At 64.7% G+C, this 57225-nt stretch carries 49 protein-coding genes (2 of these 49 only partly in view); 22 read left to right on the top strand and 27 right to left on the bottom strand.

The genetic code is table 11. From position 1 onward, the window contains the following. The 4 genes in view from BB934_RS05030 to BB934_RS05015 are tightly spaced (at most 20 nt apart) and all read right to left on the bottom strand, a layout consistent with a single transcriptional unit that may run on beyond the window. Window positions 1-482 carry the 5' portion of a glycosyltransferase gene (locus tag BB934_RS05030; protein ID WP_099508649.1) on the bottom strand. Its footprint begins 1459 nt before the window's first position, so the window shows 482 of its 1941 coding nt (coding positions 1-482); it begins with the start codon at window positions 480-482; its stop codon lies beyond the left edge, outside the window. Next, window positions 479-1609 carry a glycosyltransferase family 4 protein gene (locus BB934_RS05025; protein ID WP_237050190.1) on the bottom strand — a complete coding sequence of 377 codons (1131 nt, stop codon included), beginning with the start codon at window positions 1607-1609 and terminating at the stop codon, window positions 479-481. The genes BB934_RS05030 and BB934_RS05025 overlap by 4 nt, the downstream gene beginning before the upstream one ends. Further along, window positions 1606-2865 (bottom strand): glycosyltransferase family 4 protein, encoded by a 1260-nt coding sequence (locus BB934_RS05020; RefSeq protein WP_099508648.1) that lies wholly within the window; start codon window positions 2863-2865, stop codon window positions 1606-1608. Before BB934_RS05020 ends, BB934_RS05025 begins: the two co-directional genes overlap by 4 nt. Before the next feature lie 20 nt (window positions 2866-2885). After that, complete coding sequence (locus tag BB934_RS05015) at window positions 2886-4163, bottom strand: glycosyltransferase family protein (protein ID WP_099508647.1); 1278 nt, start codon at window positions 4161-4163, stop codon at window positions 2886-2888. A 239-nt stretch (window positions 4164-4402) separates the two neighbouring features. On the opposite strand from BB934_RS05015, the gene BB934_RS05010 reads away from it, so the two are divergent. The 3 genes from BB934_RS05010 (at window position 4403) to BB934_RS05000 (ending at window position 8740) form a co-directional block, all read left to right on the top strand. Next, window positions 4403-7039: an ABC transporter transmembrane domain-containing protein gene (locus BB934_RS05010; RefSeq protein WP_237050189.1), complete on the top strand. Its 2637-nt coding sequence runs from the start codon at window positions 4403-4405 to the stop codon at window positions 7037-7039. Further along, a complete protein-coding gene (locus BB934_RS05005) occupies window positions 7036-7482 on the top strand; it encodes a Crp/Fnr family transcriptional regulator (RefSeq protein WP_099508645.1) in 447 nt (148 codons plus the stop codon). The genes BB934_RS05010 and BB934_RS05005 overlap by 4 nt, the downstream gene beginning before the upstream one ends. Window positions 7483-7654: 172 nt before the next feature. Next, the gene (locus tag BB934_RS05000; RefSeq protein WP_162299141.1) at window positions 7655-8740 is read left to right on the top strand and encodes a transglycosylase SLT domain-containing protein; all 1086 of its coding nucleotides are present in this window, start codon (window positions 7655-7657) and stop codon (window positions 8738-8740) included. Between the two features lie 10 nt (window positions 8741-8750). On the opposite strand, the gene BB934_RS04995 is transcribed toward BB934_RS05000, so the two are convergent. The 3 genes from BB934_RS04995 to BB934_RS04985 all read right to left on the bottom strand — a co-directional run bounded on the left by BB934_RS04995 (window position 8751) and on the right by BB934_RS04985 (window position 11159). Further along, complete coding sequence (locus tag BB934_RS04995; RefSeq protein ID WP_099508643.1) at window positions 8751-9416, bottom strand: DUF924 family protein; 666 nt, start codon at window positions 9414-9416, stop codon at window positions 8751-8753. Window positions 9417-9517: 101 nt separating this feature from the next. Continuing rightward, complete coding sequence (locus BB934_RS04990) at window positions 9518-9754, bottom strand: Lrp/AsnC ligand binding domain-containing protein (RefSeq protein WP_009494007.1); 237 nt, start codon at window positions 9752-9754, stop codon at window positions 9518-9520. A 100-nt stretch (window positions 9755-9854) separates the two neighbouring features. After that, complete coding sequence (locus tag BB934_RS04985; protein ID WP_099508642.1) at window positions 9855-11159, bottom strand: UDP-glucose dehydrogenase family protein; 1305 nt, start codon at window positions 11157-11159, stop codon at window positions 9855-9857. Between the two features lie 169 nt (window positions 11160-11328). Between BB934_RS04985 and BB934_RS04980 the strand changes: the two genes are divergently transcribed. After that, window positions 11329-12342: an asparaginase gene (locus tag BB934_RS04980; RefSeq protein ID WP_099508641.1), complete on the top strand. Its 1014-nt coding sequence runs from the start codon at window positions 11329-11331 to the stop codon at window positions 12340-12342. 12 nt (window positions 12343-12354) lie between these two features. Here BB934_RS04980 and BB934_RS04975 read toward each other — a convergent pair whose 3' ends face one another. Together BB934_RS04975 and meaB are read right to left on the bottom strand one after the other, a co-directional pair. Further along, window positions 12355-13236 (bottom strand): AraC family transcriptional regulator, encoded by an 882-nt coding sequence (locus BB934_RS04975; protein ID WP_162299140.1) that lies wholly within the window; start codon window positions 13234-13236, stop codon window positions 12355-12357. Window positions 13237-13314: 78 nt separating this feature from the next. Continuing rightward, window positions 13315-14301, bottom strand: a complete 987-nt coding sequence (gene meaB / locus BB934_RS04970; protein ID WP_099508639.1) for a methylmalonyl Co-A mutase-associated GTPase MeaB — start codon at window positions 14299-14301, stop codon at window positions 13315-13317. 190 nt (window positions 14302-14491) lie between these two features. On the opposite strand from meaB, the gene BB934_RS04965 reads away from it, so the two are divergent. Both BB934_RS04965 and BB934_RS46890 read left to right on the top strand, forming a co-directional pair. Continuing rightward, window positions 14492-15088 (top strand): hypothetical protein, encoded by a 597-nt coding sequence (locus tag BB934_RS04965; protein ID WP_099508638.1) that lies wholly within the window; start codon window positions 14492-14494, stop codon window positions 15086-15088. A 376-nt stretch (window positions 15089-15464) separates the two neighbouring features. Beyond that, a complete protein-coding gene (locus BB934_RS46890; protein ID WP_157934039.1) occupies window positions 15465-15641 on the top strand; it encodes a hypothetical protein in 177 nt (58 codons plus the stop codon). 74 nt (window positions 15642-15715) lie between these two features. On the opposite strand, the gene BB934_RS04955 is transcribed toward BB934_RS46890, so the two are convergent. Then, on the bottom strand, window positions 15716-16474 hold the full coding sequence (locus BB934_RS04955) for a DUF3750 domain-containing protein (RefSeq protein ID WP_099508636.1): 759 nt from the start codon (window positions 16472-16474) through the stop codon (window positions 15716-15718). 181 nt (window positions 16475-16655) lie between these two features. On the opposite strand from BB934_RS04955, the gene BB934_RS04950 reads away from it, so the two are divergent. After that, window positions 16656-17624, top strand: a complete 969-nt coding sequence (locus BB934_RS04950; RefSeq protein WP_099512633.1) for an alpha/beta hydrolase — start codon at window positions 16656-16658, stop codon at window positions 17622-17624. A 176-nt stretch (window positions 17625-17800) separates the two neighbouring features. On the opposite strand, the gene scpA is transcribed toward BB934_RS04950, so the two are convergent. From scpA to BB934_RS04930, 4 genes are all read right to left on the bottom strand, one after another. Beyond that, window positions 17801-19966, bottom strand: coding sequence for a methylmalonyl-CoA mutase (scpA, locus tag BB934_RS04945; protein WP_099508635.1), 2166 nt, complete (start codon window positions 19964-19966; stop codon window positions 17801-17803). 156 nt (window positions 19967-20122) lie between these two features. Then, entirely contained in the window at window positions 20123-20545 is a 423-nt protein-coding gene (locus tag BB934_RS04940; RefSeq protein ID WP_099508634.1) for a hypothetical protein, read from the bottom strand. A 141-nt stretch (window positions 20546-20686) separates the two neighbouring features. After that, window positions 20687-22633 carry a methylmalonyl-CoA mutase family protein gene (locus BB934_RS04935; protein ID WP_099508633.1) on the bottom strand — a complete coding sequence of 649 codons (1947 nt, stop codon included), beginning with the start codon at window positions 22631-22633 and terminating at the stop codon, window positions 20687-20689. A gap of 207 nt (window positions 22634-22840) precedes the next feature. Next, on the bottom strand, window positions 22841-23224 hold the full coding sequence (locus tag BB934_RS04930) for a DUF2267 domain-containing protein (RefSeq protein WP_099508632.1): 384 nt from the start codon (window positions 23222-23224) through the stop codon (window positions 22841-22843). Between the two features lie 121 nt (window positions 23225-23345). Between BB934_RS04930 and BB934_RS04925 the strand changes: the two genes are divergently transcribed. The 4 genes from BB934_RS04925 (at window position 23346) to BB934_RS04910 (ending at window position 27212) form a co-directional block, all read left to right on the top strand. Then, window positions 23346-24884: a helicase HerA-like domain-containing protein gene (locus BB934_RS04925; RefSeq protein WP_099508631.1), complete on the top strand. Its 1539-nt coding sequence runs from the start codon at window positions 23346-23348 to the stop codon at window positions 24882-24884. A gap of 26 nt (window positions 24885-24910) precedes the next feature. Beyond that, complete coding sequence (locus BB934_RS04920; RefSeq protein WP_173909425.1) at window positions 24911-25366, top strand: GNAT family N-acetyltransferase; 456 nt, start codon at window positions 24911-24913, stop codon at window positions 25364-25366. Between the two features lie 86 nt (window positions 25367-25452). After that, window positions 25453-26835: a M20/M25/M40 family metallo-hydrolase gene (locus tag BB934_RS04915; RefSeq protein WP_099508630.1), complete on the top strand. Its 1383-nt coding sequence runs from the start codon at window positions 25453-25455 to the stop codon at window positions 26833-26835. A 23-nt stretch (window positions 26836-26858) separates the two neighbouring features. After that, entirely contained in the window at window positions 26859-27212 is a 354-nt protein-coding gene (locus BB934_RS04910) for an endonuclease domain-containing protein (RefSeq protein ID WP_099508629.1), read from the top strand. Window positions 27213-27370: 158 nt separating this feature from the next. Here the strand turns inward: BB934_RS04910 and BB934_RS04905 are convergent, their stop codons facing one another. Continuing rightward, window positions 27371-28051, bottom strand: a complete 681-nt coding sequence (locus BB934_RS04905) for a haloacid dehalogenase type II (RefSeq protein WP_099512631.1) — start codon at window positions 28049-28051, stop codon at window positions 27371-27373. A 305-nt stretch (window positions 28052-28356) separates the two neighbouring features. Between BB934_RS04905 and BB934_RS04900 the strand changes: the two genes are divergently transcribed. From BB934_RS04900 to aqpZ, 3 genes are all read left to right on the top strand, one after another. Beyond that, on the top strand, window positions 28357-30786 hold the full coding sequence (locus BB934_RS04900; protein ID WP_099508628.1) for a PAS domain-containing sensor histidine kinase: 2430 nt from the start codon (window positions 28357-28359) through the stop codon (window positions 30784-30786). Window positions 30787-30860: 74 nt separating this feature from the next. Then, the gene (locus BB934_RS04895) at window positions 30861-31493 is read left to right on the top strand and encodes a response regulator (RefSeq protein ID WP_099511827.1); all 633 of its coding nucleotides are present in this window, start codon (window positions 30861-30863) and stop codon (window positions 31491-31493) included. A 187-nt stretch (window positions 31494-31680) separates the two neighbouring features. Continuing rightward, window positions 31681-32415: an aquaporin Z gene (gene aqpZ / locus BB934_RS04890; protein ID WP_099508627.1), complete on the top strand. Its 735-nt coding sequence runs from the start codon at window positions 31681-31683 to the stop codon at window positions 32413-32415. 5 nt (window positions 32416-32420) lie between these two features. On the opposite strand, the gene BB934_RS04885 is transcribed toward aqpZ, so the two are convergent. Next, window positions 32421-33674, bottom strand: coding sequence for an alpha/beta hydrolase (locus BB934_RS04885; protein ID WP_173909424.1), 1254 nt, complete (start codon window positions 33672-33674; stop codon window positions 32421-32423). Window positions 33675-34206: 532 nt separating this feature from the next. Between BB934_RS04885 and BB934_RS04880 the strand changes: the two genes are divergently transcribed. Beyond that, complete coding sequence (locus BB934_RS04880) at window positions 34207-37125, top strand: autotransporter family protein (RefSeq protein ID WP_099508625.1); 2919 nt, start codon at window positions 34207-34209, stop codon at window positions 37123-37125. Between the two features lie 102 nt (window positions 37126-37227). On the opposite strand, the gene BB934_RS04875 is transcribed toward BB934_RS04880, so the two are convergent. Beyond that, the gene (locus BB934_RS04875; protein ID WP_099508624.1) at window positions 37228-39078 is read right to left on the bottom strand and encodes a mechanosensitive ion channel family protein; all 1851 of its coding nucleotides are present in this window, start codon (window positions 39076-39078) and stop codon (window positions 37228-37230) included. 694 nt (window positions 39079-39772) lie between these two features. On the opposite strand from BB934_RS04875, the gene BB934_RS04870 reads away from it, so the two are divergent. From BB934_RS04870 to BB934_RS04855, 4 genes are all read left to right on the top strand, one after another. Further along, window positions 39773-40696 carry a GGDEF domain-containing protein gene (locus tag BB934_RS04870; RefSeq protein ID WP_099508623.1) on the top strand — a complete coding sequence of 308 codons (924 nt, stop codon included), beginning with the start codon at window positions 39773-39775 and terminating at the stop codon, window positions 40694-40696. 141 nt (window positions 40697-40837) lie between these two features. Then, complete coding sequence (locus BB934_RS04865; RefSeq protein WP_099508622.1) at window positions 40838-41713, top strand: branched-chain amino acid aminotransferase; 876 nt, start codon at window positions 40838-40840, stop codon at window positions 41711-41713. A gap of 99 nt (window positions 41714-41812) precedes the next feature. Next, complete coding sequence (locus BB934_RS04860) at window positions 41813-42532, top strand: DUF1194 domain-containing protein (RefSeq protein ID WP_099508621.1); 720 nt, start codon at window positions 41813-41815, stop codon at window positions 42530-42532. A gap of 110 nt (window positions 42533-42642) precedes the next feature. After that, window positions 42643-43821 (top strand): adenylate/guanylate cyclase domain-containing protein, encoded by a 1179-nt coding sequence (locus tag BB934_RS04855; protein WP_099508620.1) that lies wholly within the window; start codon window positions 42643-42645, stop codon window positions 43819-43821. On the opposite strand, the gene BB934_RS04850 is transcribed toward BB934_RS04855, so the two are convergent. The 5 genes from BB934_RS04850 to BB934_RS04830 form a co-directional block, all read right to left on the bottom strand. Next, on the bottom strand, window positions 43822-44523 hold the full coding sequence (locus BB934_RS04850) for an RNA polymerase sigma factor (RefSeq protein ID WP_099508619.1): 702 nt from the start codon (window positions 44521-44523) through the stop codon (window positions 43822-43824). Window positions 44524-44592: 69 nt separating this feature from the next. Beyond that, entirely contained in the window at window positions 44593-45108 is a 516-nt protein-coding gene (locus BB934_RS04845; protein ID WP_237050187.1) for a plastocyanin/azurin family copper-binding protein, read from the bottom strand. Then, a complete protein-coding gene (locus tag BB934_RS04840; protein WP_173909423.1) occupies window positions 45105-45527 on the bottom strand; it encodes a DUF5602 domain-containing protein in 423 nt (140 codons plus the stop codon). The genes BB934_RS04845 and BB934_RS04840 overlap by 4 nt, the downstream gene beginning before the upstream one ends. A gap of 96 nt (window positions 45528-45623) precedes the next feature. Continuing rightward, entirely contained in the window at window positions 45624-47150 is a 1527-nt protein-coding gene (gene murJ, locus BB934_RS04835) for a murein biosynthesis integral membrane protein MurJ (RefSeq protein ID WP_099508617.1), read from the bottom strand. A gap of 3 nt (window positions 47151-47153) precedes the next feature. Next, complete coding sequence (locus BB934_RS04830; protein ID WP_099508616.1) at window positions 47154-48140, bottom strand: glycosyltransferase family 2 protein; 987 nt, start codon at window positions 48138-48140, stop codon at window positions 47154-47156. 96 nt (window positions 48141-48236) lie between these two features. On the opposite strand from BB934_RS04830, the gene BB934_RS04825 reads away from it, so the two are divergent. Then, the gene (locus tag BB934_RS04825) at window positions 48237-49082 is read left to right on the top strand and encodes a ChbG/HpnK family deacetylase (RefSeq protein WP_099508615.1); all 846 of its coding nucleotides are present in this window, start codon (window positions 48237-48239) and stop codon (window positions 49080-49082) included. 149 nt (window positions 49083-49231) lie between these two features. Further along, window positions 49232-50497, top strand: a complete 1266-nt coding sequence (locus BB934_RS04820; RefSeq protein ID WP_099508614.1) for an adenylate/guanylate cyclase domain-containing protein — start codon at window positions 49232-49234, stop codon at window positions 50495-50497. A 95-nt stretch (window positions 50498-50592) separates the two neighbouring features. Here BB934_RS04820 and BB934_RS04815 read toward each other — a convergent pair whose 3' ends face one another. Continuing rightward, the gene (locus BB934_RS04815; RefSeq protein WP_099508613.1) at window positions 50593-51072 is read right to left on the bottom strand and encodes a DUF2938 domain-containing protein; all 480 of its coding nucleotides are present in this window, start codon (window positions 51070-51072) and stop codon (window positions 50593-50595) included. A 72-nt stretch (window positions 51073-51144) separates the two neighbouring features. Further along, window positions 51145-51744 carry a superoxide dismutase gene (locus BB934_RS04810; RefSeq protein ID WP_099508612.1) on the bottom strand — a complete coding sequence of 200 codons (600 nt, stop codon included), beginning with the start codon at window positions 51742-51744 and terminating at the stop codon, window positions 51145-51147. Window positions 51745-52017: 273 nt separating this feature from the next. Here BB934_RS04810 and BB934_RS04805 point away from each other — a divergent pair, with 273 nt between their 5' ends. Next, window positions 52018-52968 (top strand): hypothetical protein, encoded by a 951-nt coding sequence (locus BB934_RS04805; RefSeq protein ID WP_099508611.1) that lies wholly within the window; start codon window positions 52018-52020, stop codon window positions 52966-52968. Here the strand turns inward: BB934_RS04805 and BB934_RS04800 are convergent. The 3 genes from BB934_RS04800 to BB934_RS04790 all read right to left on the bottom strand — a co-directional run. Beyond that, on the bottom strand, window positions 52961-53515 hold the full coding sequence (locus BB934_RS04800; protein WP_099508610.1) for an isochorismatase family protein: 555 nt from the start codon (window positions 53513-53515) through the stop codon (window positions 52961-52963). The two genes, BB934_RS04805 and BB934_RS04800, sit on opposite strands and share 8 nt — an antisense overlap. 8 nt (window positions 53516-53523) lie before the next feature. After that, window positions 53524-55929 carry a PAS domain-containing protein gene (locus BB934_RS04795; protein ID WP_157934038.1) on the bottom strand — a complete coding sequence of 802 codons (2406 nt, stop codon included), beginning with the start codon at window positions 55927-55929 and terminating at the stop codon, window positions 53524-53526. A gap of 71 nt (window positions 55930-56000) precedes the next feature. Next, window positions 56001-57225, bottom strand: partial view of a S9 family peptidase gene (locus BB934_RS04790; RefSeq protein WP_099508608.1) — the 3' portion only. The gene runs 887 nt beyond the window's last position; the window shows 1225 of its 2112 coding nt (coding positions 888-2112); its start codon lies off the right edge, out of view; it ends in the stop codon at window positions 56001-56003.

Here is a 57225-nt window from a genome sequence, read left to right as displayed (position 1 = left end):
TGGCCGAGCACGCGCTCATGCGCCTCCGCGATCCGCTCGGGCTTCGAGGAGGCGACGAGGATGTCGCGGATCGAGCACAGAACGCGCGGGCGCGGATTCATGGCGCGCGCCGCATCGAGCAGTGCCATGAACTCCCTCGCCAGGACCCGGCGGCCGAAAGGAAAAAGCTCGGTGACCAGGATGTCGGGCCGAACCGTCTTCAGCGTATCGAGCAGGAGGGTTCGACGCCGGTCGAGATAGGCATCGTCGATCGGCTTCAATGCGTCGTCGAGCAATGTCCGGAAATCCGTACCGACGGTTTGCACGGGCGGGAGCTGGACGAAGGTGACGTTACCGAGATCGGCCAGGCGGGCGGGGCTCCCGCCCGAGACGAGCACCGTCTCATGGCCCTGCCGCGCGAAGGCACGCGCCAGGGCCGCGGCCCGGGTGAGGTGGCCGGCCCCTAGAAGATGCGTGACGGCGATCAGGACGCGCAAGCTCATGCTCCCGGTCTAGCCGTGAGCGGTTCGAGCGCATTGCGCAAGCGCAAAGCGGCGCGATCGAGATCGCGTTCCTGCGTTATGAAGCGAAAAGCGTTCTCGCCCATGTCGCGAAGCCGCTTCCGGTCCTGCAGGAGGCTGCCGACGGCTTCGGCGAACGCGGCGATGTCGCCCGCTTTCGTCAGCACTCCGGTCTCACCGTGTTGCACCACGCTGGCAACGCCGCCATAGGCGCCGGCAACGACCGGGCAGCCGAGCGCCTGAGCCTCCAGCAGCACCATGCCGTAAGCTTCGTTGAAAGCGGGCCAGACGAAGAGATCGGCCGCCTCGTACAACGCCCTCAGATCGGACTTACTGTCGATGGCGCCGTGAAACCGAACCCGTTGCGCCAGGGCGCCGAACAGTCGGACGATCTCCTCCCGTGCTTCGCCATCACCCACCACATCCAGTCGCCACGGCAGGTGCTGAAGCCTTTCGAGGGCAGCGGCAAGAATGCGATAGGAGGCGAGCTTGTCGCCCTCCCGCATCATCGCCACCGTGAGAAGGCGCGGTTCGGTGTTGATCGGTGACCGGTCGCCTGTTGCTGGCCATTCCTGCAGGTCGATAAAGGGCGGCAGGTCGATCAAGCTTTGACGCTGCGGTCTCACGGTCTCCAGAGCCTGCCTGTCATGTGCCGTCATTACGAGGATCGCATCGGCATGGTCGAGGGCAGCCTCGGCGCCCTCGTGGCCGAGAGCCCAGGATCCGTTCGCGCGCTTCGAGGCCCGGGAGCCTTCTGCAATGACATAGGGGATGTCGAGGGCGTCGGCGACGCGAGGACCGATCCAATCCGGCGCCTTGTAATAGACGTGATAGGTGAACCAGAGGCAGGGACGTTGCTCTTCCGGAAGGGCTTGATAATGCGCGATCAGGCGCGAGGCCTCTGCAAGCGATTGCTGCCGGATATACTTCTGACGCTGCCGATCGCCGGCTTTGTCGAGCGTTCGCATCTCACTGGCAAGTTGCGGCGCATAGCCCGCCCGGTCGAGAGCCTTCATCAGAAGACGCGCCATGGTGCGGTCGCCCGAGGGGAAGGGATGGTTCGGGCTCTTCAACGGGGCATAGAAGGCAACGGGCCTCGCGATGGTCACACCCTCTCCGGTTCTCGCTTTGGGGCATCCGTCAGGGACCGGAAGCGCGCTTCGAGCCCGTCGATGCCGCCCTCCATGGAAAATTCCTGCCTCAGGCGCGCATAGGCGGCAGCGCCGAGAGCCTCTCGGCGGTCCGGGTCGCGGGCGAGAAGATTGAGAGCGTTCGACAGAGCCGCCCAATCGCCCGGCGGCACGAGTTCGCCCTCGACGCCGCTGCGGATGAATTCCGGAATGCCCGCGAAGTCCGTCGCCACGATGGCGAGCCCCTGGCTTGCCGCTTCCATGATCACGTTCGGCAGGCCGTCCCGATCGCCCGATTTCGCTTCCTTCGACGGCAGGACGAAGAGGTCCGCCTCCCGCAGGAGCGCGACGATCTCCGGCTGCGGCTTGGAGCCGAGGAAGATGACCCTGTTGGCCATGCCCGCGTCCTGTGCCTGCTTCTTGAGGCTGTTGAGCAACTCGCCGCCGCCCACATGGACGAAGCGCCAGTGCAGGTCCTGAGGCAGGGAGGCGAGAGCCTGGATCAGGTCGCCAAAACCCTTCTTCGCCACGGCGCGGCCGATGGAGACGATGCGCAAGGGATCGAGCGGGTCGGAGCCGTCCCTCGCCGGGCGGCTTTCGGGCGGCGTGGGAAACCGGGACAGATCGAGCCCGTGATAGACGAGCGACACATGCTCGGGCCAGGAAAGCGATCGGAGATGTTCTGCGCCCTGCGCTGTGCAGGTGACGCCCCAGAGCGCTTCCGCCATCTTCTCGCGCTTTTCCCAATCCGGCGTCGTCCAGATATCCTTCGCGTGGGCCGAGAAGGTCCAGGTGCGGCCTGTGAGCAGGGCGGCATAGCGCACGACGGAGGCGGGCGTGTGCAGATAATGCACGTGCAGATGCTGCACCTCCGCCGGCAACTCGCGTGCCATGGCGAAGGCCTGACCGAGTCGGCGCACGCGGTTGGCGGTGAGGTCGCGCTTCAGGTCGCGCCAGAACGCCTTGATCGTGCGTCCGAAACCCTTCTGCCGCAAGCTCCAGAGCGCGCCCCGAAGCACCCGCATCGGCTCCTCGTAGAGGTATTCCGGCAGGTAGGAGACGCGGGCCTTGATGGCCTTGTGCATGGGATGCACGGCCCGCTCGGTCGGATGGCGCAGGGACCAGATTTCCAGGTTCAGGCCGCGTTGCTCGAGGGCCAGGATTTCCTGGGCGATGAAGGTTTCGGAAAGGCGCGGATAGCCTTTCACGACGACGGCGATGCGCCGGTTTGTCATTGAGGCGGGCATTCGTGACTTTACTCGGCCGCCTGATGATAGGAGGGGGTGTACAGGGCCTTCGGCTCCGCAAGGATCTTGAGGCGCTCCTGCACGCGGTCGAGCCCGTCGAGCAGGCCGGGAATGGTCACTTCCGACGGGCGCGGCTGCGACGACAGGGAACGCAGGGCGGCGGCCATGCGCTCCGGCGAGCGCGCTTCCTTGTAGTCGCTCAGCATGCTCACGAGCCCGAGCCGCTCGCCTTCCACGGCGCGGATGTACTGCTCGAGCCGCGGCCTGGTGCGCGGCACGATGAGTGTGCGCTTGTCGAAGGACAGGGCCTCGCAGAAGGTGTTGTATCCGCCCATGGCGACGATGGCGTCCGCCTTCTTCATGAGCCATTCGATCTTGTTGTCGAACGACATCACGTCGAGTTTCGGCTGCTTGGCGATGCGCTCTACGAAGGAGCGGCGCTTGTCCCGGTCGATGAACGGTCCGAACAGGATGAGCGCCGGTCGCTCGAGCTCAGCATCGGCCTCGTAGGCCGAGATCACCCAGTCGATCAGGTCGTCGCCGTCGCCGCCGCCGCCGGTGGTCACCAGGATGAAGGGCTGCTTGGTGATCTTCGGATATTTGGTGAGGGACGGGGTCGGCGGCACGTCCCGACGCAGGTAGCCGGTATAGGTGATCCGCTTCCTCACATGCGCCGGAAGGTTCAGGGCCTTGAGCGGTTGGTAGACATCCTTGAGGCCGTAGACCCAGATCTCGTCATAGTACCGGATGAGGGCTTCCTTCGCGCCCTTGCGTTCCCATTCCGGTACGAGAAGCGCCGGCTCGTCCATCACGTCGCGGATGCCGAGCACGAGACGGCATCCGGCCGCCTGCAGATAGTCGAGAGCCGGCACGACCTCGCCGCGGAAGCCGGTCGGCTCCTTGTCGACGATGAAGACATCCGGCCTGAACGCCTTGGCTGCCTGGAGAATAAGGGCCTGGCGCAGGCCTACCGCCTCGTCGAGGCTCACGTTGAGGTTGAGGCTGCGGTAATCCCCGTCCGGCAGCTTGGTGACGCCGGGAATGCGGATGTAGTCGACGCCGCTGTCGAACTCGAAATTGCCGATGACCGGGGAGCCGGAAATGATAACCACCGAGGTGTCGGGACGGTCCTGGACGATGGCATTGGCAAGGGCCCGCGAGCGGCGCAGATGTCCGAGGCCGAAGGTGTCGTGGCTGTAGATAAGGACTCTCGTTCCGCCGGAATGCCCGGGCTGCACCGGGGAGGGAGTTGCATCCCCATCGAAGTCCAACACCAGGTCTGCCATGCGGCTGCCCCATTGATCGGGCGGCGGTCGATTGACGGCGCTTCGCCCTTCTCTACTTTCTACGATCCCCACTGATCAAAAAGGCGGTGCCCAAGATCGGAAAGAGGTTCATCCAGGGGTATAGAAGTGGTAACCGTTGGGCAATGGAAAAGAGCCTCTTCCGATATATTTGGAACCATTCGAAGCGCGACCAGCTGATCGTCTGCGCCGTAGTGCTTGCTTCCCTGCCGTTTTACTTCATGTCCCTGGATCTGCCTCGCCAGATCGTGAACCAGGCCATCCAGGGCGACGCCTTCCGCGACGGCAACCCGACGGCCCCCTTCCTCCATCTCAGCTATGACCTACCGGCATGGCTCGGCGGCAGCCACCTGGAGATCTTCGAGGGCTTCCAGGTCGGCCGCCTCGGCCTGCTGTTCGGCCTTTCAACCCTGTTCCTGTTCTTCGTCATCGTCAACGGGGCGTTCAAGTACTGGATCAACGTCGCCAAGGGAATTCTGGGGGAGCGGATGCTCCGGCGCATGCGCTTCGACCTGTTCTCCATGGTGCTGCGCTTTACCCCGGAGGCTCTGCGCACGGTCAAATCCTCCGAGACGGCAACGATCGTCAAGGACGAGGTCGAGCCGATCGGCGGCTTCATCGGGGATGCGTTCATCACGCCGATCTTCCTGGGAATGCAGGCCATCACGGCGCTGGTCTTCATCATGATCCAGAATGCGTGGCTCGGCCTGATCGCGCTGGCGGTGATTGCCATCCAGTTCACGATCATTCCCCGGCTGCGGCGCGAGCTCCTCAAGCTCGGAAAGCAGCGCCAGTTGGAATCCCGCGAACTCGCCGGGCGCATCGCCGAGATCCTCGACGGCATCGAGGTCGTTCACGTTCACAATACCTACAACTGGGAGCGGGCCGAGATCGGCCAGCGCCTTTTCACGCTCTTCACCATCCGGCTCCAGATTTATAACCGGAAGTTCTTCGTCAAATCCCTCAACAATTTCCTGGCACAGCTGACCCCGTTCTTCTTCTACGCGATCGGCGGCTATTTCGCCCTGCGCGGCACCCTCGACATCGGCCAGCTCGTCGCGGTCGTCGCCGCCTATCGCGAGCTGCCGCCGCCGTTGAAGGAGCTCATCGACTGGGATCAGCAGCGTCTCGACGTTCAGGTGAAATACGATCAGGTCACCCAGCATTTCGCCGAGGAGCGGCTCGGCCCTCTCATGCTCGAAGCCGGCCAGGGAACGGAGCAGGACGAACCGCTCGTCGGACCCTTAGTGGGCGAGGATATCCGCGTCGCCGGTCCTCACGGGGACATGATCATCGAAGACGGAGCCTTCGCGCTCGACCTTCCCACCAGCGTGGCTCTGGTGTCGAACGGAGGCGCCGCGGCGAGCCTGCTCGCGCGCATCGTCGCGCGGCGCATGCAGGAGTTCAGCGGCCAGGTCCGGATCGGCGAGCGCGATCTGGCGCAGCTGCCCCTTTCCGTTGTCGGGCGCCGGATCGCCTATGCGGGTATCGATCCCATTCTTTTTCCCGGCAGCATTCGCGAGAACCTGGTCTACGGCCTCCGCTCCAAGCCTTTGGGCAAGCTGGAGGAGGAAAAGCGGGAGATGGATCGGCGGGTCGCGGAGGCGCTCAGGACGGGCAATCCCGTCGAGAGCATCTCCGATCAGTGGGTCGATTACGAGCGGCTGGGGGCGAAGGACGAGAGCGACCTCGACCGCATCCTCATCGATTTCCTGGATAGGATCGGTATGGGCGATACGATCTATCTGTTCGGTCTTGCTGGCAGGCTCAATCCCGATCAGGACCTCGCTCTCGCCGAGCGCGTGGTCGATGCCAGGCATCGCCTGCGCGAAACCTTCCAGTCGAACGGCATGGCCGATCTGGTCGAGCCCTTCGATCCGGCGCGCTACAACAAGCAGGCGACGGTTGCCGAGAATCTTTTGTTCGGAGTGCCGATCTCCGACGAGTTCAGGGGCCGAAACCTTGCGGAAAACAACCGGTTCCGCAGCGCCATCGATCGGGCGGATCTGACCGACGAGCTCGTGCGCATGGGCGTGCAGATCGCCGAAACCATGACCGAGATCTTCGAGGGCCTGCCCCCGGGACATTCTCTGTTCGAGCAGTTTTCCTTCATCGGCGCGGAAGAGCTGAAGGAGTTCGAAGCCATCCTGCGCCGTCGCGGCCGAGGGGAGGGCAACCTGAAGGGCGAGGACAGGACGCGTCTCCTGTCGCTGCCGCTCGCCTATATCGAGGCCCGGCACCGCCTCGGCCTGCTCGACGAGAGAATGATGGGCCGGATCGTGGAAGCGAGGGGCCTCGTTCGGGAGGTCCTCGAAAATTCAGCCTCCGAAGGGGTCGAATTTTATGATCCCGAGCGGTACTGCGCGGCGGCTCCGCTGCGGGACAATCTCCTGTTCGGACGCATCAGCTATCAGGTCGCCAATGCCCGCATCCGGGTTGCCGAAGCCGTCGCGGCGGTCGTCCGCGAGCTCAATCTGGAACAGGATATCGAGCGGATCGGCCTCGATTATCAGGTCGGCACCGCCGGCAGGCTGCTCTCGCCGCAGGAGCGGGCGAGCGTCAGCCTGGTCCGCTGTCTCGTCAAGCGTCCCGATATTCTCGTCATCGACGGGGCGCTGGCCCCCTTCGACGAGGCCCGCAGCCAGCAACTGGTGGAACTGCTGCTGGAGCTTTTCGAGCAGCAAAGCCTGTTCATGGTCCTGCCGAATGATCGACAGGCCGGGGCTTTCGATGTTCAGTTGCGCTTCCGCGACGGGAAGATCGTCACAGAAAAGACAGAAAAGACGGCCGCTCAGGCCCCCCGGTCCCCCGGACCGAAGCCGGACGCACCGCAACGGATAACAGGAGAGGTGGTATGACCCTTGAGGCAGAGGTTCAGTCCTTGCGGCAGGTGCCGATGTTTCGGGATGTGGATCCGGCCCGCCTGAAGCTGCTCGCCTTCACGAGCGAGCGGGTGCAGTTCTCCGACGGCCAGCGCTTCTTCTCGCAGGGGGACCCGTCCGACGCGGCTTATGTGATTCTCGACGGACGGGCGAGCGTCCTCCTCAACACCCCTGGCGGGGAAATCCAGGTCGCGGAGCTGGGCAGCAATGCCCTCGTGGGCGAGATGGGCATTCTGTCCGATACGCCGCGATCGGCCACTATCATGGCGGCCGAACCGACCACGGCTCTGCGAATCGACAAGCGCGTCTTTCTGGAGCTTCTGGCCCAGTTCCCGCAGATGTCCCTGGCGATCATGCGGGAGCTCGCGAAGCGTCTCGAGCGCACGAATGCGCAGCTCGTCGCACAATCCTCATCCTGACGGGCGGGAATTATTCGCGCTTTTGCGGGGAAAACTGCGGTTAAGGTTAGCAAAAACCTACTTCTTACGGCCAAGCTGACCGATTCTTGTCACAACTACCCGTCAACTCTTGTCTCAGAATGACACAAGGGACGGTCCGAGCCTCTAACCGGACCATGCGGGATTAGTGATGATGAGTAACGCGAGAACGCTGCTATGCGCGGTTCCGCAACCTGTTGCGGAACCGCGCAGGATCGGAAGCCTCCGCGGTTTTCTCCACGTCACCTTGGCCGCAGGCCTGTTGCTGGGCCTTCAGGGGCTGACAGCCGGGCCTGCTGCCGTAGCCACCCTCCCGAGCGCCCTTCTGGCCAGACCCGTCGCCGCCCCCCAGGTGCGCGAGGACATCACCGGCTCGGTCGTGATGGCTTCCGCCGACTTCACCCCGAAGCTGCTGAAGACCCCGGGCCTTTTCAAGGACATCCTCGACGGCGCCTTCTCCCTCGTGAAGCCTCGCCCCGCCAAGCCTGCACCCCAGGTGGCACCCGAGGAGGTGGCAGGCGATCCGGACGAACTGATCCCGTTCAACGGCCGCACCGTGCCGCGCTGGCTGGTCCACTCGATCCTCAAGGCTGCCCATGTGACCGGGGTCGATCCGGTCTACATGATGACCCTGGCGGACGTGGAATCGAGCCTCTCGCCGGAGGCCAAGGCCCCGACATCCTCCGCCCAGGGGCTGTTCCAGTTTATCGACAGCACCTGGATCGAGACCGTCTACCACCATGCCGCCGATTATGGATTCGGTGCTGCAGCGGAAGCGATCGACTACGTCAACGGCGAGCTTGAGGTGGATGCGAAGAACCGGGACTGGATCATGGGCCTGCGGAGGGATCCCTTCTTCTCGGCTCTCATGGCGGGTGAGCTGATCAAGGATGTGGAGCGCGCCCTGCAGGCCGAGGGTGAGCGGGAGCTCGCCGAGGCCGAGCTCTATCTCGCCCATTTCCTCGGCGCCACCAGCGCCGTCCGCTTCCTCGAGGTTCTCGATCAGGACCCGAACATGAAGGCCTCCAAGCTCTTCCCGAAGGCCGCCAAGGCCAATGCTGGGCTGTTCATGGAAGGCAAGGGGCGCAAGCGCCGCCCCGTCAGCGTGGCCGAACTCTACGACAGGATCGACTCGAAGATCGTCCGACGCCTCGACCGCTACGAGGGAATCGGCCCCTATCTCGCCGAGATCGCCCGCCACACCGAACGGACGGCCGAGGCGACGCCTCTCGTTCAGTGAGCGGCAGGTTTTAGCCGATCGCGCTGATGGCCGTGGATGCCGAGGCCGGCAGCGAGCGCATGTGGACGAAATCGCCCTTCGCCAAATAAACCAGCTCGTCCGCCGTCGAGGCGCGCCCGAGAACTTCGTTCCGGTGCGGGAAGCGGCCGAAGCGGCAGATCACTTCGAGATTGGCCTGGGCCTGGCTGAGCGAGAACTGCCAGACGGGCTTGAGATGCTCCGGCGCCTCGTCGATGGCCTGTTCGGAGACCGTGACGATTCTCTTCAGGCGCTCCAGATGATCAGGCCCCTCCGCATGGGCGAGGGGGAGGAAATAGAAGAACTTCTCATAAAGGCTTGTCAGGGCCTCGTAATGCCCGTTTCGAAAGCCCTCCTCGGCGATCTTCAGCGTCTGCTGATCGCAGGCATAGGCCTCGGGGCTGCCGGCGAACAGGCCGCGGGGGAACTGGTCGAGCACGAGGATCAGGGAGAGGCGGCCGCGCGGCGTCTCGAGCCAGTGATCCAGCCGGCCGGCCGTGGCCTCGTCCACCAGCGGCGCAAAGGGCCCGAGCTCCGCGTTGGCGCCACCGCGCATCCACCAAAGCAGCATGCGCCAGTGCTCGCCGATTTCCGCCTGTGAGAGGTCGATAGGGAACCAGAAGTCGTAGACCCTGCGCCAGTCCGCCCGAGATGACATGGGGTTCTCCTCAATTCAAGGAGCCCCGAGATTACCGCGAAAATATGCGGCGCGTTGTGCTTTGCATCACCTGGGGTGGGTCTCAAAACCTGGGGTGGGTCTCAAAACGCCTTGAAGGTGATGATTGTATGCGTGTCGGCGATCTCGGGAATCACCTGGACGTTTTCGGCGATGAAGTGGCCGATATCGACGCCGTCATCCACGTGGAACTTGGCGAGGATGTCGTAATTGCCCGCCGTCGAGTAGATCTCGGAGGCGATCTCCCGGTCGGCGAGAGCGTTCGCGACGGCGTAGGTCTTGCCGAGCTTGCACTTGATCTCGACGAAGAAGGTCTGCATGGGGCGCTCCGGAATGGCGGTCGTCTGGAATCTGGTGTCAGGAGATATGGCACGAGACCGGGCCGGTGAGAACCTCTCCGGCCTTTGGACTGAATCGGCCTCAGGTCCGCCCGATGCTCACATAGGTGAAGCCGTGGCGGCGCATTTCCTCCGGCCGGTAGACGTTGCGCAGGTCCACGACCACCGGAGCGGCAAGGGCAGCCTTCAGGCGGCGCAGATCGAGGGCGCGGAAGGCGTCCCATTCGGTCACCAGCACCAGGGCGTCGGCGTCGCGGGCGCAGTCATAGGGGTCCTTGGCGTAATCCACATCCGTCAGGACGGCCTCGGCCGCTCCCATGCCTTCCGGGTCGTAGGCCTTGATCCGGGCGCCGGCGTCTCGCAGCGCCGTGATCACGTCGATGGAGGGCGCATCGCGCATGTCGTCGGTGTTCGGCTTGAAGGTCAGCCCGAGCACCGCGACGGTCTTGCCGCGCACGGAGCCGCCGCAGGCGGCGATCACCTTGCGCCCCATGGCGCGCTTGCGCTGGCTGTTCACCGCCGCCACCGTCTCCACGATGCGCATCGGCGCCTCGTAATCCTGGGCGGTCTTGATCAGGGCCAGAGTGTCCTTCGGGAAGCACGAGCCGCCATAGCCGGGACCGGCATGGAGGAACTTCGAGCCGATGCGGTTGTCGAGGCCGATGCCGCGGGCCACGTCCTGCACGTCGGCGCCCACCTGCTCGCAGAGATCCGCGATCTCGTTGATGAAGGTGATCTTGGTGGCGAGAAAGGCATTGGCGGCGTATTTTGTCAGCTCCGCCGTGCGCCGGGTCGTGGCCAGCACCGGGGACTGGTTGAGGTAGAGCGGACGATAGAGCTCGGTCATCACGCTCAGGCCCCGTTGATCTTCGGTGCCGATGACGATGCGGTCCGGGCGCTTGAAGTCGGTGATGGCTGCGCCTTCGCGCAGGAATTCCGGGTTCGAGACCACGCAGAAATCCGCGTCGGGCCTGACCTCGCGGATGATGCGCTCGACCTCGTCGCCGGTGCCGACGGGCACGGTCGACTTGGTCACGACCACCGTATAGCCGTCCATGGCGGCGGCGATGTCGCGGGCGGCCTGATAGACGTAGGACAGGTCGGCATGGCCGTCCCCGCGCCGGGATGGGGTGCCGACCGCGATGAACACGGCCTCGGCGTTGCGGACCGCCTGCTGCAGGTCGATGGTGAAGGTCAGGCGGCCCTCGCGCGTGTTCTTGGCGACGAGTTCGGACAGGCCCGGCTCAAAGATCGGGATCTCGCCGCGGTCGAGCGCCTCGATCTTGGCCGGATCCTTGTCGACGCAGCAGACGTCGTGGCCGAAATCCGCAAAGCAGGCGCCGGAAACCAATCCGACATAGCCCGCTCCGATCATCGCGACACGCATCGGGAGCTCCCTGTTAACTCAAGCCTCCGGTTTAGGGTGGTCTCGGTTTGGCCGCAAGCCGCAGGTTGCTACGATAAAGAGCAAGGATTTTCTCGGTTTTGAAACAATAACCCCTTTGACTTCTGGCGTAAGTGCCGCCAAAACACCGCCGCTTTCAATCGGGGCATTGATGAACAATCCTTTTCTTGTCGAGGTCACCCGCGGGCACCTGGTCGAGTCGCGCCATAGGGGCAGCGTCTCGGTGGTGGATGCCGAGGGGGCTGCGGTTCTGTCGATCGGGGACGTGGACAGGCGCGTTTTTCCGCGCTCCGCCGTCAAGGCGCTGCAGGCCCTGCCCTTGGTCGAGAGCGGCATTGCGGACAAATACGGCCTGACCGACCAGGAGATCGCGCTCGCCTGCGCCTCCCATGCCGGGGAGCCGGAGCATGTGGCGGCGGCCAAGTCCATGCTCGCCAAGGCGGGGCAGGATGTCGGCTGCCTGGAATGCGGCACCCACTGGCCCATGAGCGAGGCCGCCAGCCGCGCCTTGGCGGCAAAGGGCGCAAGCCCCAACGCCCTGCACAACAACTGCTCCGGCAAGCATGCGGGCTTCATCTGCCTCGCCTGCGGCGAAGGCCGCGATCCCAAGGGCTATATCGGAGCAGATCACCCGGTGCAGCGCAGCGTGCGCGAGGCCATGGAGGAGATCACCGGCGCCTGCCACACCGTCGAGAAGAGCGGCATCGACGGTTGCTCGATCCCGACCTATGCGATCCCGCTGCCGTCGCTTGCCTTCGGCTTCGCCCGGTTCGGAACCGGCGCCGGCCTGCCGGGCGCCGGCAAGGCGGCCGCGGCCCGGATCCGCAAGGCCGTGGCGCGCCACCCCTTCATGGTGGCCGGCACCGGCCTCTTCGACACCAGGCTCATGGAGCTGCTCGGCGAACGCGCCTTCGTGAAGGTCGGGGCCGAGGGCGTCTATTGCGCCGCCTTCCCCGAACTCGGCTACGGCGTCGCCCTGAAGGCGGAAGACGGCAATGCCCGCGCCGCCGAGGCCATGATGGCAGGCCTCGTCCTGCGCTTCCTCAATCTGGCCTATGACGAGCGCAAAGCCGTCGAAGCCCTGGCGCATCCGGTGCTCAGAAACCGGAACGGCATGGAAGTCGGACAGCTCCGGGTCTCGTCGGAGATTTTGGGCACAGCCTGAACGGGTCCGCCGCTATTTCAATGGAAGGAAGATGTCCGTCACCGCCTCGTGCTCGGGCACATCCGGGAAGAACCTAACCCGTCGGCAATAGAGCGGGCTGTCCCGCGGCTCCTCTCCGCTTTGCGGCAGCCAGGTTCCATAGAGATAGGCCAAGGCGGCGGCGAAGCTGTCCTCGGTGCCGACATGGCGCAGGACGGCACAGCGCCCGCCGGGGATCGCCTTGATCGCAATTCCCGCATCGTTGGGCGCCACGTCCCGGTCCGTTGCGACGCAGATGCCGAGCCGAAAGTCTTTCGGTGGCGTGGCGTGAGGGTCGTCATAGAGGGTGTTGAAGACCGCGCTCGCCTTTGGGATGCCGGTCTGTTTGCGCCATTCGATGAACCGGCGCACCGAATCCCCGATCAGTGCCGGATCGCCCCGATGCACCAGTTCGGCGACGCGGATGTCGTCGGTGTCTTCGATGCGCACATCCCCGTCGGTCCAGGTTCTCGCCATGTGGATCTTCCTTGTCTCGCTGAGCGGCTGATGGGCTGCGTGCCAAGACGTCCATTGCGGTTCGTTCCGGAACGCGCTCGGGCTCTGTCCGAAGGTTTTCTTGAAGGCGCGGGCGAAGGCTTCCGGCCCCTCGTATCCGCTGTCGAACGCAATCTGCAGGATGGGCTCATCCTCGCGGAACGCGAGCTTGTACGAGGCGCGCTTGAGGCGTGCCAGCTGCACGTATCGGTAGACGCCGATCCCGAAGAGGGCGGAGAACTGCCGATGGAAATGATACCGCGAGAAAGCCGCGACCCCGCTTAGCGCGTCGACGCTCAGATCCTCGTCGAGATGCTCCTCGATATGCTGGAGCACCCTTTGGAGCCGGGCCCGATAATGGTTGGTGGTCTGCGCCGTCACGCTGATCTCCGTCTTGACCTGCAAACGCTTATTCCCAATCGGCCGCATCCGGCCTGACGGAAATTGCTGATCTGCGCGTCAGATCCCCAAGAGCCTGACGATCTCGCTCGCCCCGGCATTCGGCGACAGGGTGCCGTCCGCGATGGCTTTCTCGATGGCGGGTACGCGCTGGCGCAGGGCCGAATCGTGGGTCAGGCGCTCGTGCAGGCGCTCATGGACGAGGGCCCACATCCATTTGGTGTCCTGCGCCCGCCGTTTCGCAGCGAGTTCGCCGGTCGCCTCCAAGCGCTTGCGGTGATCGAGAACCTTGGTCCAGAGTTCGTCGAGGCCCTGTCCCGTGAGGCCCGAGATCGTCAGCACCGGCGGTGACCACGTGGCCGAGGCCGGAGTCAGGATGTGCAGGGCCGCCTTGTATTCGGCGGCGGCGGCCTTCGCCTTGGCGCCCGCATCGTCCGCCTTGTTGACGGCGATCAGGTCGGCGAGTTCGAGGATGCCCTTCTTGATCCCCTGCAGCTCGTCGCCCGCGCCCGGCAGCATGAGGACGAGGAAGAAATCGGTCAGGTCCGCGACCGCCGTCTCCGACTGCCCGACGCCGACGGTCTCGACCAGGATCACGTCGAAGCCTGCGGCCTCGCAGAGCAGCATCGTCTCGCGGGTCTTGGCAGCAACGCCACCCAGCGTGCCCGAGGACGGGGAAGGGCGGATGAAGGCGTTCGGGTCCGTCGAAAGCCGCGCCATGCGGGTCTTGTCGCCGAGAATCGCGCCGCCGGTGCGGGTCGATGAGGGATCGACCGCCAGCACCGCCACCTTGTGGCCCTCCTCGGTGAGCATGGAGCCCAGCGTGTCGATGGCGGTGGATTTGCCCACCCCCGGCACGCCAGTGATGCCGATTCGCACCGCATGGCCCGTGCGGGGCATCAGCTCCTGAAGCAGCGCGCGGGCCGCCTCGCGGTGATCGGGCCGGCGCGATTCCATGAGCGTGATGGCGCGCGCCAGCGCCGCCCGGTCGCCCTTGGCAACGGCTTGAGCTGTTACAGTCCCTTTCCTCTGTGGTTCTTCACTCATGCTCACGTCTTAGACGATTCTGGCTTCAACAGGCACCCTCGGGCCTGCGCCCGACGTTGCAGTGTCCTCCTGCAAATTTGAGGTCTTATGGAGCAATTGCACCAAAAGGGTGTGAATCCTCCAAAGGCCGGATAGGAGACTATCCGGTGACGACTACACAAAATCCAAGCAATAGTGTTAGCTGGCCTGAATGGCTGGCTGGCGTTTCTTCTACAAAACTGATCGTTCCGTCGACCGCATCGGCTATTGGGCCGGGGTATTCGGTCCAGGCGGCTTGCTGGCTACGCTCATGACGTGGGCAGCAAGCGCATTCGAGCCGATAGCCCGGTACGGGTGGGGCGGCATTGTAATTGCGGGCGCTGTTCTCGGCTGCTTCGTGGTGCTGACCATAGCGGCAGGACTCATTGCGTGGCGGCAGTTCAACCCACTCCCTGCCTCGCCTGGAAGCACTAACGCGCTTTCCAACGAAGCGTCTATCTCTGAAGGACACGCTGTTTCTGGCCAGATCCAGAAATTGCAGGAACGTCTTGAGGGGCTTACCCGAGCGATGGGTGAGTCAGAGCGGGCTAAGAACCAAACTTTTGAAGGCTTCCAAGCTGAGCTTTCCGAGCTTAAGAACCGTTTGTCCAAGATCGATGACAGCCTTCGGCCCAAACAGATGGGCCTGCTAGCTCTTGGGTCAGGTCAGAATTACGAAACTCGCCTGGATGCCATCGAGGCGATGGTTCAAGGCGCGCGAGACTCGATAAAGGGCACAGTTGACGGCCTTCTGCATACGATGGATTAGCGTAAACTTATCCAAGATCAGCTCAACGAGGCTATGCTGACGTCATTGCGCGCCCGCGATGCCCTGGAAATCTTGCAAACGGCGGACTCCAAGGCGGTGAGTTTGGGCGAAAAGCTAATCTCAGCAGTGACTTACGAAAATGGCGCGGCGTGGTCTGTCGATCACAACCAATGGGGTCATCATCTCAGCATAATAGATGGCCTCATAGCGCAGTGGTTTGGGGACAAACACCAAGATCTCATTGATCTTAAGCACTATCACTACGAGTCAGAGAAGCGGACGGCACCGCCCCATATTCTTGCCGATGAAAGCGAGAATTATAGGCGCTATAAGCACGTCTGCATCTCGCATGACAGATACCTTAACGTACGGAGAGATGCGTTCGCCTACTTCAAGAGTAAGGCGCACGACCTCCCGCGCTAGTCCAATCCGGTCGGAGCGCGCCGGGGATGAGACGCTGATCCTTCTCGACACCGACGGGGACGCAGCGGCCGAAGCCGTCATCGCGCTTGCAGGCGCGCATGACATGCGAACCGGCTGGTTTGTCCTGTAAGACAAGGTCGCGAACAGCGGAATATAGCGCCGGGGCGTGAAGACCTTATCAGGGCTCTCGCCGCTCCGGCGCCCTCACCAGATGATCGGGTCCATGCCGATTCGTCCCCAGGCGGGGATCTTGACGGCGGGGCGGCGCACGTCGATGCCGGCGACGAGGCCCATGAAATCGATCTCGAGCCCTTCGACCCAGCCGAGCGCAACGCCGGCATAGCCGCCCAGCGAAATCTGGATGCCGGTCCGGCTTGGGGTCAGGCCGACGATGTCGCGCCAGGGCTGCCAGTCCTTGCCGAGAGCGGTCGGCGGCAGCGCCGCGGCGAGCTCGGGGACCGAGCGCATCACATGGGCAACGAAAGTGTTCGAGTTCGGACCGGGCCAGGCGTTGTAGGCGCCGAAGGTCTGGTAGGGATAGCTGGTCACCGCCTTCCTGACCTGCGGAATCAGCCGCTCGGCCTCAGGCCCCTCGATGACGATGACCGGATGGGGCGCGTTGCCGAACCAGCGCCCATCCGGCGCCCAGCCGTTGGTGCGGACCGGACTGCCCCAGCCGACCTTGTCGTAGCGGGTGTAGTCGCGCGCGCCGGCCTCCTTCACCACCACCCAGGTGTGGTGGGCGAAGATGCCGCGCCAGCGGCCGACCCGCGCCGCATAGACCGCGACGATGGCCTGGGGCGCCTCGGTTGCCACCGGCAGGAGCTTGGCGCTCGACCAATCGGCGGCAATCCGGTTGGGCGCGATATCGTCGCGCATGGCCCACCAGAGCGCATGAGCCCCGAGCGGAAGGAGAAACAGGCCGACGATGACGAGAAAGATGCGGGACAGAAAGACGAGCATCACGGCAGGGTAACGTGCGCGGCCTGAGGCCAGCAAGGCGACGGGCGGGCGCAGCCGTTCACCATTGCTTTACCGTCGCGGGTCACAAAGGATGGTTCCGCCCGGCCTCCGCCTTGCGCCCGCCATGATCGGGAGCAACACAGCGCTTCCGCCTTTGTGTCTCCTCTCACTCTCCGGCCTCATGTTCCCTGTCCCTCGCCTTGCCCTCGTCTGCCTTGCAAGTCTTGCCCTGTCCGGCTGCCTTGGGGAGGACTCGGCGCTCGTCAGCCCGGTTTCGTCGCAGGTCGGTCTTGCGCGCGACCCGAAGCTTCTCGTCGCGACCACGCGGCTTCCCGTCGGCGATCCGCTGCGCAAGCCCTGGTTCAGCAGCGAGCGCTCGCCCGACATGATCTTCGCCGAAGCGCGCCTGACGCCGCCCTCCGATTCCCTCATCGGGCGCGGCGACTGGAGCATCGCGAAGGTCGAAAACGTGGACCGGAGCAACGCGGCGCAGGCCTTTGCGCAGGCGGCCTTCGGCCATAACCTGCTGCTCTACATCCACGGCTACAAGGAAAGCTTCGAGACGGCGGCCACCTCGACCGTCGACCTCTCCGAGGGCATCAGATTCGCCGGCGTCACGGGGCTCTTCACCTGGCCCTCCGCCGCCTCGACCTTCAGCTACGTGGCCGACCGCGAAAGCGCCATGTGGTCGCGCGACGCGCTCGAGGACCTGCTCACCGCCATCGCCAAGACGCCAAGCGGCGGGCGCATCCACATCGTGGCGCACAGCATGGGCACGATGCTGACCCTCGAGACCCTCCGCATGCTGCGCGCCTCCGGCGGCGAGAACGCCATGGAGCGCATCGGCGCGGTGGTGCTGGCCGCCCCCGACATCGACATCGATCTTTTCGCCCGCGGCCTGGAGCGGCTCGGACCGGACGCGAAGAAGATCACCGTCATCAGCTCCACCAACGACCGGGCGCTCGCCGTCTCGAGCCGCCTCGCCGGCGGCATCATCCGCGCCGGCGCCGCAGACCGCGAACGGCTGGAATCCCTCGGCGTGCGCGTCGCCGACGCCTCCGAATTCGGCGGCGGCATCATCAACCACGACCTGTTCCTGTCGAACAAGGAAGTGCAGCAGGTGGTGAAGCGGGCGATCGAGCGGTCTTGAGAAGCTGGCTTGAAAATCGCCTCACTTCCGAGCCCTCATCCTGAGGGGATTGCGTCAGCAATCCGTCTCGAAGGATCAGGGCGTTTCCAGTATTCTCTGGAGCCTCCTTCGAGACGCAGCTGCGCTGCTCCTCAGGATGAGGGCGGAGTTTTGAAGGCAGGCACCAAGGACCGCAGTTACTCCGCCGCCTGTTTCGGCCCGTAGCCGAGCCTGCGGTTGAGGTCGTCGATCAGATTCACCGCGGCGTCCGCGATCACCGTGCCGGGCGGGAAGATCGCCGAGGCGCCGGCCTGGGTAAGGGCGTCGAAATCCTGCGGCGGGATCACGCCGCCGACCACGATCATGATGTCGTCGCGGCCGTATTTGGCGAGCTCGCTCTTGAGCTCCGGCACGAGGGTAAGATGACCCGCTGCCAGCGACGAGACGCCGATGATGTGCACGTCGTTCTCGATCGCCTGGCGCGCCGCTTCTCCGGGCGTGGCGAAGAGCGGGCCGATATCCACGTCGAAGCCGAGATCGGCGAAGGCCGACGCGATCACCTTCTGACCGCGGTCGTGCCCGTCCTGGCCCATCTTGGCGACGAGAATGCGCGGACGGCGGCCGTCGTCGTGCTCGAACTTTTCCACCAGCTGGCGAACTTTCTCCACGGCTGGCGACGCCATGCCGACCTCCCGCTTGTACACGCCCGAGATCGCCTTGATCTCGGCGCGGTGACGACCCCAGACCTTTTCCAGCGCATCGGAAATCTCGCCCACCGTCGCCTTGGCGCGCGCCGCCTTCACGGCGAGATCGAGCAGGTTGCCTTCCCCCGATGCCGCGGCCTGGGACAGTGCATCGAGCGCTGCATCCACATCGGCCTGAACGCGCTCGGCCTTGAGACGTCTCAGCTTTTCGATCTGGCTCGCGCGCACCGCCGCATTGTCGACTTTGAGAATATCGATGGAGGCCTCGTCCGTGGACTTGAAGCAGTTCACGCCGACGATCTTCTGGTGGCCTGAATCGATGCGCGCCTGCGTGCGGGCGGCAGCTTCCTCGATCTTCAGCTTCGGGATGCCGGCCTCGATGGCCTTCGCCATGCCGCCGAGTTCCTCGACCTCCTGGATATGCGCCCAGGCCTTCTGCGCCAACTCGTAGGTGAGGCGCTCGACATAATACGAGCCGCCCCACGGATCGATGATGCGCGTGGTGCCGCTTTCCTGCTGCAGGAAGAGCTGCGTGTTGCGCGCGATGCGGGCCGAGAAATCGGTTGGCAGCGCCAGCGCCTCGTCCAGCGCGTTGGTGTGCAGCGACTGCGTGTGGCCTTGGGTTGCCGCCATCGCCTCGATGCAGGTGCGGGTGACGTTGTTGAACACGTCCTGCGCGGTGAGCGACCAGCCCGAGGTCTGCGAGTGGGTGCGCAAGGGCAGCGACTTTTCGCTTTGCGGGTTGAAGCCCTTCACGAGCTTGGCCCAGATCAGGCGCGCGGCGCGCATCTTGGCCACTTCCATGAAGAAGTTCATGCCCACCGCCCAGAAGAACGACAGGCGCGGCGCGAACTGATCGATGGTCAGCCCCGCGGCGATGCCGGCGCGGATATACTCGACGCCGTCGGCGAGCGTATAGGCAAGCTCGAGATCCTGCGTCGCACCGGCCTCCTGCATGTGATAGCCGGAGATCGAGATCGAGTTGAACTTCGGCATGTTGGCCGAGGTATAGGCGAAGATGTCGGAGATGATGCGCATCGACCCTTTCGGCGGGTAGATATAGGTGTTGCGCACCATGAACTCTTTGAGAATGTCGTTCTGGATCGTGCCGGAGAGTTTTTGGGCCGGCACGCCTTGTTCCTCCGCCGCGACGATGTAGAGCGCGAGCACCGGCAGCACCGCGCCGTTCATGGTCATCGACACGCTCATCCGGTCGAGCGGAATGCCGGCGAACAGGGTGCGCATGTCGTAGATGGAATCGATGGCTACACCCGCCATGCCCACATCGCCCGAGACGCGCGGATGGTCGGAATCGTAGCCGCGATGGGTGGCGAGGTCGAAGGCGACCGAGAGACCCTTCTGCCCGGCAGCGAGGTTGCGGCGGTAGAAGGCGTTCGAATCCTCGGCCGTGGAGAACCCGGCATATTGGCGCACGGTCCAGGGCTGGTTGACGTACATGGTGGGGTAGGGACCGCGCAGATAAGGCGCGATGCCCGGATAGGTGTCGAGGAAGTCGAGCCCGGCACGGTCCTCTGCCTCATAGGCTCCCTTGACGGCAATCCCCTCCGGCGTCAGCCAGGGCTCGGCCTTCTGCGCCGGGGAAGATGCCGGAGGGGCATCGGCGAAGGCGATGCTCGAAAAGTCGGGAATGCTGGTCATGGCCTTGGAACGGGTGCCCTCGACGGATAAGACAAAGTCGATGGCCTCATTTTAGGGCATCGGGCGGCGGGATGCTATCGGCGCATGGTTGGAGGGTCTCCAATGTCATCCCCGGCGGCCGAAGGCCGGGAAGGGGATCTACGACCAAGCGCAGTGCTATTGGGTTCCCTTCCCCTCCGCTGACGCTCCGGCCGGGAATGACACAGTTTCATCACCCCCCTTCTCCGCACTCCAGTAGCCCGAGCAAACCCGTCCGCCTGAGGTCGACCAGGTGCCCCGTCCCGTCGCGCCGGACAGCCGGCCGGAGACGTTGGCACGGTCCTGGCCGCGCGAGATGCTGGCCGAGACGGAGCCGTTCGGGCTGACCTGACCGTTCACGTTGAAGTTCTCCGGGCCGCCGTAGCGGGCGCGGCCGTTCTGGACGATGACGGCATAGCGATAGGCCCTGTCGCAGGCTCCCTGCTCGGTGACCACCTCCACGCTCCAGTTGCCGTCGAAGCGGTTCGTCTGGGCCTGAGCCTGAGGCGGAAGAAGGCAGGATGCCGCGAAGGCCGCGCCCAGCCAGGGCATCACTCGCATCGAACGCTCCAAAAACTTCTGATGTCGGGCAGAACCAACGTGAGGTTTTCGGGCGGAGTTCCTGGACCGCCTTTCGGCTTTGGGTGAGCCACGCAACGCCGTTCCGGATGCCGAGATCGGCGGGCGGCGCGGAAGTCAATCCTAAGCGCAGGCCTCGTCGAGAGCCTGACTCAGAACCTTGAGGGTGTCGCACCCGGCGAAAATGAAAGTGGTGATACCGGCGCCTTTCCATGCATCTTCATGGTTACCCTGGCGCCCCGCCAGATAGACGAGCGTCGATCCCGAAGATCGCAGGGTTTCGGTAGTCTCGACTGCATGATTTTCGTAAATCTCATCCGTCGAACAGATGCAGCAAAGCTTGGCTTTGCTGTCGAGATAGGCTTGGCGAAGCTTGCCCTGGTCCGAAAATCCATCGTTCGTGATAGCTTCTATTCCTCCGGCCTCGAAGAAATTCTTGGCGAAGGTGGAGCGCGCCGTGAAGGCCGCGATCGGGCCGAGATTGGCGAGGAAGATCCTTGGCCGGGTGCCGGTCTTTGCGAAATGGGCATCCGCGCGATCGCGCAGGCGCTCGAAAGGCTCTGCCGTCCGGATGGAGGGCAGGGGAGCGATGGTGAGCTTCCCCTCCCCCTTGTGGGGAGGGGTAGGGGTGGGGGTGTTGGCGCCTGAGCCTGATAGGCTATCGCTCACACCCCCACCTCCATCTCCTCCCCACAAGGGGGAGGAGAGCTCGTTCGGAGCTGCAAACAGCACGCTCACCTCAGCCTCGCCGATATTCGGAAACTCGCTCGTGCCGGTGATCGGCTCCTTGCGGGTGGCGGCGGCCTTCTCGCGCTGCGCCCGCACGGCGGCAATGCGGGCCTGGAGCTTGTCGCCTTTCAGGCTCTCCAGAATCCCGCCCTCGCGCTCGATCTCCTGGAACAGCGCCCAGGCTTTCTCGCAGAGCGCATCGGTCAGCGCCTCGAAGCCGCCCGCACCGGCCGCCGGATCGGCCACGCGGGCGAGGTTGGATTCGTCGAGCAGGATCAGCTGCGTGTTGCGCGCGATGCGGCGGGCGAATGCATCGGGCAGGCCGAGCGCCGCCGTGAACGGCAGCACTGTGATCCCGTCTGCGCCGCCGATGCCGGCGGAGAAGGCCGCGACGGTGGTGCGCAGCATGTTCACCCACGGATCGCGCCGGGTGGTCATGCGCCAGGCCGTTTCCGCATGCAGGCGGATCGGCTTCGGCTCCAGGCCGCAGGCCTGCTCGATCCGCGCCCAGAGGCGGCGCATGGCGCGCAGCTTCGCCACGCTCAGGAACTCGCCCGCATCGGCCACGAGCAGGAAGGAGAGCAGATCGCGAGCGCTCTCGAGCGAATGGCCATGAGCCTCCAGAGTACGAAGATAGGCCACGCCGACGGCAAGCGCCGCCGCGAGCTCCTGGGCTTCGCCGGCTCCGGCCTCGTGAAAGGCACGTGCATCGATCCGCAGCATCGGCCCTTTGAAACCCTGATCCTGTAAGGTCGAGACCGTGTTCGCGACACGCTGCGACAGCTCTGTCCAGGGGAGAACGATCTGCCCGGTTCTGGCGATATCTCCCAGCGGATCGAGACCGAAATCGATGGCGAGCGAGGCCGGGTCCAGCCCGCGGCGCTTGACGAGCGCGGAGACTTTTTCAGCGACGAGCCGCCCCATGAAAGGAGCGGTTTCGATCTTGAGGGCAATGAGATCGAGCATCACGCCGGAGAGCGTCCGGTCGAGGTCCTCGACATTGTCGACCCCAACACCGAAACCGCGTGCCGAGGGCGCACCGGCGAGAATGAGATTGAGGCAATCGGCACCGCCTTCGAGATCGAGAAGCGCGAGCTCGTTCGCCTTCGCCGGCTCGGGATGATCGATCCGCTGCGACACGCGCCAGCGCCCGGCCTGCTCGCGCGCAACTGGCGCAGATCCTTCCGCCTTCGGGTAGAGCGGCTGGATCTCGATGCCGTCATGCGTGCGGGCGACGAGCTTCTTCCGGAAGTCCGCGCCCTTGAGCACGCCCTCGACGCGCTCGAGCCATTGCTCGCGGGTCGCCTGGGGAAAGTCGGAGGCTAGGTTGAGGTCGTCCATGGAAGTTCTCGTCCGGCAGCAGCGGAAATTTTGCGGGACGATACCGGGTCCGGCCGGCGGTGGGAATGCCCTAAAGGACGATGGGGCGGGAGACAGCGTCATCCCAGACGGCGAAGCCGATCCGGGATCGTTCGCAGAACGTTGAATTTCGTTCTGAAACCGATCCCGGGTTCTGCTGCGCAGCCCCGGGATGACGAGCTTTGGTGCTCAAACGAACTGCGAAAGCCCCGGGATCGAGCCGACGATGGGGCCCATCACGTCCTCGCCCGCCTTCTCGCGGCCATAGGCGAAGAGTTCCTTGCCGAGGGGCTGCATCTGGCCCATGGAGACGCCGACGCCCATGAGCTGGCCGCCGAGCGCCATCACGCCGCCGCCCATCGAGCCCATCGTGCCCATGAGGCCGCCGCCGTTGCCGCCGGCCTTCGATTCCTCGATCGCCTCCTGGGCGCCGGGCAGCGCCGCAATCAGCTGGTTGACTTCGGCCTGCGGCCCTTCCTTCTGGAGATAGCCCAGGATGATGCCGATGGCCTTCCGAGCGGTTGCCTGTTCAAGGCCGGTCTTCTGCGTCACGCGGGCGATGAGCTCTTCCATCTGATTCTCCTGAGGCTGGAATGGGCTGATAGTTCACAGCTAAACTATTAAATCAAGAAATCCGAGAGTGGAAACTCGCGGCAACGCTTCTAAGATCCATTGGTGGAAGCTGGAGGACATGATGCTCCAAGACGGGAAGATCTTCATCGGCAAGAGCACCAAGCCGGAATATCTGGAGCTGCGGCTCGCCAACCGCCACGGCCTCGTGACCGGCGCGACCGGCACCGGCAAGACCGTGTCGCTGCAGGTGCTGGCCGAAGGTTTCTCCAACGCGGGCGTTCCGGTCTTCGCCGCCGACATCAAGGGTGATCTCTCCGGCATGGCGGCGCCCGGCAACGGCAAGGAGCCGCTGGTCAAGCGCGCGAAGGAGATCGGCATCGACTACGTGCCGGATAAATTCCCCGTCGTGTTCTGGGACCTCTTCGGCGAGCAGGGGCACCGGGTGCGCGCAACCATCTCGGAGATGGGACCGTTGCTGCTTTCGCGCCTGCTCGATCTCAACGACACGCAGGAAGGCGTGCTCAACATCGCCTTCCGCATCGCCGACGAGCAGGGTCTGCTGCTGCTCGACCTGAAGGATCTGCGCGCGCTGCTGCAGCTCATCTCCGACAATGCCGGCCAGCTCACGACGACATATGGCAACGTCTCGAAAGCCACCATCGGCACGATCCAGCGTCAGCTCCTCGTGCTGGAGAACCAGCAGGGCGACGAGTTTCTCGGCGAGCCTGCGCTCGACATCAAGGATTTGATGCGCACGGACCGCGACGGACGCGGCGTGGTGAATATCCTGGCGGCGGACAGGCTGATGAGCAATCCGCGCCTCTACGCCACGTTCCTGCTCTGGCTCATGTCCGAGCTGTTCGAGGAACTGCCGGAGGTCGGCGATCTCGATCAGCCCAAGATCGTGTTCTTCTTCGACGAGGCGCATCTTCTCTTCAACGATGCGCCGAAGGCCCTGGTCGAAACCGTGGAGCGCGTCGTTCGCCTGATCCGCTCGAAAGGCGTCGGCGTCTATTTCATTACGCAGAACCCGGTCGATATTCCCGAGAGCGTGCTGGCGCAGCTCGGCAACCGGGTGCAGCATGCGCTTCGCGCCTATACCCCGCGCGAGCAGAAGGCGGTGCGCGTGGCGGCGCAGACCTTCCGGCAGAACCCGGCCTTCGACACCGAAAAGGCCATCACCGAACTCGGCGTCGGCGAGGCTCTGGTATCGACCCTCGAGGGCAAGGGCGCGCCCTCCATGGTGGAGCGCACGCTCATCGCCCCGCCTATGGCGCAAGTAGGACCCATCGAATTGTCGCAGCGCCAGCAGATCGTGGCATCGAGCATCCTGAAGGGGAAATACGATCAGCCGGTCGATCCCGAATCGGCCTACGAGATGCTCGCCAAGCGCGCCCAACAGGCGGCGGACGAGGCGAAGGCTGCGGAGGGGGGCGGCGGCATCCTCGACATGCTCGGCGGCCTCTTCGGAACCACCGGCCAGCGCAAGGGCTCGATGACGACCACCCAGCGGGTGACGCGGGAGGTGACCCGAACCATCGTCAACCAGACGGTGGGCAATCTCGCGGCCGAGATCGGCAAGTCCATCGGTGGGCGTCAGGGCAGCTCCATCGGCCGCGCCATCGTGCGCGGGACCCTGGGCGGGTTGTTGAGGCGGTAATCGTCGGCCGATATCGCCGGGTGTCGATGATGCAGAATATTCGCCTCGCATATGCTCGGGATCTTCCCGCCGTCGAAGCCATCGTCCGGGCCGCCTATTCACGATACATCCCGCTCGTCGGGCAGAAGCCCGGACCGATGCTCGACGACTATTCCGCTCTCATCTCGGAGCGGCGCGTCCATGTGCTCGTCGCCGAGAATGAGGTTGTTGGAATCCTCGTTCTCCTGCCCGACGACGGCGCCATGCTTCTCGACAATGTGGCCGTCCATCCGGATCGGCACGGACGCGGGTACGGGCGTGCGCTGATAGCCTTTGCCGAGCGGGTCGCCCGCGAACGCGGGTTCAAGGCCATCCGGCTCTACACGAACGAGGCCATGATCGAGAACGTCGGTCTCTACGAGCGTCTGGGATTCGTCGAAACCCATCGCGGCGAGGAGAAGGGGTTTCGGCGCGTCTACATGACGAAAGCGCTGGCCCCCTAAACCCGCGTCGAAACCTCATACTTGCGATCACCCGGGAGATGAGGGTAGGTCTTGGGTCGACCACGTCTACAAGGCAGATATTCCCCATGTCCCAACTCGACCAAGTCCTGCAACGGATCGACGCCGATCTCGATTCGTCCCTCGAACGGCTGTTCCAGTGGCTGACAATTCCCTCCATCTCCACCGATCCCGCCTATAAGGATCATTGCCGCAACGCCGGGCAATGGCTGGTCGACGAGCTGAAGAGCATCGGCATCGAGGCGTCCTTGCGCGAGACGGGCGGGCATCCGGTGGTGCTCGGCCATGCCAGTGGCGACGAGAAGCTTCACGTGCTCTTCTACGGGCATTACGACGTGCAGCCGGTCGATCCGCTGAACCTATGGGAGCGCCCGCCCTTCGAGCCGCGCCTCATCACACTGCCCGACGGCCGCAAGGCCATCAGCGCCCGCGGCGCCGCCGACGACAAGGGCCAGGTGATGACCTTCGTCGAGGCCTGCCGCGCCTGGAAGGCCGAGACGGGCTCGCTGCCGATCACCATCACCTTCCTCGTCGAGGGCGCGGAAGAGGACGGATCGAAGCTTCTCCCCGAGTTCATCCTCGCCAACAAGGACGAGCTGAAGGCCGACGTGGCCCTCGTCTGCGACACCGGCATGTGGGACCAGGACACGCCCGGCATCACCTCTTCCTTGCGCGGCATGGTCTATGAGGAAGTGATCGTGCGCTGCGCCGATCGCGACCTGCATTCCGGCTCCTTCGGTGGCGCGGCGCGCAATCCGATCCATGTGCTGTCGAAGATCATCGCGGCGATCCACGACGACAACGGCCGCATCACGATTCAGGATTTCTACGAGGGCGTCCCTGAGACCCCGACGCAGGTTCTGGAGCAATGGAAGGGCCTCAACCTGACGGAAGAGGAATTCCTCGGCCAGGTCGGCCTGAAGCATTCCGCCGGCGAGAAAGGCCGCATGCTGATCGAGCAGATCCAGTCGCGTCCGACCTGCGACGTGAACGGCATCATCGGCGGCTATACGGGCGAGGGCACCAAGACCGTCATCGCTGCCGAAGCGCGCTGCAAGATCTCCTTCCGCCTCGTGGGCGATCAGGATCCGGCGAAGATCTCCGAGAACTTCGAGGCCTTCGTGCGCGCGCGCATTCCCGAGGACTGCTCGGTCGAGTTCATCCGGCACAAGGGCTCGCGGGCGCTTGCCCTGCCGCACGACTTCCCGGCGATCACGGCCGCGAAATCCGCGCTGCACGACGAGTGGAAGAAGGACCCGATCGTCATCGGCATGGGCGGTTCGATCCCCGTCGGCGGCGATTTCAAGCGCACGCTCGGTCTCGACACCCTCTTCGTCGGCTTCGGCCTCGACGACGACCGCATCCACTCGCCGAACGAGAAATACGACCTCAAGAGCTTCCACAAAGGCACCCGCTCCTGGGCGCGGATCCTGGCCGCTCTGGCGCGGTAAAGTAAGAGGAGGACGAGGCGAAGATGCAGCGGTTCATTCAAAGAGCGCGGCATCTTCGTCATCGTCAGACGCGCGCGGAAGACCTGCTGTGGCAGGCCTTGAGAAACCGGAGGCTGGCGCGTTGGAAGTTCCGGCGCCAGCATCCTGTCGACCGGTACATCGCCGATTTCGTATGCCTGGATGCGAGGCTCGTCATCGAAATCGATGGGGCTACTCATTCAACGGAGCGCGAAATCCGGCAGGATGAGCAGCGGACACGCGTCTTAGAGATCTGCGGGTATCACGTCATGCGCTTCGCCAATGCGGAGATTTACGACAATCTCGATGGCGTGATGGAAACCATTCTTGCCGAACTTGAGCGGCGTGTTCATCTGTGAGGACTGTCCAGCTGGCGCGCCTTCACCTCTCCTTGAGGGAGAGGTCGCGCCGGAGGCGCGGGTGAGGGGTTACAGCTTTATCCGGATGGACCTGTACCCCCTCACCCTCGCTGCGCTCGACCTCTCCCCGCCGGGGAGAGGTGAAGGCGCGGCAGGCATCATCGAGCCAATTCGTCAAGCGATGCGATCACCGCGCTGGGTGAAAGCTCCACGTATTCATCCGGCAGCCCGAGCCGGTTGACCCAGACGGGGATGAATCCGAACGCCGCCGCGCCGGCGATGTCCCAGCGGTTGGAGGAGACGAACACGACTTCGTTCGCGACGACGGGCAGGGAGCGCAGCACGAGGTCGTAGGTGCGCGGGCTCGTCTTGAACACCCGCGCGGCATCGACGGAGAGAATCGCATCGAGATCCCCGGCGAGACCGGCTGATCCCACCGCCGCGTTCAGCATGCCGGGGTCGCCGTTCGACAGGATGCCGGTGCGCAGGCCTCGCGCCTTGAGGGCCTGCAGCGTCTTGGCGACATCGGGATAGGCGTCGAGGCTGCGATAGGCGTCGAGCAGGAGCGGCCCGATCGCCCGGTCGATCTGCGGAAACCGGGCGAAGGCGTAGTCGAGCGCCCGTTCCGTCAGGGTCCAGAACGGTTCGTAGCGGCCGGCCAGCGAAAGCACCCACGAATATTCGAGCTGCTTCGCACGCCAGGTCTCGGAGAGCCGCGCGGCATCCGGCCCGACGGCGGCCATGTGCCGGCCGACGGCGGAATGCACGTCGAACAAGGTTCCGTAGGCATCGAAGATGACGGCCCTGGCATGGGCCGGAACGATCGCTGAGGCGAGCATGACGCGAGTTTCCGACGAGGATGGCGCGCCGATCATGTCATGGCGCTCCGGTGCGGGCCATCCGGATTGAGGGGAGGGGAGTCAGACCGTCGAGTTGCAACAATGTAGGGCTGGCTCGACAGGTTTCTGGCTCAGGCAAGTGTCCCGGAACCCACCGTTCCGCGGGGCGCAAGCCCCCTTCGTCTCTTCGTTAACCTGTGTTACTGTCGTTAGGGAATCCACTCCCGTACACGGACAATCGTCCGGTATGGGTCGCGGCGATCCCGCGGACCGGATTTGGGGGCGTTCATGCCGAAGCGGGTTTCATGGATGACCTGAACTCGATCAAGCTCACGGGCGGCTTCGCCTTCCCGTCGAACGTCCGCCGTATCGTGGTCCTGACGGCCGCTCTCACCGTCGGCCTGTCCTTTCTGGTCGCCACCGGCCTCCTGATCAAGGACGCCCTGCACGAGCGGCATGTGCTGGCCCATCGCGGCCTGTCCGTTTCGGTGACCGCCGCCGACCTTCTCGACCGGGAGGTGCAGGGGCTCGGCAACCTCCTGAAGGGTCTGTCCCGTTCGCCTCATCTCCAGACCAACGACCTCGAGGCGTTCGACGCCCAGCTGAAGGCGACGCCGCACCCGGAGGGAGCCTCGTTCATCCTGTGGGACCTCGAAGGCCAGCTGCTCAACACGAAGCGCCCCTTCGGCTCCCAGCTGCCGCGCATCGTGGAACTGCCGGCCACCGTGAAGGAGCGGTTCCCCGTGGTGCGCCGCGAGCGCCTGAGCCTGTCCGATCGGGTCGACAATCCGGTGGTGCAGCGTCAGACGGTCTCAGTGAGCCTGCGGCTCGACGACGAGTTCGGCGAGATGTCGCGCATCCTGTCGCTGGTGCTGCCGGACGATCACCTCAGCAAGGCGGCCGAGAACGGCGAAGCGACCTCGGGCTGGAGGACATTCATCGTCGACCGCAATCTGCAGGAGATGACGGGGCCGGCCGAGCCGAGGCAAGCGCCATTCGTCCACGGCATGCGGGAGCTGCGCGAGGCTCTTTCGGAGCCGGAGCGCGAGGGGCATTTCGAGATCGGCACCGGCCCCAACCGCCTTCTCGTCACCTATTGCCGTTCACGGGTATCGGGATACACGGCGGTTTCCGTCGCACCGGCCGCGATGCTGAAGGCGCCGATCGAGCGGGCGGTCTATCGGATCGCGATGGCCGGGGCGCTGCTGTTCGCCGTCGGCGGTGCTTCCGCCTCCCTTCTGGTGCGCAACGGAGGCCCGCTCGATACGATGCGGCGCGACGCAGCCACCACGCGGGGCGAGCTGGCGGCCGCCAATGCCCGCATGAGCTCCATCCTCGAGAGCGTCAGCGACTGCTACTTCACCCTCGACCGCGCCTACACGATCGTCGACGTCAACGCGGCCGCGATGCGGTGGTGGGGTCATGAGCGCCGGAAAGTCGTGGGCCAATCCTATTTCGACATCGTCGGTCACGATCCCGCCTTCGACGCCGCGCTGGCGCAGGCCATGCATCACAGGCGTCAGTTCCAGGGAGCGCTTGCCTCGATCTATCATCCCGGCCGCTACATCGATTACCGCGTCTATCCCTCGCCCGAGGGGGCAAGCGTGTTCTTCAGCGATGTCACGGATCGTTACGAGGCTCATCGCGCCGCGATCAGGGAACGGGAATTCCTGCAGGCCTCGCTGGATGCGCTGTCCGCCCACGTGGCGATCCTCGACGATCGCGGGATCGTCCTATCCGTCAACGGTGCCTGGCATCGCTACGCGCAGCACAACGGATCTCCTGAATCGCCCGGTCCCGGTATGAGCTATCTCGCCGCCTGCGACGCCGCACGGCATGAAGGCGTGGCCCAGGAGCGGATTTTTCGCGGCATGGAAGCCCTTGTCGCCGGCCGCCAGTCGTCCTTCCAGGCGCTCTATCGTTCGCGCTCCTCCGACGACGAAGGCTGGTTCCTGCTCCGCGCATCCCGCTTCTCCGCAGCCGAGGAGGCGCGCATCGTCGTCGCGCGCGAGGATGTGACCGAGATCATGGCCGCCAGGGCGGAGGTGAGCGAAATGTCCGAGCGCCTGCTGACGCTTCAGGAGGAGGAGCGGCGGCGCATCGCGGCGGAGCTTCACGATTCCACGGCGCAGCATCTGGTCGCCGTCGGCCTCAGCCTGATGCAGGTCGGCGCGCTCGGGCTGCCGCCGGCCGGACAGCGCATCCTCGACGAGATCGATCGCTCCCTCGAAGAGGCGTTGAAGGAATTGCGCATCTTCACCTACCTGCTTCATCCGCCCGGCCTGGAGACGGATGGGTTGGCCGCCACGATCCGTGCATTCGCCGACGGCTTCGCCGACCGGTCCGGGCTTGCCGTCGCCACGCGCCTCGCCGACGAGACGGAGCAGCTCTCGCCCGAGCTGCAGCGCGCGTTGTTCCGCATCGTTCAGGAGGGGCTTGCCAATGTGCATCGCCATGCCGGGGCGAAGAATGTCACGGTGTCCCTGCGCATCACGCCGACGGAGGTCATCCTGAGCATCGGCGACGATGGAAAGGGAATGAGAGGCAGGCGATCCGGCTCGGGCGCCAGGACGACGCTCGGCGTCGGCATCCCGGGGATGCGCATTCGGCTGAGCCAGTTCGGCGGCAACCTCAGGATCCGCAGCAACCGGCGAGGCACCGTCGTGCGGGCGGCCGCACCACGCGATGCAGACAGCATCGCCGGGAAGGATTACACTTCGGCGCAGACTTCCTGAGGTCGCCGTCCGGTGTGCGCCGGGTTCTGAGCTCCGGCGTCGCGGTGATGCAGGGTAGGGAGGACGTCCTTTTCATGACGCGTATCCTGATTGCCGACGACCATGACGTTGTGCGCTCTGGGTTGAGCACGATCCTGGGCGGCCAGCCGGGCTGGGAGGTGGTGGCCGAGGCCGAGGACGGCCGTCAGGCGGTGCAGCTGGCGGCCGAGACCAAGCCGGATGTGGCGATCCTCGACTACCAGCTGCCGTCGATGAACGGGGTCGACGCGACGCGCGAGATCCGGGCCTTCCAGCCGCAGACCGAGGTGCTGATCTTCACCATGCACGAGAGCGAGCCTTTGGTGCGCGAGCTGCTCGAGGCGGGGGCGCGCGGCTACCTGCTCAAGTCGGATGCGCGCCGGTTCCTGATCGCGGCGGTGGAGTCGTTGGCGCGCCACAAGCCGTTTTTCACCGGCCGTGTGTCGGAGACGCTGCTGGCCGCCTATCTGGCGCAGGGCCATGCCGGCAACGGGGTGCTGACCGCACGCGAGCGGCGGGTGGTGCAGCTGATTGCGGAGGGGCATTCGAACAAGGAGACGGCGCAGATTCTGGAGCTGAACCTGAAGACGGTGGAGAGCCACCGCTCCTCGGCGATGCGCAAGGTCAATGCCAACTCCACCGCCACGCTGGTCCGCTACGCCATCCGCAACAAGCTCGTCGAGCCGTGACGCGAAGCGGACTTCCTGAAGCCTTTCAGGATTTTTACCGATAGCGTTCAGGTGTTTCCCCAATGGCGCTGCACGCCGGTTTGGCGCAACTTGCAGCATCAATGCTCGGCCGGGACCGATGCGAAGCCGGTTCCAGAGAGGCATCCCTCGCCGGCTCGGCCGCTGCCATGTGCAGGAGGATCAAGTCATGGATATCCGCAAGTGCACGGCCGAGGCGATCGGCACCTTCTGGCTGACCTTCGCGGGCTGCGGCAGCGCCGTCATCGCCTCCGCATTCCCCGAGGTCGGCATCGGCCTGCTCGGCGTGTCCCTCGCCTTCGGGCTGACCGTGCTGACGATGGCTTATGCGATCGGCCACATCTCCGGCTGCCATCTCAACCCCGCCGTCACCGTGGGACTCTGGGCGGGCGGACGCTTCCCGGGCAAGGATATCGGCCCCTACATCGCGGCGCAGGTCATCGGCGCCATCGTCGCTGCCGCCGTTCTGTATGCCATCGCGAGCGGCGCGCCCGGCTTCGATCTCGCCAAGGGGTTCGCCGCCAACGGTTATGGCGACCACTCGCCGGGCAAATACACGCTCTTCGCCGGGCTGATCACCGAGGTCGTGCTGACCATGATGTTCCTGTTCATCATCATGGGCGCCACGCACGGCAAGGCTCCGGTTGGCTTCGCGCCCATCGCCATCGGCCTCGCGCTGACGCTGATCCACCTCGTCGGGATCCCGGTCACGAACACCTCCGTGAACCCGGCCCGCAGCACCGGACCGGCCCTGTTCGTCGGCGGCTGGGCCCTGGCGCAGCTATGGCTGTTCTGGGCAGCGCCCATGATCGGCGGCATGCTGGGCGGCATGCTCTATCACTGGCTCAGCGAGGAGCCCTCGGCCAAGGTAACCGGGGTCACACCGGCTGCTCCGGCGGAGTGAGAAGGCTAGGGACTGACAGTCCCGGCGACGGCCTGTCCCAGGTTGTCGACGTGACCCTGGAAATTTTCCCGGGTGCGGGGATCGATGACGGCGACCGGAGCGGAGACGGCAAGCCCGGCCGCCGTGCCGACGGCCGCTGCGGCGCCGGCCGTAACCTGGATGATCCGGTCGCCTATGCCGACCCGTGAATCCGTGAGCGTCTGCCCTTCGGCCAGTTCCCGGCCGATGATGCGCACGACCTCGGGGCTTTCGGCGAACTTGCTGTGGTTCAGCGGATCGCCGGTGCGGAGCTTGGACAGGTTCAGCACCGTTATGCCCGATTTCTCCAGGTCCGTGCGGTAGGGCTCCTGCTCGGGATCGATGGCGCCGAGGCGCACGGAATCGCCCCAGAGGCGGCGGGAAATGGCGAGCGCGCGGTCGTCCTGCGAGACGAAGAGGGTGACGCCGGGACGCTCTTTGCCCATGTCGACGATCGCCTCGCGGAAGAGGTCGACATCCACATCCGGTGCGGCCAGCAGCACGTTCTTGATCTTGGGCGTGACCCGGCCGTCCCGGATCGCCATCTGGCGCAGGGCCTCCAGCGTGACCCAGTTGCCCATGGAATGCGCCAGGATCGAGATCTCGCCCACATCGGGGTCGCGGGCGATGGCGCGCAGGGTCGTTTCGAGCGCGTTGCGCGAATAGGTGTTGCTCTCGCGGTCGTAGCCATAGGCCAGGACGCTGCCGCGCGAGGGCCAGGTGAACAGCACCGGGACCACGGGCGTTCCGGCATCGTGCACGATCTGCGCGAAGCGGAAGACCGCATCGTCGAAGCGGTTGTTGAAGCCGTGGATGAACACCAGCACGCGGCGCTTGGGCACGGTGCGCACCGTGCGGCGGAACCACGCCGTCGCTTGGGCGCGGTCGATCACGTCCGCCTTCAGGGTCACGAAATCGGTGGCCGGATTGCCGGGCACGCTCTGCGGCAACTGCACCTCGCCCGGCTTGCGGTTCGCCTCGGGCGGGATGGACACGATGAATTCGGCGAAGGAGAGCTGGGGCCCGCGATTGCCCGAGAAGTATTCCTTCGGATCGTCGGCGGGCATGCGCGTGGTGGCAACCAGCATGTCGACCTTGCTCGCACCCGGCACCGTATCGGCTACCGGAGAAAGCGTGCCGCGCGGGCTTGCGCAGGCCGTCAATCCGAGCAGCACGGCGAGTGCCGTCGCGCGGTGCATCCCCCTGACGCGTCGACGTTCGGCATCTCTCGTGCCGCTCATGAACCTGCTGCTTCCGTCATTGGCCAAGATGCCCCCTCTACACAAGCCATGCCCGGAAGCGCAGCCCTTGGTCGACACTCTCCGCTGTTTCCGCGTGCGTGCCAAGTAGCGTTTACCCTGAGGGATTTCTCGGGATTCTGCTGATGTCAATTGTATTGGCCGGCCCCGGGATTGGCCGCGATCGATGATTTGCAATTAGTATGATTATCGAATTAATACGCTGGATCGATCCGGTAAGTTAACGCAAAGGTTAACGCGGGGATCACCCCGATGGTGGGGTGATGCCCTAAGGTCACATTCGTCATAAAACGTTTCCTGTGCTTCATGCCTGCATCGACTTTGCGACTCGAAGGGGAAATTCTCTGCGCTCGGGAGTGCTAGCGCTGAGAGGGGTCCATGCAGGCCGTCACCGCTTCTTTTAGTATCCTCCTGTTCCGTCGGGTTGGCGACGGCAGCCGCCCTGACATTTGCGTATTCGGACTCGGCGCTCGGCCAAGCACTGCTTGTTAAGCCGGCACTGTAGGAGGACTGAATGATGCGGCAAGGTCTGCTCTTCGCTGTTGCTTACGGCATTCTCGGCTTCGCCATGGCAATGGGACAGGAGGCTTTCGCTCAAACGCCCTGCACGGTACCGCCCAATTCCAATAATGGTGTGGTGCAGAACGGGCCGCCACCTTGCGTGGTCGGAGACGTGACGGTCGGGTATGGCACTGCGGTGACGGCGAGGAGCGGTGCTGATGTGACCGTTAACGGGGCGGTCACCGCTCATGGTTATGGCACCGGTGTCGATGCCAACACGAACTCGCTCGTGATCATCAACAACTCGGTCAGGACGACGGTCGTCGGCGTGACCGGGCCGATCACGGCAAGTGGATTAGGACTCAGCGCAAGCTCCTCAGCACGAATCGAGGCCAACGGAATCAGACTGAGCAATGACGGTGGCGGAGGAGCGGTGGCACTGAAGGCCGACAACGGCACAATTGTCGCACGCGCGATCACAATCGACTGGCCGAACGGCGGGGGGCAGAGCCTGATTCAATCGCTGAATGGCGGCCTGATCCAGTTCACACCCGGCTCTTCGATCAGCAACGCGAACGGTGGCGTCCCGTCGGCCCTCCTGGCCGATGGGATCGGAAGCCGCATTGAGGCGGTTGGACTGATCACGTCGATGGGCAGCGCCGGCGGCATCACCGGCGCGAAGGCGCAAAATGGTGGCAGTATTACCTTCTCCAGCGCGAGCTCGATCTCGTTCACAGGTGGCGGCGGCAACACGGGGGTGTCGGTTTCCGGATCGGGAAGCGTCGTTTCCACCGATGGCCTGGTCATCACGGCGACAAACGGTGGCGGCAATGATGTCGGCGTCAATGCGGATAACGGGGGCCGCGCCGTTCTCACTGGTGGCAGCATTAATATTGCCGGAGCGGGCGGTGGCGAGCGGGGCCTTCGGGCGACAGGCACAGGCAGTGTCATCGCCGCGACCGGCACGGCGATCACTGTCACGGGGCGAAGCGGCAACGCCGGCGTGAACGCGCTCAATGGCGGGCGGATCGAGACATCCGGTGGGTCGGTGTCCGTGGCGAACGGCGCGGGCGGCCTGTTGCAGAGTGGCAGCACCACCATCATGACTGGCACGAACGTGACAGCCTCCGGCACGGATGGCATTGGCTTCCAGTTCAACAATGGCGGCAGCAACACGCTCAACTACCGAGGCGCCGCGATCCAGGCCAGCGGCGCCTCGTTCTCCGTCCAGGGCGCGATCGCGAATATCGATTTGACCAACACGACGGCCGTCGCCAACAACAATACGTTGCTGCAAACCGGCAATGGCGGAAATACAACGTACAACGCCCGTAACTCGAACCTACAAGGCGTCGTCACCACCCCTGCCGGCAGCACCAGCGCGTTGTCGCTCACGCAGGGTACCGTCTGGACGATGACCGGCAATTCGAAGGCGACATCGGTCGCAAACGACGCCAGCCAGATCATCTACACCGCCCCGCTTGCGGACCCATCGCTGCTCGCGAGCTACAAGACCTTGACGGTCACCAATTATGTCGGCCGCGGCGGCTCCGTTGCGCTCAACACCTATCTCGGAGCGGATGGCTCGCCCTCGGACCGCCTTGTGATCGACGGCGGCAGCGCCAGCGGCCGTTCGGGTCTGCGCATCATCAACAACACTGGGCCCGGCGAACTCACGACGGGCGACGGCATCCGCGTGGTGCAGGCGATCAACGATGGCACGACAGCGCCGGCCGCCTTCGGCCTCAGCGGCCCTGTCGCGGCCGGCCCCTACGAATACCTGCTCTTCCGCGGCGGCGTCACGCCCGGCAATGACGACGACTGGTTCCTGCGCAACGTCGCCGGTCCGATCCCCCCGGAACCGCCCGGCCCGACCCCGCCCGATCCGACCCCACCCGGCCCGGTGCCGCCAGATCCAATCCCGCCATCCCCTGTTCCCCCCGGTCTGTCGCCGGTGCCGCCTGGTCCTGCGCCGGTGCCGTTCTACCGGCCGGAGGCGGTGGTCTACGCCGGGCTGCCTGGGCTCGCCCGCTTCATCGGCCTGGAGATCCTCGGCACCTTCCACGAGCGCCAGGGCGAGCAGAGCCTGCTTAACAAGAACGGTGGCTTTCCCATCGCTTGGGGCCGCGCCTTCGGTTCGAAGACCGAGTTCCGCCGCGGCGGGCCGCTGGCGCCGGAGTTCGACGGCCATCTCTTCGGCTTTCAAGCCGGAATGGATGTCGGAGCGGCCGAGACCTGGGAGGGGCATCGCGACCATTTCGGTCTCTTTGTCGGCCATGCGGAGGCCGATGGCGACGTGCGCGGCTTCGCGCTCGGCCAGCGCCGTCTGGCCAGCGGCTCGGTGCCGATGGATGCTACGAGCTTGGGACTTTACTGGACCCATGTCGGTCCAGGCGGCTGGTATCTCGACAGCGTTCTGATGCATTCCTGGCTCGACGGCGAGCCGCGCTCGAACCGCGGCGTCGGGCTCGATCTGGAGGGCCATGCCACCACGGCTTCCGTGGAGGGCGGCTATCCGATCTGGCTCACCGACAAGATCTCGCTCGAGCCTCAGGCGCAGCTGATCTGGCAGCATGTCGCTTTCGATCCGACGCAGGACCGCTTCTCGTCGGTGATCTTCGATGCCGACGATGCCTGGACCGGGCGGATCGGTGCGCGGCTGCAGGGCACCTTCCAGGACGGCACGACCACGTGGCGGCCGTATCTGAAGGTCAATCTGTGGCACGGCTTCGATGCCACCGACCGGACGCAGTTCAGCAACGTGATCCTGCCGGCCTCTTTCGGGGCAACCTCGCTCGAGGTCGGGGCGGGAGCGGTGGCGACGCTGTCGGAGACGATCAGCCTGTTCGCGGTCGCCGACTACACCGCCAATGTCAACGGCCCGCACCGCCAGACCATCGAGGGCAATCTCGGTATCCGCGTTACGTGGTGAGGGCTGGAGCTGATTCCACGCAGGTGGAATCAGCTCTCTTCTTTGAAATGCCGCATTTTTTCACGGCGAACCGGATCCACTTCGCCGAAAAATGCTCTCGCATCATGACGGAGCCGATCCCGCGCCGGGCGGCGCGGGGATCGGCCGCGGGACGGCCTGAATGCCGTTTTCGCGGAAGGCGCGCTGGACCGCCGAGAGCACGGCCTTGCGGATCCCGAACTGCTTGCCGGCCTTCGCTTTGAACTTGCCGCGCACGAGCAGGGTGCCGTCCTCCACCGAGGCGATGCCCTGGCTCTTGAAGGTCTCCATCAGGTCCTCGTTCAGTTCGGGATCAGCGGCGATTTCCTGACCGATCTGCTTGAACAGCTTGCGGACCTTCTCGACATCCGTGTCGAACGCGACGCGGAACACCAGCTTCTCGATCACCCAGTCGCGGCTGAAGTTCTGGATCTTGCCGATCTGTCCATAGGGGATCGTCGCCACCGCTCCGCGGGGATGGCGCAGGCTCACCGACCGCACCGAGATGCGCTCCACCGTTCCCTTGGCGCCCGAGGTCTCGATGTACTCGCCCATGCGGAACGCATCGTCGAGCAGGAAGAAAAGACCGGACACGATATCCTTCACCAGGGTCTGCGAGCCGAAGCCGAGGGCGAGGCCGAATACGCTGAGGCCCGTGATCAGCGGCCACACATTCACATCGAGAATGACAAGCATCGTAAGGATCGAGAGGACGAGGATGCCTATCTTCGCGGTCCCGTTGAGCAGCGGCAGAAGGGTCGCCAGACGCGTCCGCGGAGCATGAACGTCGTCTTCGGAGGTGGCAGCCGGCGTGCGGCGCTCCCTGGCCTCGACCCGTTCGATGCCGGCTGCGGTGCCATTCCAGAGGAGGGCGCCGACAAGGGCGACGATGACGATCTCGACGGCCTTCGCGCGGATCAGGGTCACGTCGAAGCCGAGCGAGGTCAGCGCGGGGAGGGCCCAGAGATAGATCAGGAGGCCAAGAACCAAGATGGCGAACGCGAAGCGCGTCATCCGCCGTAGTGTCGCGGCGAGCAGCGACGAGGTCAGATCCCCGGCCCGTCGTTCGGACCAGGCCCTGATCACGCTATCGATATGCGGTGAGACGAGAACCAGCAGCAGCGAGCCGAGCATCGCTAGCCCCGGCAGCGGACGTCCCATGGTGGCGGCGACCTGAAGCGCAACGAAGGTGCCGATCAGGGCGAGGATGGCAAGAATCGGCCAGATCCCCGCGAACCGCTCGCGCCAGGCCGTCCGCGGTTCCGGACCGGCGACAGCCGCAGCAACCGCCCTGCGATGGGACCAATAGGCGTAGGCGAGAAGCCCAAAGGCCGGGAGGCCTACCAGGAAGGTGCCGACCAAATCCCTCAGACCCGACCCTGCATTCCACACTCTCAGAGTTGCGAGCGCTGCCAGTCCGAACAGGGCCGAGGCGAAGCCGAGCGAGAGAATTTTCGCGAAGGAGGCGAGCTGCGATCCGGCCTCGCCGCCTTTGCGCCTGCCGAGCAGCAAGCCGCTGATAAGACGCTGGACGAGGAGGCCGATGAGGGTTGCAATGGCCCAGAACCGGGCGACCTGGCGCAAGGTCCCGTCCGGTACGATGAGGCGGAAAACGAGGGTGACGACAAGGACGGTCAGGACAACCGTCGCGATGTCGATGAGGGATGAAAAGCGGCCGGACTGCGCGACGACACCCTGCAGGACCCACCGGGCGCCGTAAAAGGCAACGGCCGATACGAGGACCGCGCCCAGGATCACGGCGAGAAAGGTGCCGAGGGAGTGCCCGCCGGCGGCAAGGCCTTGAACGAGCGTGTCCCACTCGTTCCCGACGTTGCCGAGGTTCTGGAGCCGCGCTCTGAATCCTCCCTCCAGCGCAATGCCGACCTGATCCAGTCGGTCCATGGCGAGACCTGCCTCTTCCGTCACCTCGTTCACAGCACGCCTCTCGATACGCTAGAGCATCGGACCTGAAAATGGACACCGCTTCCGGGATCGATCCGATGCTAACCCATACATGCACATCGTTGGCTGCGGAAAATCGGGTCCGCTTTCCACACGATGCGCTAGTGCCCCAGCCCGTCGTCACGGCTCCGTTCGGTTCGCGTCCCTCTCGTGCCGTGTCGGGACAAATCTTCATGAGATCGTCGTCCTTGTCGAGCATCGAGAATCCGATCTCCGTCTCCACGATGCAGTCAGGGTCGCCGCAATGAGGCTATGCAGCCTGCACTGCGCCTGCTGAAACTCTCCGCTATTGCCTAGCTTGAGGCTATTGGGGTTTTACCTGAAACGAAAGCGGACTTACCCTGAATCGTCGGCCCATGGGAAAAGGGGAGCCGCCCCGAGGGCGGCTCCAGTCGGCAGCCCTTCGTGGAACACGAGGGGACATGTTTGGAGGCTGCAGGCTCATCGTGGCGAAGCCCCCGATGGAGGACAATCGGTGAAAACCCTCAAATTGCGGGGGGAAAGCCCGAAGCCGGCCCGAACCGATTCCTATTTCCTGCACCACGTTCCCGCGCTTGACGATTGTCCCCAGATACGCCTCATTCTGAAGGCGTCGCGAGATGGAATACCCTTACGACCGGCTTCCCGGTTCCAGGCGAGGACGATCCGTCCGCTAGTACAGGTGCCGATGGCCAAGTTCGTTTCACATCTCGACGACGAGACATTGCGGTCCCTGGTGGAAGCTTTGAACAAGAGCGGGCAGGCGGTGTCCATCTACGATGCCGGCGACAACCTGCGCTACGCGAACAAGACCTACCAGGAGATATTCCTGGGCGATTTCGAGGGGCCGTTCACCTTCAGCGAGATCCTTCGCTACGGGGCACGGCAGGGCGTCGGCGTCCGGCTCGACGACGACGTGGAGGCCCTGATCGCCCGGACCCTGCCGCGGCGGCGGAGCGTGGCGCGCAAGTCGTTCGAGACCGACTTTCTCGACGGCCGCTGGTTCTGGATCGAGCACACCGTCCTGCCGAATGGCTGGGTGCTGACGGTGGGAGCGGACATCACCGCCCTGAAGCACAACGAAAAGCTCCTGCGCATGGCGCATGAGGCTGCGCTTCTCGCCGCCAGGACAGATCCTCTCACCGGCTTGCCGAACCGGCGCCATATCCTGGAGCTCCTCGACGAAGCGCTTGCGGCAAGCGAGGCGACCGGTGCCTGCCTGTGCGTCGCGATCATCGACATCGACCGTTTCAAGGCCATCAACGACCGGCATGGACACGAGGCGGGCGACGCCGTGCTCGGACATTTCGCTGCCATCTGCCGGGGATTGGTGCAGGAGCAGGACATTCTCGGACGGATGGGCGGCGAAGAGTTCGTGCTGCTGCTCCCCGCCGCGGGCTCCGACGCAGCGTTCGGGATCGTCGAGCGGATCAGGAAGGGCTTCACCCCGGCGCATTTTGCTGCCGGTGCGATCGATCTGCCCTGTACCTTCAGCGCCGGCATCAGCGAGGCCGTGACGGGAGACGACCGCGCCTCTATCCTGCGCCGGGCGGACCGGGCCCTCTACGCAGCCAAGAGCGCGGGACGGAACTGCACCACGATCGGCACGTGACCTCAGGCCGGGCAATGATCAGACATCCTCATGGAACCCATCACAAGACTTCATATGCCGATGGCCGAAGGAACGATTGACGATGGGCCCCGCAAGGGATTCGATGCGGCAGTCATTCTGACCGATTGAGGATTGAGACAAGTGGCTTGGTATTCGCAGACCTGGAACTGGTTCGACGGCGCGTGGCGTGAGGGCAATCCGCCCCTGATCGGTCCGCGCTCCCACGTATCCTGGCTCGGCTCGTCGGTGTTCGATGGCGCCCGCGTGTTCGAGGGCGTCGCCCCGGATCTCGACCGGCATTGCGAGCGCGTGAACCGCTCGGCCCCGACCATCGGTCTCAAGCCCACCATGGAGGCGCAGGCGATCGTCGATCTCGTCCGCGAGGGCGTGAAGAAGTTCGCGCCGGGCACGGCCCTCTATGTGAAGCCGATGTACTGGGGCGAGGCCGAGGGCCTGGCGACCATTGCGCCGGATCCGGAATCGACCCAGTTCTGCCTGTCCCTCTTCGAGGCGCCGATGCCGGTGCCGGGCGGGCTCTCGGTGATGAAGTCGAGCTTCCGCCGCCCGACCATCGAATCCATGCCGACCGACGCGAAGGCGGGCGCGCTCTATCCCAACAATGCCCGCGTGCTTCGCGAGGCGAGGGAGAAGGGCTTCGACAACGCCCTCGTGTGCGACGCCCTAGGCAATGTGGCCGAGACCGGAACCTCCAACGTGTTCATGGCCAAGGACGGCGTGGTCTATACGCCTTATCCGAACGGCACGTTCCTGAATGGCATCACCCGCCAGCGCGTGATCCAGCTCCTGCGCGACGACGGCACCACCGTGGTCGAGAGCACCCTGCGCTACGAGGATTTCGCCGGCGCCGACGAGATCTTCATCTCGGGCAACTATTCCAAGGTGATGCCGGTGCTGCGCATCGACAGCCGCGATCTCCAGCCCGGCCCGTTCTACCGCCTCGCCCGCGAGCTCTACTGGGCGTTCGCCCATGACAAGGGAGTTCTCAAGGCGGCCTGACGGCATCGCCTCAACGAAGTTGTGAAGTGTGGCCGAGGCGGCCCTGGCCGCCTCGTGCCCTAAATGGTTCCAGCATTGCGGCCAAAGCCGGAGCCCTCGATGCGCCTTGTCCTGAACGGCCTTTTCGTCCTCGGCCTCCTGACCGCCCCCGCGCGGGCCGAGTCGGTCGATCTCGAGCTGGTTTTCGCCGCCGACGGGTCCGGCTCCATCGACGATGCGGAGCTGCGCCTCCAGCGCCAGGGCTGGGCCGATGCGCTCACCAATCCCGATGTGCTCAACGGCATCAAGGACGGCCCCGCCGGCGCCATCGCGGTCGCTTTCATGGAATGGGGCGGGCCGAGCTCGCAGGTGCTCATCGTGGACTGGCACGTGATCCGCGACGCGGCGAGCGCGAAGGTTTTCGCAGACAAGCTCATCGGCGCACCGCGCGGCGCCTATGGCTTCAACTCGATCTCCAACGCCATCGACTTCTCCGTACGCCTCGTGGAGACCAATGCCCATGAGGGCACGCGCAAGGTGATCGACGTGTCGGGCGACGGGCCGAACATGAACGGCCGGTCGCTGGAACAGGCGCGGGGAGATGCGCTGGCGAAAGGCTTCACCATCAACGCGCTCGCCATCCGCCGCCCCGGCAGCGGCCGACCGGGCGGACCCGGCGGCATGTCCCTGGAGGATTATTATGGCCAGAGCGTCATCGGCGGGCCGGGATCCTTCGTCGAGATCGCCGACGAGATGCGGCCCTTCGCCTTGGCCGCCCGCCGCAAGCTGCTGACGGAAATCGCGGGGACGGGCGGAATCTCACGTCATGCGAGTCGCTAGAGCATTTTTCGGCGAAGTGGCTCCGGTTCGCCGTCAAAAATGCGGCAGACAAACGAAGAGAGCTGATTCCACGTCACTGGAAACAGCTCTAAACGCGTTAAGGTATTCCTATGGCGAATCTCGAAGATTGGATCATCGAACAGGGCTTAAGGGGAAGCGATGTCGGCTCGCTGCTCGCAGGATTCGCGGACCGGCTGGCGCAAGAGGGCATTCCCCTGGTCCGGGCCTATCTCGCGCTGCCGACCGTCAACCCGACGATCCGCGTCTACACCCATGTCTGGACCCGCTCGGCCGGCATGATCGTCGAGGGCGTCTCGCACGAGCGCAACGAGCTTGCCTTCGAGCAGAGCCCCTTCGCCCACATGATGAAGACCGAGCAGACGAGCTGCTATTGGCTGATCGAAGATCCGGAGGCCATGAAGTTCGACGTGTTCGAAGATGTCCGGCGCGAGGGCGGGACCGATTATCTTGCCCGCCTCTTCAGTTTCGAGAACACCAGTGCTCCGGACCTGCGCGGCATCGGCATCTCCTTTTCTTCGAGCCGCCCGGAAGGGTTCTCGCCGGAGGAAATCGCCCGTATCGATGCGCTCCTGCCGCTGCTGGGGCTCGCCGCCTACCGCATGACGCTCTTCGACCTGACGGTCGCCATGCTCGACACCTATGTCGGCCTCTCCGCCGGCCGGCGTGTGCTCAGCGGCGAGATCCGGCGGGGTTTCGGCACGACGCTGACCGCCGCGCTGCTCTTCGCCGATCTGCGCGGCTTCACGACTCTCGCCGATACCGCAGGAATAAACCTGATCGGCCGCCTCGACCAGCATCTCGAAGCCATGGCGGATCCGGTCGCCGAGCAGGGCGGCGAGGTGCTCAAGTTCATGGGCGACGGGGTCCTGGCCGCGTTCACGATCACCGAGGATCGCTCCCGCGAGGACGCGTGCAGAGCGGCGATCCGGGCGGCCCAGATTGCGCTCGAGCGCAATGCCGCCGTCAACCGCCTCCATGCCGACAAGGCGCCGCTCAGTCTCGACATCGCACTTCATTGCGGCGACGTGTTCTACGGCAATATCGGCGCGGCCGGCCGGCTCGATTTCACCGTGATCGGACCGGCGGTCAACGAGGTGAGCCGCATGGAGGCCCTGTGCAGCAGCCTCGACTGCGCCGTGATCCTGTCCGACAGCGTGGCCTCCGTGAGCTCGGTCCCTGTGCGTTCCCTCGGCCGGCACCGGCTGCGCGGCATCGCGACCGAACGCGAGCTCTTCACCTTTGCACCGTTCAGCGTCTGGACGGCCTGATCAGGGCTTCATCTCGTCCAGCCGGTCCAGAACGCTTTGCGTGATCCGCGCGCAGCGGGCGCCTGCGAAGGGGAAGGCATCGGTCAATGCGTTCGAGAGGGTTCGGTCGAGGCTTCTCCGCAGGAGCCGGCGGGCGCGGTGAAGCCTTGTCTTCACCGTCTCGGGGCGCAGGCCGAGTTGGCAGGCTGTCGCCTCGACGCTCATTTCCTCGATATCCCGCAGAACGAAGACGATGCGGAACGGATCGGGCAGTTGGTCGATCGCCCGTTCGATCAGGCGGCGGATTTCGGCGCGGGCGGCGGCGGCTTCGGGGTCGCCCTCCTGCCGGGCCGTGGGCAGGAAGATCACGCGGGCCTCCCCTTGCTCGTTGATGGCGTCGATCTGCTTCAACTCGACGGAGGGCCGCCGCTTCCGAAGACGCTCCAGCGCCTCGTTGAGCGCGATCCGCGTGAGCCAGGTCGCAAGGCGTGCCTCGCCGCGGAAACCGTCCAGGTGGGTGAAGGCGCGAAGATAGGTCTCCTGCACGACATCCTCCGCCTCCGCATCCTCGCGCAGGACGCTGCGCGCAACGCGGTAGAGCTGGCGGTTGTGGCGTTCCATGATCAGGCGAAGGGCCGCCCCGTCGTGCCGCCGGGCCCGCTCGACCAGGGCCAGGTCATCCAGGTCGTCCAAGCGCGGCGTTACCGCGATCCCCGATTGCATGGCTGTCTCCCGTATCATGCCATTAGATGGAAAGACGCCTCGAAGGTTCCCGAGTTATATGGATCGCGTTCATGTTCGGCGAACCACACTCTGCTGCATGATCTCGTCAATCGATGGGAATGCCTGCAAGGCGATGTCCGGAAGCGCCTGGCCCGCGGATTCCTTCGGTGAGTGACTGCCGGGATTCCCGACGACGATCCGTCCGACCATGCCCGCATGTTCGTGCGGGATGCAGAAGAAATCGTACACGCCTTCCACCCTCAAGGTGACCGAAAACGCCTCGTTCGGCAGGAGATAATCCGAGTTCCAGGGCGCGGCATCTTCAGGAATGCGCAGCGGGCGATCGAAATTCTTCGGATGATAGGCCGTGGCCGTATGCGAGTTCCCCGGATCCAGGTTGATCCAGCGGATCGTCTCGCCGGGCTGGACGTGCAGGCCGATGGGATCGAACCACACATGCGAGCCGTCCGCCTTGCCCTGCATCCGGATCTCGGCAGGCGACCCGGCGAGGGACAGGCGAGGCCATGCCAGACCGGCGAGGATACCCCCGCCGATCTGCAGGACATGCCGTCGCGACGGCGTCACTTCGCGGCTACCCGCGTCTCGTCGGCCTTCGGCACATGCCATAACACGACATGCGCATGAGGCTTCTCGACGCCGGGATGCCCGGCGTTGAAATAGACATCGACGTGGTCGACCTTGCCGCCGGGAGCGGCCAGATCCTCGAAGCGCTTGTCCTTGTTGGTGAGATCCTCGACGGGCAGCATGTAGACCGTGCTGACCAGCCGGCCCTCGCGGTCGTAGGCGAGGAACGGGCCTGCGGGCAGGGTCTTGGGGTCGACGTAAAGCTGTCCGAGCCCGGGAAGGAAATCGGGCAGCTTCACCAGTTCGCTCACCTTCTTGTAGGCTCCTGACGGCGGAGCCTTCTCGACCTGATCGGCGGCCAGGGCCGGCATGGCGAGCGCAGCAATTCCAAGTGCGGCGGCAGCGAAGCGAAAGATCATGACAGCATCCTCTCGTGAGACCGGGAATCCCCGGTGCATTCGATTGGATGGATACTCGGCAGAAAGGTTCCCGGAGAATTCAGGACCTCGGACGGCTCAGCGGCGGGACAGCCTCACCCCGAGGACCTTGAGGCCGGCGAGAAGCGCGCCGCCATAGATCAGCGCCCCGGTGGCGCCGAGAACCGCCAGCAGGATCTCGTTGTGCCAGGCGGGAAGGGAGGCGGTCCATGCCGCGAGCGGTGTTGGCGCGAACCAGGCGAAGACGGCAAGCAACAGGCTTGCCACGCCGACCGCGGCCGCCGTGCGGCCGAGCGTGCCGCTTAGGAACATCCAATCCCGCCGCAGGGCGAGGAACACGAGAAGGCCGAGATTGACCCAGATGCCGATGGCGGTGGCGAGCGACAGGCCGACGACGCCGTAGGGGCCGGTCAGGACGATCTTCAGGCCGACGTTGACGGCTACCGCCGAGAGCGAGGCGATGAGCGGCGTCACCGTATCCGAGCGGGAATAGAAGCTCGCCACCGCCGAGCGGATCAGCACCGCGGCCGGCAGGCCGATGGCATAGGCCGCGAGCACGGCGCCGGAGCGTTGTGCGGCGGCGGCATCGAAGGCACCGCGCTGGAACAGGGCCGACATGATGAGATCGGGCATCGTCAGGAAGGCGACGACGAAGGGCGCGGCGAGCGCCAGCGTCAGGCCCACCGCCCGATTCTGCGCACCGTGCGCGCCCGCCACGTCGCTCGAGGCAATCTTGCGGCTCATCTCCGGCAGCAGGACGGTGCCGGCCGCGATGCCGATGACGCCGAGGGGCAATTGATAGATCCGGTCGGCATAGTACAGCGAGGCCACCGCGCCGGTGGGCAGGAAGGAGGCGATGATCGTGTCGGCGAACATCGCAAGCTGGACGCCCGCCGAGCCGATCACCGCCGGCCCGAGGATCTTGAAGAAATGCGTCATGGCCGGATCGAGGCGCGGCGCCTCGATCCTCGGCGCGACGCCGAGCCTCTTTGCCGACACCCAGACGAGCAGCAGTTCGAGAACGCCCGCGACCGTGACGCCCCAGGCCGCCGCATAGCCGGCATTGGGGAACAGGAAGGCTATCGCCAGGGCCGCCACGATGGAGACGTTGAGCAGGACGGGAGCCGCGGCTGCGGCGGCGAACCGTTCGTGGGCGTTGAGAATGGCCGAGAGGATCGTCACCAGGGTGACGAAGAGGAGATAGGGAAAGGTGATGCGGGTGAGCGTTACCGCCAGGTCGAACTTTGCCGGATCCTCCGAGAAGCCGGGGGCAAGCAGCATCACCACCACCGGCATGGCGAAAAGCGCGAGGACGAGAAGCGCGACCTGAACGATCAGCATCAGGGTGCTGATCCGGCTCGCGAAGGAGCGCGCCGGGGCAGCGCCCTCCCGTTCCAGCACGCCGGCATAGGTGGGCAGGAAGGCGCTGTTGAAGGCGCCCTCGCTGAAGATCGCGCGGAAATGGTTTGGGATGCGCGAGGCGACCACGAAGGCATCCGCCACCGGCCCGACGCCCATGATGGCCGCCAGCACCACGTCGCGGATGAAGCCCGTAAGGCGCGAGACGAGGGTCCAGCCGCCGACGGAAAGGATCTTTCGGAACATCGGTCAGGCCCGGCGCGTGCGATAGTTTTCGGGAACGATGTCGCTCGAGACTTCCGCCGCACCGCCGATCCGCTCGGCCACCACATAGAGCGGCCGCCGTTTCACCTCGGCGAAGATGCGGCCGACATATTCCCCGACGATGCCGAGCGACATGAGCTGGATGCCGGAGAAGAACATGATCGAGACGATCAGGCTCGGGAAGCCGGGCAGGTCGGTGCCGAACAGCAGCGTCCGGATCATGAAGTAAACGGCAGTGGCAATCGCCAGGAAGGAGATCAGGAAGCCGATATAGGTCCAGACCCGCAGCGGCACCGTCGAGAAGGCGGCCATGCCGTCGAAGGCGAAGCGGAAGAGCGTCCTGAAGCTCCATTTCGAAGTGCCGAACTGGCGCTCCTCCACCACGAAGGGCACTCCCGTCGCCTTGAAGCCGATCCAGGCATAGAGCCCCTTCGAGAAGCGCGCCTTCTCGCCGAGAGTCCGCAGGGCTTCCACGCCCTTGCGGTCGATGAGGCGGAAATCGCCTGCGCCTTCGGGCAGGGCGATTTCGCCGAAGCGGGCGAATAGCCGGTAGAACAGATGGGCGAAACCGCGCTTGACCCGGGTCTCGTCGGAGCGGTCCGTGCGTTGGCCATAGACCATGAGATAGCCGTCCCGCCAGCGCTCCACGAAGGTCTCGATCATCTCCGGCGGGTGCTGCAGGTCGGCATCCATGATGATCACCGCATCGCCCCGGGCATGGTCGAGCCCGGCTGCGATGGCGATTTCCTTGCCGAAATTGCGGCTGAAGGAGACCGCGCCGATCCGCGGCTCGTCACGGCCGATCTCGCGGATCCGCTCCAGGGTATCGTCCCGGCTGCCATCGTCGACGAAGACCATCTCCCATGCCGGGGTGATGCGATTTAGGATCGGCAGCAGGCGTTCGCACAGGGGCGCAATATTCGCGCTCTCGTTGTGCACGGGGATGATGACGCTGAGCTTGGGCGACGCCACTGGAGAAACCCTTTTTGACAGGGCCGCATCAAGAGCCGAGTTTGCGGCTTTGCTCAAGAGGATTAGGGTGCGGCAAAGCCGATTTTAAGGACATTCATGCGTTCCTTCCGCTCCGTCATCCTCTGTGCCGACGATTTCGGCCTCGCCGACGGGGTCAGCCGGGGCATCGTGGAACTGGCCTGGAAGGGACGCCTGTCGGCGACCGGGGCCATGACCAACATGCCCGGCTGGCGCCGGGCTGCGCCGGATCTGAAACCTTTGAAGGACCGGATCGCGGTCGGCCTGCATCTGAACTTCACCGTCGGGGTTCCCCTGGGAGAGATGCCGGACCTGGCTGCGGATGGAGTGTTTCCCCCCCTGCAGATCCTGCTGGCCAAGGCGCTGAAGCGGCAGCTGCAGGCCTCCGAGATTGCGGCGGAAATCGCACGCCAGCTCGATGCCTTCACGCAGGCTTTCGGCGCGCCACCCGCCTTCGTCGACGGTCACCAGCATGTCCATATTCTACCGGGCATCAGGAAGGCCTTGATCGAGGCGCTGGCGGTGAGGGGCTATGCCGGCCGCACCTGGCTGCGGGACCCGGCCGACAGGGCGGCTTCCGTCCTGCGCCGCCCCGTCGGGCGCAGCAAGGCCCTGGTCGTCAAGGCCCTCGCGAAAGGCTTCGCCCGGCAGACCCATCTTGCGGGCTTCTCCACAAATAAGGGCTTCTCGGGCTTCGCTCCGCTCGATCTCTCGATCCCGGTCGCGAGGGTGTTCGGGGAGGCGTTCTCGCATCTGGGGCCGCACCCTGTCGTCATGTGCCACCCGGGCTATGTGGACGACGAGCTGCGTGCACTCGATCCCGTCGTGGACAGCCGGATCGAAGAGCTGAACTACCTCAGGTCCGATGCTTTTTGGGAATTGCTGGAGCAACGGGGATTGCGGTTGAGCCCTGAAATTGCGTGAGGCCGGGCCTGAATGCCTCGTCTTGAGGTCAAACTCCGCTATACTTCACTTATGTCCGAGCCTTGGGTCGGTTTCGTCCGATCATTCCTTCAAGGCCGTGTCGACAGGGGCGGTGTCCGCCGGGCCGAAGGGCCCGAGGGAGCGAGACCATGCAGGATGCGCCCTCCGTCAATGAGACCGATCGGCTGGCGGCACTCGCCCTCTACCGGATCATGGATACGCCGCCGGAATTCGCCTTCGATGTCGTGACGGAGCTTGCGGCCGAGATCTGCGGCTGTCCCGTCGCACTGATCAGCCTGATGGACGAGAGGCGTCAGTGGATGAAATCGAAATACGGCGTGCCTGCCGATTATACCGAGTGTCCGCGCGAGATCACGGTGTGCAACGCTACTCTCTGCTCGAACGATCTCATCTACGTGCCGGACCTGACCACTCATGAACGTTATAAGCATCTGCCTATCGTGACGGAGGAGCCGCATATCCGCTTCTATTGCGGCATGCCGCTCATCAACCGGGAAGGACATGCCCTGGGCACGCTCTGTGTCGTCGGGTTCGAACCGCATGAGCTGCGCCCATCCCAGCGCGAGGCCGTGCGTCGCCTGTCACAGCAGGCCATGGCGCTGCTCGAGCTGCGGCGACAACTCATCGAGCGTGATGCTCTCCTCGAAGAGCTGGCGCAGGCCAAAACTTCCGCCGAGCAGGCGAGGGATCAGTCCGATGATCTCCTGCGCAACATTCTGCCTCAGAAGGTGGCCGAGGAACTGAAGGCCAGCGGTCACGTCGAGCCGCGATTTCATGAGGCCATCACGATCCTCTACTCGGACTTCAAGGAATTCACGCTCCTGACCGAAACCCTCGATCCCGCCCGGCTTCTCGCCCAGCTCGATCAGAATTTCGGCCGGTTCGACGACATTGCCAAGATGAACCGGCTCGAGACCATCAAGACGATCGGCGATGCTTATCTCTGTGCGGGAGGCTTGCCCGAGACCAACCGCACCCACGCGATCGATGCCTGCCTCGCGGCCCTGCAGATGCAGGCCTTCATCCGCAATGCCAACCGGCAGCGCGAAAAACTCCGGCTTCCGTCCTGGGAGCTGCGCATCGGCGTCAATTCCGGCTCGGTAATTGCCGGCGTCGTGGGGCAGCGGCGCTTCACCTATGACATCTGGGGCAATTCGGTGAATGTCGCTCAACGCCTGGAGGAGGCCTGCGAGCCCGGACGGGTGAATGTCTCGGCGAGCACGCTTCATCACGTAGCGCGCCTGTTTCAGTCCGAGCCGCGCGGGCAGGTGGACGTGAAGCATATCGGCGCGGTCGACATGTATTTCCTCGACCGCATCCGGCCCGAATTCAGCGCGGATCCCGATGGCCATATGCCGAATGCGGAGTTCTGGAGAGCGAGCGGGACGGCCTGAACGCGAAATGGGGTCCGCATCCAACGATGCGCACTTCAAAGGGTGGAGCATCGGGTATATCCCAAAAATGAAAATCCACTTTTGGGTCCGATGCTCTAGCGGATGAGGAGCGCGGTCGCGTAGAGGCCCAGGCCGAAGACGATGTGCCCGAGGATGTTGAGCATCCTGATCTGGTTCGCATTCGGCCGTTTGGACGCCGCGACGCCCGCGCCCATTCCCGGCTGAAGCAGGAACCAGCCGGCGCCGACGGTGACCAGTCCGACGACGAGGGGCGGCATCAGTGTCGGCTGCTCCGCCCAGCCGGATGGCGTCACGGCGAGCAGGATGGCGGCGAAAAGGATGCCGACGAGGTAATGGCCGATCCAGCCGGCCGCCAACTCATGGGCGAAGGGCGGAGCCTTCGCGATATCCTCGTGAAAGACCTTGCCGCTAGCCAGATGGCAGAACCAGCGCCCGACCGGCGCCCAATTGGCGCCGGGGAGCCCGAAGACCTGCTTGAGCAGCAGGCCCCACAGGTCGAAGATCGCGGTTGCGCCGACGCCGATCAGGATAGAGCGGAAGAGAAAATCGGCCACGGTGCAGTCCTTAGGAAAATGACATGAAACGGGCCTCCGAAGAGGCCCGCCAGACAATAGGAACGCTTCAACTTACTTCGTCGCGTTCTCGTACATCTCCTCGACATGCTCCCAGTTCACGAGATTGTCGAGGAAGGCCTTGAGATAGTCGGGACGGCGGTTGCGGTAGTCGATGTAGTAGGAATGCTCCCACACGTCGCAGCCGAGGATCGGCTGGGCGCCGTGCACGAGCGGGTTCTCGCCATTCGGCGTCTTCATGATCGTGATCTTGCCGTCCTTGACCGCAAGCCAGGCCCAGCCCGAGCCGAACTGGCCGACACCGGCCTGGACGAAGTCTTCCTTCATCTTGTCGACCGAGCCGAGATCCTCGACGATCTTCTTCTCCAGCTTGCCGGGGAGGGCGCCGCCGCCATTCGGCTTCATCCACAGCCAGAAATGGATGTGGTTGTAATGCTGGCCGGCATTGTTGAAGAGGGCCTGGTTCTTGCCGAAGGAGCCCTTCACGACCTCCTCGACGCTCTTGCCTTCGAATTCCGTGCCTTTCAGCAGGTTGTTGCCGGTGTTGACGTAAGCCGCATGGTGCTTGTCGTGGTGAAACTCCAGGGTCTCCTTCGACATGTAGGGCTGCAGGGCGTCATAGGCGTAAGGCAGTTCGGGAAGGGTGAAGGACATCGGCGTCTCCTTGATTGAGCGACTCGGAGCATCGGACCAAAAGTGAGACCACTTTTAGGGTCGATCCGATACCCCTCTTGTGATTGCGCATCGCCCGACGCGCCCCTTCGGGTCCGCACGATGCGCCTGAGCGTTAGTTAAAGCGCCATGTGCCCAAGAGCAACGGCCAAGCTGCGGACTTTTTTCTGCTCAAGCTTCCCAGGCGGTTGTCTTTTGCCTATAGAAGCATAGCTTTGCCTTGATAATCTTCGGTTTGCGTATGATGGAGACGGCATGATCATCGCTCTTCTGGCCCTCGCTGTTGCGATGATCCTCGGTGGGCTGCTCACGACGTTGTTTGGATGGGATATCGTTCTGGTCGAGCGCGGCTGGACGATGGTGATCGCCGGCAGTGTCACAGCCGCGAGCGGCGCCATCCTGCTCGGGATTGCGGCAGCGGTCTCGAAGCTGTCGCGCATCCAGTCCCTGCTATCGCAGCTTCAGGAGGAAACCGCACGCGAGGCTGTCGTCGCCGTGCCGGAATCCGTCGCGGGCCCGTCGCTGGCGGCGGCCTCCGGCGGCGTCATTGCCGCAGCGGCAGTCGCCGACGCCGACGAACCCGAAGCCAAGGACGAAGCGCAGCCCGTTCTTCCGCTCTTCATGGAAGAGGAGCGGCGGGAGCGCGAAGAAGACGAGGTTCAGGTGGCCGAGTGGCCCGAGAAGCCGAGGGTCGACGAGCCGATCCTGCCGTTCCCGCCCCGGACGACTCCGGCTCCTGCGCCGCTTCGCGAAGAGGACGAGACGGACATGAAGGTGCCCGACTTCCTACTTGCGGAGCGGGATCGCGACACCGATGAGGAGCCCCGCGTCATGGACGGGGCCGACATCTACAACCGCGATCTCGATGATGAGCGCGAGCCCGAGCCGCAGGACCTCGACGAGCACGATCGTCGGGTGGAGCCCGTTGCGGAGATCGAACCGGAGCGCGGGCCGGAGCCCGACCTCGAGCCGGCGCCGATCCAGCCCGATCTGGAGGAGGAACCGGAGGAAGAGAGCGTTCCTGAGTCATCGGAACCTGCGACCGTCGTCGGTACGTACAATTCCGGCGACAACAAATACGTGATGTTCTCGGACGGTTCGATCGAGGCGCAGACGCCGAGCGGCGTGTTCCGGTTCAAATCCCTCGACGAATTGAAGGAATTCATCGCCGCCGGAGGCGAGGGGGATTCATCGTCCTCTATCTGAACAGAGGCGCCAGCGCGCGGAAATCGTCCGTGGCCGCCTCGCCCATCCATTCGAAGGCGACCATTTCCGTCGTCACCCAATGACAGCCCGCATGCAGCAGCCGTGCGCAAGCGGCCGCGACGCTTTGGGGTGAGCGGCTCGACACCGCATCCGCCGCGACGAAGACCTCGATGCCCATGCGCCTGAATTCCAGCGCGCTCTGCAGCACGCAGATATGGGCCTCCGTGCCGCACACGACGAGTTGATCGCGGCCGGCGCTCCTCAGCGTTGTCACACGCTCCGCGATGCGCGCGTCGCGGGCTGCGGAAAAGGCGGTCTTTGCGAGAATCACGGCCTCAGGCGGAAGCGCCTCCTGCACCGGCTGAACGGTGTTGCCGAGCCCTTTCGGATATTGCTCCGTCACCGTCACGGGAACGCCGAGCCGCGCGGCCGCGGCGAGCAGGATCCTTGCGTTCCGCAAGACGCTCTCGCCGTCGTGGATCGCCGGCATGAGCCGCTCCTGCAGGTCGACCACGACAAGGTGAGAGTGTTTCGCGTCGAGAAGCATGGCTGTCTCTACGGGTTCGGGTTGAAGAGCGGCGGTACGTTCGGGATCGGCAGCGTCATGGAGAAGCGAAAGCCTTCCTCCAAAAACTCCATCGACACGTCGGCCTGCAGCTGCGTGGCGAGCACACGCTGCAGCAGACGCGAGCCGAAGCCCTGACGGGTGGGTGTGCTCACGCGCGGCCCGCCCCGCTCGACCCAGGTGAAGTGCAGCATCGGCCGCTCCTGCTGCACGATCTTCCATCGGACATCCACCTGCCCGCCGAAGGTCGAGAGAGCGCCGTGCTTCGCCGCATTCGTCGTCAGCTCGTGGATCGCCATGCCGATGGGCACCGCCGCTTCCGAGGGCAGCTCCACATGCGGGCCGTCGATGGAGATGCGGTTTCGCGCCTCGTCCTCATAGGGGCCGAGCTCGGTCTGGACGAGCACTTCCAGTGCCGCCTTCTGCCAGAGATCTTCGGTCAGCAGGTTGTGCGTGCGTGCAAGCGAAACGATACGGCCCACGAAGCCCTGGTAGAACTCGTCGATGCTGGAGGCGGTGCGCGCCGTCGAGCCCACGATGGCCTGCACCGTGGCGAGCGTGTTCTTGACGCGGTGATGCAGCTCGCGGATCAAGAGGTGTTGACGTTCCTCGGCCTGTTTGCTTTCGGTGATGTCCTGTACGATGCCGCTGGTTACGAGAGTTCCGTCCTCAGCCAGAGTGGTCTGTCCCTGGCTGGCGATCCAGACTTCGGCGTCGTCGTTGAAGCGCCTCATACGATACTGGATACTGTAGGGCTGCCAGGCCTTCATGGCCTCTTCTTTGGCCTTGATCGTACGCGGCAGATCGGCCGGATGGGTCCTCCGACGGAGCTCTTCCGGCGTGATGCGTGATCCGAGGGGGGTACCGATGATCTCGCATGCGCGATCGGACTGGCTGATCAGGTTCGTGATCGAATCCCAGCTCCAATCGCCCATCTTCGCGGCCTGCAAGGCGAGGCGCAGCTGCTCCTCGCTCTTGCGCAGGGCTTCCTCGGTTTTCTTCAGATCGTGGATGTCGACGCTGGTACCGACCCAGCCCTTGAACTCGCCGGTCGACGAATGGATCGGCGCGCCCTGGATCAGGTGCCAGCGATAGACGCCCTCGTGCGATCGATAGCGCGCCTCGGTCTCATAGGCCGTGTGCTGCGCGACGACCGGCACCAGCTCTTCGTTCATCCTGACCATGTCGTCGGGATGGATGGCGCTCATCCAGCTATGACCCAGGGCGTCCTCGCGCGAAGGGCCCGAATAGGTGACCCAGCGCTCGTTCGCATAGATGAGTTCCGTTCGCGGATTGAGAATCCACACAAGAGCCGGGAGGGATTCTGCAATCAGGCGGAAGCGCGCATCGGTCTCGCGCAAACCCATCTCGGCACGGGCCTTCTCCACTGCCGTCCACGTGCGCTCGGCGACATCCTCGGCCAGCGACAGGTCGTCCACGGACCAGGCGCGCGGATCGGCCGAGTGCATGTAAAGGATGGCCGTGAGTTTCTGGTCCTTGTGCAGCGGGACGGCAAGGGCGGAGCGCGCATTGATGGTGCTGTAGGCCGCCTGCACGGCGGGATTTTCCGCACGCGGGTCGTTCCTGATGTCCTCGACGAAGATCGGGCGTCCCTGCTTCAGCTCGGCCATCATGGTCGGAAGGAAATCGTAAAGCCTGTAGGCACGGCCCTCGTTGCCGATGACGCCCTTGGACCATTCCCGCTCGACCAGGATCATGCCGCGCGTTTCGTCCACTTCGCCGTAGCCTGCGCAATCGACTTTCAGGAAGCGTCCGAGGCTTTGGGCGGTCGCCTCCATGATCGCGTCGGGATCGTCGAGGCTGCGCAGCTGATCGTTCAGGTTGAGCAGGAATTCCTGGCGCTTCTGCGCCTGGTTGATTTCCTCCTTGATGCGTTCCCGTTCGGTGATGTCCTGGAAGACGCCGAAGAGATGCGCAGGCTCGCCGTTCTCGTCATAGATGGCGCCGCCCTTCACCTGCACCCGGACGATGCGTCCGTCAGGCTTGATGAAGCGGTGCTCGACGTTGAAATGCGTCTTCGTCTTGACACCGAACGAGATGGCCTGCCGGATCCGTTCGAGATCGGCGGGGTGGAACATCTGCTCGAGCTGCTCGTGAGTCAGGATGGCGTCAGGCTCAAGGCCGAGGCTGGGCTTGAAGGAGGTGGAGCCCGTCATCTCTTCGGTCTGGAGATTGCGGTCCCAGGCACTCAGCTTGGCGATCTCGAGCGCCATCGTCAGCTTGCCATTGGCAACGCGAAGCGCGGTCTCCTTGTCGCGCAGGCGCTGCTCGAGGTCCGCGATGCGCCGGGCGGCGTCGCCTTCGGAAGCTGCGCTTTTGTTTGCCGTCGGTGGGGCGAGCGCGCCGCTGGTCCCATCCCGATCTTGATCGCTCACGACCTCGGGCGCCTCGGTTGCGGGCCTTTTGCTTTTCGGCACAGCCCTCTGCAAAGATATAGGGTTTCGGCTCAACTCTGGAACCCCCCGATGCACTTCAGGGCGAAGGTATAGGCGAGAGCCACCTCCTCGAGACGGTCAAAGCGGCCCGCCGCGCCGGCGTGTCCCGCTTCCATGTTGAGCTTGAACAGGATCGGCCCGCCGCCCGTCATGGTGGCCCTGAGCCGTGCGACCCATTTGGCCGGCTCCCAATAGGTGACGCGCGGATCGGTGAGGCCCGCGAGCGACAGGATGGCCGGATAGCTTTGCGGTTTCACGTTGTCGTAGGGGGAATAGGACAGGATGCTGCGGAAGGCGGCCTCGTCCGCGCCCGGATTGCCCCATTCCGGCCATTCCGGCGGCGTGAGCGGCAACTCGCTGTCGAGCATGGTGTTGAGCACGTCGACGAAGGGAACCTCGGCGATGATTCCCGCGAACAGATCGGGCGCCAGATTGGCCGCCGCGCCCATGAGCATGCCGCCCGCGCTGCCGCCATGGGCGACGATGCGTCCGCGCGACGTGTAGCCTGCATCGATCAGGGCCTCGCCGCAGGCGATGAAATCCGTGAACGTGTTCGGCTTCTTCTCGCGCTTGCCATCCATGTACCAGCGCCAGCCCTTTTCTGTGCCGCCGCGGATATGCGCGATCGCATAAACGAATCCGCGGTCGACGAGGGACAGGACCCCCGTCCGGAAGCTCGCCGGCATCGACATGCCATAGGAGCCGTAGCCGTAGAGCAGGCAGGGCGCTGAGCCGTCGAGAGCGATGCCGCGCCGGTGGACGAGGGAGATCGGAACCTGCTCTCCGTCCGGGGCCGTGGCGAAAAGGCGGCGGGTCACGTAATCGGCCGGATTGTGGCCGCTCGGCACTTCCTGTCGCTTGCGCAGAACGCGTTCGCCCGTGCGCAGGTCGTAGTCCATCACCTCGCTCGGCGTGGTCATCGACGAATAGTGATAGCGGATCACATCCGTGTCGAATTCATAGCCTGCCGAGAAGCCGAGGGAATACGCCTCTTCGTTGAATGCGACCGCTTCTTCGCGGCCCGTCGCGAAGTCGCGCAGCACGACGCGCGGATTGGCGTTCTCCCGTTCGAGACGCACGAGATAGCGGGCAAGCGCAACCATCGACAGGATCATCGTGCCGGGCCTGTAGGGCACAAGATCTTTCCAGTGAGTGCGCCCCGGCGTTGCCACAGGCGCGGTGACGATCTTGAAATCCTCGGAGCCGTCGGCGTTGGTCAGGATGATCAGGCTGTCG

Origin of the sequence: Microvirga ossetica, from assembly GCF_002741015.1 — a bacterium.
Lineage (GTDB): Bacteria > Pseudomonadota > Alphaproteobacteria > Rhizobiales > Beijerinckiaceae > Microvirga > Microvirga ossetica.
Note: the sequence above shows the minus strand (reverse complement) of the source record. Positions and strands in the feature narration are given on the sequence as shown.

What these genes read in the sequence shown, in the direction of transcription:
- BB934_RS04800 (WP_099508610.1), bottom strand. Translation starts at nt 53,515, where the DNA reads ATGCTTCTCGACGCGAAACACTCTCACCTTGTCGTGGTCGACCTGCAG.
- BB934_RS04990 (WP_009494007.1), bottom strand. Translation starts at nt 9,754, where the DNA reads ATGCAGACCTTCTTCGTCGAGATCAAGTGCAAGCTCGGCAAGACCTAC.
- BB934_RS04930 (WP_099508632.1), bottom strand. Translation starts at nt 23,224, where the DNA reads ATGGAAGAGCTCATCGCCCGCGTGACGCAGAAGACCGGCCTTGAACAG.
- BB934_RS04860 (WP_099508621.1), top strand. Translation starts at nt 41,813, where the DNA reads ATGCGCCTTGTCCTGAACGGCCTTTTCGTCCTCGGCCTCCTGACCGCC.
- BB934_RS05000 (WP_162299141.1), top strand. Translation starts at nt 7,655, where the DNA reads ATGAGTAACGCGAGAACGCTGCTATGCGCGGTTCCGCAACCTGTTGCG.
- BB934_RS46890 (WP_157934039.1), top strand. Translation starts at nt 15,465, where the DNA reads ATGCGTTCGCCTACTTCAAGAGTAAGGCGCACGACCTCCCGCGCTAGT.
- BB934_RS04940 (WP_099508634.1), bottom strand. Translation starts at nt 20,545, where the DNA reads ATGCGAGTGATGCCCTGGCTGGGCGCGGCCTTCGCGGCATCCTGCCTT.
- BB934_RS04955 (WP_099508636.1), bottom strand. Translation starts at nt 16,474, where the DNA reads ATGCTCGTCTTTCTGTCCCGCATCTTTCTCGTCATCGTCGGCCTGTTT.
- murJ (WP_099508617.1), bottom strand. Translation starts at nt 47,150, where the DNA reads ATGTTCCGAAAGATCCTTTCCGTCGGCGGCTGGACCCTCGTCTCGCGC.
- BB934_RS04980 (WP_099508641.1), top strand. Translation starts at nt 11,329, where the DNA reads ATGAACAATCCTTTTCTTGTCGAGGTCACCCGCGGGCACCTGGTCGAG.
- BB934_RS04850 (WP_099508619.1), bottom strand. Translation starts at nt 44,523, where the DNA reads ATGCAATCGGGGATCGCGGTAACGCCGCGCTTGGACGACCTGGATGAC.
- BB934_RS04925 (WP_099508631.1), top strand. Translation starts at nt 23,346, where the DNA reads ATGCTCCAAGACGGGAAGATCTTCATCGGCAAGAGCACCAAGCCGGAA.
- BB934_RS04910 (WP_099508629.1), top strand. Translation starts at nt 26,859, where the DNA reads ATGCAGCGGTTCATTCAAAGAGCGCGGCATCTTCGTCATCGTCAGACG.
- BB934_RS05005 (WP_099508645.1), top strand. Translation starts at nt 7,036, where the DNA reads ATGACCCTTGAGGCAGAGGTTCAGTCCTTGCGGCAGGTGCCGATGTTT.
- BB934_RS04915 (WP_099508630.1), top strand. Translation starts at nt 25,453, where the DNA reads ATGTCCCAACTCGACCAAGTCCTGCAACGGATCGACGCCGATCTCGAT.
- BB934_RS05010 (WP_237050189.1), top strand. Translation starts at nt 4,403, where the DNA reads ATGTCCCTGGATCTGCCTCGCCAGATCGTGAACCAGGCCATCCAGGGC.
- BB934_RS04880 (WP_099508625.1), top strand. Translation starts at nt 34,207, where the DNA reads ATGATGCGGCAAGGTCTGCTCTTCGCTGTTGCTTACGGCATTCTCGGC.
- BB934_RS04995 (WP_099508643.1), bottom strand. Translation starts at nt 9,416, where the DNA reads ATGTCATCTCGGGCGGACTGGCGCAGGGTCTACGACTTCTGGTTCCCT.
- BB934_RS04965 (WP_099508638.1), top strand. Translation starts at nt 14,492, where the DNA reads ATGGCTGGCTGGCGTTTCTTCTACAAAACTGATCGTTCCGTCGACCGC.
- BB934_RS04905 (WP_099512631.1), bottom strand. Translation starts at nt 28,051, where the DNA reads ATGCTCGCCTCAGCGATCGTTCCGGCCCATGCCAGGGCCGTCATCTTC.
- aqpZ (WP_099508627.1), top strand. Translation starts at nt 31,681, where the DNA reads ATGGATATCCGCAAGTGCACGGCCGAGGCGATCGGCACCTTCTGGCTG.
- BB934_RS04820 (WP_099508614.1), top strand. Translation starts at nt 49,232, where the DNA reads ATGCAGGATGCGCCCTCCGTCAATGAGACCGATCGGCTGGCGGCACTC.
- BB934_RS04805 (WP_099508611.1), top strand. Translation starts at nt 52,018, where the DNA reads ATGATCATCGCTCTTCTGGCCCTCGCTGTTGCGATGATCCTCGGTGGG.
- BB934_RS04920 (WP_173909425.1), top strand. Translation starts at nt 24,911, where the DNA reads ATGATGCAGAATATTCGCCTCGCATATGCTCGGGATCTTCCCGCCGTC.
- BB934_RS04855 (WP_099508620.1), top strand. Translation starts at nt 42,643, where the DNA reads ATGGCGAATCTCGAAGATTGGATCATCGAACAGGGCTTAAGGGGAAGC.
- BB934_RS04825 (WP_099508615.1), top strand. Translation starts at nt 48,237, where the DNA reads ATGCGTTCCTTCCGCTCCGTCATCCTCTGTGCCGACGATTTCGGCCTC.
- meaB (WP_099508639.1), bottom strand. Translation starts at nt 14,301, where the DNA reads ATGAGTGAAGAACCACAGAGGAAAGGGACTGTAACAGCTCAAGCCGTT.
- BB934_RS04950 (WP_099512633.1), top strand. Translation starts at nt 16,656, where the DNA reads ATGTTCCCTGTCCCTCGCCTTGCCCTCGTCTGCCTTGCAAGTCTTGCC.
- BB934_RS04895 (WP_099511827.1), top strand. Translation starts at nt 30,861, where the DNA reads ATGACGCGTATCCTGATTGCCGACGACCATGACGTTGTGCGCTCTGGG.
- BB934_RS04900 (WP_099508628.1), top strand. Translation starts at nt 28,357, where the DNA reads ATGGATGACCTGAACTCGATCAAGCTCACGGGCGGCTTCGCCTTCCCG.
- BB934_RS05020 (WP_099508648.1), bottom strand. Translation starts at nt 2,865, where the DNA reads ATGACAAACCGGCGCATCGCCGTCGTCGTGAAAGGCTATCCGCGCCTT.
- BB934_RS04870 (WP_099508623.1), top strand. Translation starts at nt 39,773, where the DNA reads ATGGCCAAGTTCGTTTCACATCTCGACGACGAGACATTGCGGTCCCTG.
- BB934_RS04935 (WP_099508633.1), bottom strand. Translation starts at nt 22,633, where the DNA reads ATGGACGACCTCAACCTAGCCTCCGACTTTCCCCAGGCGACCCGCGAG.
- BB934_RS04840 (WP_173909423.1), bottom strand. Translation starts at nt 45,527, where the DNA reads ATGATCTTTCGCTTCGCTGCCGCCGCACTTGGAATTGCTGCGCTCGCC.
- BB934_RS05015 (WP_099508647.1), bottom strand. Translation starts at nt 4,163, where the DNA reads ATGGCAGACCTGGTGTTGGACTTCGATGGGGATGCAACTCCCTCCCCG.
- BB934_RS04810 (WP_099508612.1), bottom strand. Translation starts at nt 51,744, where the DNA reads ATGTCCTTCACCCTTCCCGAACTGCCTTACGCCTATGACGCCCTGCAG.
- scpA (WP_099508635.1), bottom strand. Translation starts at nt 19,966, where the DNA reads ATGACCAGCATTCCCGACTTTTCGAGCATCGCCTTCGCCGATGCCCCT.
- BB934_RS04885 (WP_173909424.1), bottom strand. Translation starts at nt 33,674, where the DNA reads ATGAGCGGCACGAGAGATGCCGAACGTCGACGCGTCAGGGGGATGCAC.
- BB934_RS04985 (WP_099508642.1), bottom strand. Translation starts at nt 11,159, where the DNA reads ATGCGTGTCGCGATGATCGGAGCGGGCTATGTCGGATTGGTTTCCGGC.